Annotated in this window: 55 protein-coding genes (2 of these 55 running past the window's edge); 28 read left to right on the top strand and 27 right to left on the bottom strand. The window is 71.5% G+C overall.

Annotated elements, in window-relative coordinates; all coding sequences use genetic code 11:
- On the top strand, positions 1–331 hold the end of the coding sequence (locus ACFZDE_RS12215; RefSeq protein WP_391199625.1) for a hypothetical protein. The gene continues 353 nt to the left of window position 1, outside the view; 331 of the gene's 684 nt are visible here — the last part of the coding sequence; its start codon lies beyond the left edge, outside the window; it ends in the stop codon at positions 329–331.
- Positions 332–358: 27 nt separating this feature from the next.
- On the opposite strand, the gene ACFZDE_RS12210 is transcribed toward ACFZDE_RS12215, so the two are convergent.
- A complete protein-coding gene (locus ACFZDE_RS12210) occupies positions 359–1,465 on the bottom strand; it encodes an adenylate/guanylate cyclase domain-containing protein (protein WP_142160202.1) in 1,107 nt (368 codons plus the stop codon).
- Between the two features lie 462 nt (positions 1,466–1,927).
- Positions 1,928–2,794: a biotin--[acetyl-CoA-carboxylase] ligase gene (locus ACFZDE_RS12205; RefSeq protein WP_390993538.1), complete on the bottom strand. Its 867-nt coding sequence runs from the start codon at positions 2,792–2,794 to the stop codon at positions 1,928–1,930.
- 110 nt (positions 2,795–2,904) lie between these two features.
- On the opposite strand from ACFZDE_RS12205, the gene ACFZDE_RS12200 reads away from it, so the two are divergent.
- The 4 genes from ACFZDE_RS12200 (at position 2,905) to ACFZDE_RS12185 (ending at position 5,629) form a co-directional block, all read left to right on the top strand.
- Positions 2,905–4,509 (top strand): carboxyl transferase domain-containing protein, encoded by a 1,605-nt coding sequence (locus ACFZDE_RS12200; RefSeq protein WP_390993536.1) that lies wholly within the window; start codon positions 2,905–2,907, stop codon positions 4,507–4,509.
- A gap of 25 nt (positions 4,510–4,534) precedes the next feature.
- Positions 4,535–4,744 carry an acyl-CoA carboxylase epsilon subunit gene (locus ACFZDE_RS12195; protein ID WP_385650716.1) on the top strand — a complete coding sequence of 70 codons (210 nt, stop codon included), beginning with the start codon at positions 4,535–4,537 and terminating at the stop codon, positions 4,742–4,744.
- Between the two features lie 102 nt (positions 4,745–4,846).
- Positions 4,847–4,975, top strand: a complete 129-nt coding sequence (mmpB, locus tag ACFZDE_RS12190; RefSeq protein WP_390993533.1) for a morphogenic membrane protein MmpB — start codon at positions 4,847–4,849, stop codon at positions 4,973–4,975.
- Positions 4,976–5,008: 33 nt separating this feature from the next.
- Positions 5,009–5,629, top strand: coding sequence for a Maf family nucleotide pyrophosphatase (locus ACFZDE_RS12185; protein ID WP_391199623.1), 621 nt, complete (start codon positions 5,009–5,011; stop codon positions 5,627–5,629).
- On the opposite strand, the gene ACFZDE_RS12180 is transcribed toward ACFZDE_RS12185, so the two are convergent.
- Positions 5,598–6,080, bottom strand: a complete 483-nt coding sequence (locus ACFZDE_RS12180; RefSeq protein ID WP_391199621.1) for a hypothetical protein — start codon at positions 6,078–6,080, stop codon at positions 5,598–5,600. The genes ACFZDE_RS12185 and ACFZDE_RS12180 overlap by 32 nt on opposite strands.
- Positions 6,081–6,417: 337 nt before the next feature.
- Between ACFZDE_RS12180 and ACFZDE_RS12175 the strand changes: the two genes are divergently transcribed.
- Entirely contained in the window at positions 6,418–8,193 is a 1,776-nt protein-coding gene (locus ACFZDE_RS12175; protein ID WP_391199619.1) for a biotin carboxylase N-terminal domain-containing protein, read from the top strand.
- Positions 8,194–8,564: 371 nt separating this feature from the next.
- Here ACFZDE_RS12175 and ACFZDE_RS12170 read toward each other — a convergent pair whose 3' ends face one another.
- Together ACFZDE_RS12170 and ACFZDE_RS12165 are read right to left on the bottom strand one after the other, a co-directional pair.
- A complete protein-coding gene (locus tag ACFZDE_RS12170; protein ID WP_390993525.1) occupies positions 8,565–9,539 on the bottom strand; it encodes a DeoR family transcriptional regulator in 975 nt (324 codons plus the stop codon).
- A 165-nt stretch (positions 9,540–9,704) separates the two neighbouring features.
- On the bottom strand, positions 9,705–11,153 hold the full coding sequence (locus tag ACFZDE_RS12165; protein WP_391199617.1) for an NAD(P)H-quinone dehydrogenase: 1,449 nt from the start codon (positions 11,151–11,153) through the stop codon (positions 9,705–9,707).
- 97 nt (positions 11,154–11,250) lie between these two features.
- On the opposite strand from ACFZDE_RS12165, the gene ACFZDE_RS12160 reads away from it, so the two are divergent.
- The 3 genes from ACFZDE_RS12160 (at position 11,251) to ACFZDE_RS12150 (ending at position 14,598) form a co-directional block, all read left to right on the top strand.
- Positions 11,251–11,688 carry a gamma-glutamylcyclotransferase gene (locus ACFZDE_RS12160; protein WP_390993521.1) on the top strand — a complete coding sequence of 146 codons (438 nt, stop codon included), beginning with the start codon at positions 11,251–11,253 and terminating at the stop codon, positions 11,686–11,688.
- Between the two features lie 107 nt (positions 11,689–11,795).
- Positions 11,796–12,620: a purine-nucleoside phosphorylase gene (locus ACFZDE_RS12155; protein WP_390993519.1), complete on the top strand. Its 825-nt coding sequence runs from the start codon at positions 11,796–11,798 to the stop codon at positions 12,618–12,620.
- 346 nt (positions 12,621–12,966) lie between these two features.
- Positions 12,967–14,598 carry a phospho-sugar mutase gene (locus ACFZDE_RS12150; RefSeq protein WP_391199616.1) on the top strand — a complete coding sequence of 544 codons (1,632 nt, stop codon included), beginning with the start codon at positions 12,967–12,969 and terminating at the stop codon, positions 14,596–14,598.
- 25 nt (positions 14,599–14,623) lie between these two features.
- Here ACFZDE_RS12150 and ACFZDE_RS12145 read toward each other — a convergent pair whose 3' ends face one another.
- Entirely contained in the window at positions 14,624–14,980 is a 357-nt protein-coding gene (locus ACFZDE_RS12145; RefSeq protein WP_390993515.1) for a DUF6204 family protein, read from the bottom strand.
- Between the two features lie 247 nt (positions 14,981–15,227).
- Positions 15,228–15,944, bottom strand: a complete 717-nt coding sequence (locus ACFZDE_RS12140; protein WP_391199615.1) for a PH domain-containing protein — start codon at positions 15,942–15,944, stop codon at positions 15,228–15,230.
- A gap of 207 nt (positions 15,945–16,151) precedes the next feature.
- On the opposite strand from ACFZDE_RS12140, the gene deoC reads away from it, so the two are divergent.
- Genes deoC through ACFZDE_RS12125 form a run of 3 tightly spaced genes read left to right on the top strand, consistent with a single transcriptional unit; the run spans position 16,152 to position 19,476 of the window.
- Positions 16,152–17,114 carry a deoxyribose-phosphate aldolase gene (gene deoC / locus ACFZDE_RS12135; protein ID WP_391199613.1) on the top strand — a complete coding sequence of 321 codons (963 nt, stop codon included), beginning with the start codon at positions 16,152–16,154 and terminating at the stop codon, positions 17,112–17,114.
- Between the two features lie 21 nt (positions 17,115–17,135).
- Positions 17,136–18,572: an aldehyde dehydrogenase family protein gene (locus tag ACFZDE_RS12130; protein ID WP_390993509.1), complete on the top strand. Its 1,437-nt coding sequence runs from the start codon at positions 17,136–17,138 to the stop codon at positions 18,570–18,572.
- On the top strand, positions 18,565–19,476 hold the full coding sequence (locus tag ACFZDE_RS12125; protein ID WP_391199612.1) for an aldehyde dehydrogenase family protein: 912 nt from the start codon (positions 18,565–18,567) through the stop codon (positions 19,474–19,476). Before ACFZDE_RS12130 ends, ACFZDE_RS12125 begins: the two co-directional genes overlap by 8 nt.
- A gap of 127 nt (positions 19,477–19,603) precedes the next feature.
- Here ACFZDE_RS12125 and ACFZDE_RS12120 read toward each other — a convergent pair whose 3' ends face one another.
- Positions 19,604–20,011: a hypothetical protein gene (locus tag ACFZDE_RS12120; RefSeq protein ID WP_388321836.1), complete on the bottom strand. Its 408-nt coding sequence runs from the start codon at positions 20,009–20,011 to the stop codon at positions 19,604–19,606.
- A gap of 56 nt (positions 20,012–20,067) precedes the next feature.
- Between ACFZDE_RS12120 and ACFZDE_RS12115 the strand changes: the two genes are divergently transcribed.
- Positions 20,068–20,772: a uridine kinase gene (locus ACFZDE_RS12115; RefSeq protein WP_390993504.1), complete on the top strand. Its 705-nt coding sequence runs from the start codon at positions 20,068–20,070 to the stop codon at positions 20,770–20,772.
- A 212-nt stretch (positions 20,773–20,984) separates the two neighbouring features.
- Here the strand turns inward: ACFZDE_RS12115 and ACFZDE_RS12110 are convergent, their stop codons facing one another.
- Positions 20,985–21,779 (bottom strand): SigE family RNA polymerase sigma factor, encoded by a 795-nt coding sequence (locus ACFZDE_RS12110; protein ID WP_391199610.1) that lies wholly within the window; start codon positions 21,777–21,779, stop codon positions 20,985–20,987.
- A 238-nt stretch (positions 21,780–22,017) separates the two neighbouring features.
- Here ACFZDE_RS12110 and afsQ1 point away from each other — a divergent pair, with 238 nt between their 5' ends.
- The 5 genes from afsQ1 to ACFZDE_RS12085 all read left to right on the top strand — a co-directional run bounded on the left by afsQ1 (position 22,018) and on the right by ACFZDE_RS12085 (position 25,858).
- On the top strand, positions 22,018–22,695 hold the full coding sequence (afsQ1, locus tag ACFZDE_RS12105) for a two-component system response regulator AfsQ1 (protein ID WP_175434396.1): 678 nt from the start codon (positions 22,018–22,020) through the stop codon (positions 22,693–22,695).
- Complete coding sequence (locus tag ACFZDE_RS12100; protein WP_391199608.1) at positions 22,692–24,299, top strand: ATP-binding protein; 1,608 nt, start codon at positions 22,692–22,694, stop codon at positions 24,297–24,299. The genes afsQ1 and ACFZDE_RS12100 overlap by 4 nt, the downstream gene beginning before the upstream one ends.
- On the top strand, positions 24,296–24,913 hold the full coding sequence (locus tag ACFZDE_RS12095; protein WP_390993498.1) for a hypothetical protein: 618 nt from the start codon (positions 24,296–24,298) through the stop codon (positions 24,911–24,913). The genes ACFZDE_RS12100 and ACFZDE_RS12095 overlap by 4 nt, the downstream gene beginning before the upstream one ends.
- An 85-nt stretch (positions 24,914–24,998) precedes the next feature.
- On the top strand, positions 24,999–25,583 hold the full coding sequence (locus ACFZDE_RS12090) for a VanZ family protein (RefSeq protein ID WP_391199606.1): 585 nt from the start codon (positions 24,999–25,001) through the stop codon (positions 25,581–25,583).
- Between the two features lie 62 nt (positions 25,584–25,645).
- Positions 25,646–25,858, top strand: coding sequence for a PspC domain-containing protein (locus ACFZDE_RS12085; RefSeq protein WP_390993494.1), 213 nt, complete (start codon positions 25,646–25,648; stop codon positions 25,856–25,858).
- Between the two features lie 77 nt (positions 25,859–25,935).
- Here the strand turns inward: ACFZDE_RS12085 and ACFZDE_RS12080 are convergent, their stop codons facing one another.
- Both ACFZDE_RS12080 and ACFZDE_RS12075 read right to left on the bottom strand, forming a co-directional pair.
- Positions 25,936–26,289: an ATP-binding protein gene (locus ACFZDE_RS12080; RefSeq protein ID WP_391199605.1), complete on the bottom strand. Its 354-nt coding sequence runs from the start codon at positions 26,287–26,289 to the stop codon at positions 25,936–25,938.
- Between the two features lie 141 nt (positions 26,290–26,430).
- Entirely contained in the window at positions 26,431–27,588 is a 1,158-nt protein-coding gene (locus ACFZDE_RS12075; RefSeq protein WP_390993490.1) for an adenosine deaminase, read from the bottom strand.
- A 123-nt stretch (positions 27,589–27,711) separates the two neighbouring features.
- Here ACFZDE_RS12075 and ACFZDE_RS12070 point away from each other — a divergent pair, with 123 nt between their 5' ends.
- Positions 27,712–28,470 carry an alpha/beta hydrolase gene (locus ACFZDE_RS12070; RefSeq protein WP_391199603.1) on the top strand — a complete coding sequence of 253 codons (759 nt, stop codon included), beginning with the start codon at positions 27,712–27,714 and terminating at the stop codon, positions 28,468–28,470.
- Between the two features lie 95 nt (positions 28,471–28,565).
- Here ACFZDE_RS12070 and ACFZDE_RS12065 read toward each other — a convergent pair whose 3' ends face one another.
- Positions 28,566–29,528: a LysR substrate-binding domain-containing protein gene (locus ACFZDE_RS12065; RefSeq protein WP_391199602.1), complete on the bottom strand. Its 963-nt coding sequence runs from the start codon at positions 29,526–29,528 to the stop codon at positions 28,566–28,568.
- Between the two features lie 62 nt (positions 29,529–29,590).
- Between ACFZDE_RS12065 and ACFZDE_RS12060 the strand changes: the two genes are divergently transcribed.
- Both ACFZDE_RS12060 and ACFZDE_RS12055 read left to right on the top strand, forming a co-directional pair.
- A complete protein-coding gene (locus tag ACFZDE_RS12060) occupies positions 29,591–30,865 on the top strand; it encodes an MFS transporter (protein ID WP_391199600.1) in 1,275 nt (424 codons plus the stop codon).
- Positions 30,866–31,040: 175 nt separating this feature from the next.
- Positions 31,041–32,057 carry an RNA polymerase subunit sigma-70 gene (locus ACFZDE_RS12055; protein WP_391199598.1) on the top strand — a complete coding sequence of 339 codons (1,017 nt, stop codon included), beginning with the start codon at positions 31,041–31,043 and terminating at the stop codon, positions 32,055–32,057.
- Here the strand turns inward: ACFZDE_RS12055 and ACFZDE_RS12050 are convergent.
- Complete coding sequence (locus ACFZDE_RS12050) at positions 31,941–32,327, bottom strand: STAS domain-containing protein (RefSeq protein ID WP_391199596.1); 387 nt, start codon at positions 32,325–32,327, stop codon at positions 31,941–31,943. The two genes, ACFZDE_RS12055 and ACFZDE_RS12050, sit on opposite strands and share 117 nt — an antisense overlap.
- 136 nt (positions 32,328–32,463) lie before the next feature.
- Here ACFZDE_RS12050 and ACFZDE_RS12045 point away from each other — a divergent pair, with 136 nt between their 5' ends.
- Entirely contained in the window at positions 32,464–33,384 is a 921-nt protein-coding gene (locus ACFZDE_RS12045) for an AEC family transporter (RefSeq protein WP_391199594.1), read from the top strand.
- Between the two features lies 1 nt (position 33,385).
- Here ACFZDE_RS12045 and ACFZDE_RS12040 read toward each other — a convergent pair whose 3' ends face one another.
- The 9 genes from ACFZDE_RS12040 to ACFZDE_RS12000 all read right to left on the bottom strand — a co-directional run bounded on the left by ACFZDE_RS12040 (position 33,386) and on the right by ACFZDE_RS12000 (position 44,001).
- The gene (locus ACFZDE_RS12040; protein WP_391199592.1) at positions 33,386–33,979 is read right to left on the bottom strand and encodes a Uma2 family endonuclease; all 594 of its coding nucleotides are present in this window, start codon (positions 33,977–33,979) and stop codon (positions 33,386–33,388) included.
- A gap of 96 nt (positions 33,980–34,075) precedes the next feature.
- The gene (locus ACFZDE_RS12035; protein WP_391199915.1) at positions 34,076–35,353 is read right to left on the bottom strand and encodes a thymidine phosphorylase; all 1,278 of its coding nucleotides are present in this window, start codon (positions 35,351–35,353) and stop codon (positions 34,076–34,078) included.
- A 91-nt stretch (positions 35,354–35,444) separates the two neighbouring features.
- Complete coding sequence (locus ACFZDE_RS12030) at positions 35,445–35,849, bottom strand: cytidine deaminase (RefSeq protein ID WP_390993472.1); 405 nt, start codon at positions 35,847–35,849, stop codon at positions 35,445–35,447.
- Positions 35,846–37,111 carry an ABC transporter permease gene (locus ACFZDE_RS12025; protein WP_390993470.1) on the bottom strand — a complete coding sequence of 422 codons (1,266 nt, stop codon included), beginning with the start codon at positions 37,109–37,111 and terminating at the stop codon, positions 35,846–35,848. The genes ACFZDE_RS12030 and ACFZDE_RS12025 overlap by 4 nt, the downstream gene beginning before the upstream one ends.
- Positions 37,108–38,226 carry an ABC transporter permease gene (locus tag ACFZDE_RS12020; RefSeq protein WP_390993468.1) on the bottom strand — a complete coding sequence of 373 codons (1,119 nt, stop codon included), beginning with the start codon at positions 38,224–38,226 and terminating at the stop codon, positions 37,108–37,110. Before ACFZDE_RS12020 ends, ACFZDE_RS12025 begins: the two co-directional genes overlap by 4 nt.
- A complete protein-coding gene (locus ACFZDE_RS12015; RefSeq protein ID WP_391199590.1) occupies positions 38,226–39,797 on the bottom strand; it encodes an ATP-binding cassette domain-containing protein in 1,572 nt (523 codons plus the stop codon). The genes ACFZDE_RS12020 and ACFZDE_RS12015 overlap by 1 nt, the downstream gene beginning before the upstream one ends.
- Positions 39,798–40,007: 210 nt before the next feature.
- Positions 40,008–41,054: a BMP family ABC transporter substrate-binding protein gene (locus tag ACFZDE_RS12010; RefSeq protein ID WP_390993464.1), complete on the bottom strand. Its 1,047-nt coding sequence runs from the start codon at positions 41,052–41,054 to the stop codon at positions 40,008–40,010.
- A 287-nt stretch (positions 41,055–41,341) separates the two neighbouring features.
- The gene (locus ACFZDE_RS12005) at positions 41,342–42,385 is read right to left on the bottom strand and encodes a BMP family ABC transporter substrate-binding protein (protein WP_391199588.1); all 1,044 of its coding nucleotides are present in this window, start codon (positions 42,383–42,385) and stop codon (positions 41,342–41,344) included.
- Between the two features lie 383 nt (positions 42,386–42,768).
- Positions 42,769–44,001, bottom strand: coding sequence for an amidohydrolase (locus ACFZDE_RS12000; RefSeq protein ID WP_391199914.1), 1,233 nt, complete (start codon positions 43,999–44,001; stop codon positions 42,769–42,771).
- A gap of 289 nt (positions 44,002–44,290) precedes the next feature.
- On the opposite strand from ACFZDE_RS12000, the gene ACFZDE_RS11995 reads away from it, so the two are divergent.
- Positions 44,291–44,980, top strand: a complete 690-nt coding sequence (locus tag ACFZDE_RS11995; RefSeq protein ID WP_391199912.1) for a methyltransferase domain-containing protein — start codon at positions 44,291–44,293, stop codon at positions 44,978–44,980.
- Positions 44,981–44,990: 10 nt separating this feature from the next.
- Here ACFZDE_RS11995 and ACFZDE_RS11990 read toward each other — a convergent pair whose 3' ends face one another.
- The 4 genes from ACFZDE_RS11990 to ACFZDE_RS11975 are packed head-to-tail and all read right to left on the bottom strand — an operon-like array spanning position 44,991 to position 49,832.
- Positions 44,991–46,175, bottom strand: coding sequence for a hypothetical protein (locus ACFZDE_RS11990; RefSeq protein WP_391199587.1), 1,185 nt, complete (start codon positions 46,173–46,175; stop codon positions 44,991–44,993).
- A gap of 48 nt (positions 46,176–46,223) precedes the next feature.
- Positions 46,224–47,162 carry an N-acetylneuraminate synthase family protein gene (locus ACFZDE_RS11985; RefSeq protein ID WP_391199586.1) on the bottom strand — a complete coding sequence of 313 codons (939 nt, stop codon included), beginning with the start codon at positions 47,160–47,162 and terminating at the stop codon, positions 46,224–46,226.
- Between the two features lie 13 nt (positions 47,163–47,175).
- Complete coding sequence (locus tag ACFZDE_RS11980) at positions 47,176–48,438, bottom strand: cytidylyltransferase domain-containing protein (RefSeq protein WP_390993456.1); 1,263 nt, start codon at positions 48,436–48,438, stop codon at positions 47,176–47,178.
- A 47-nt stretch (positions 48,439–48,485) separates the two neighbouring features.
- Positions 48,486–49,832, bottom strand: a complete 1,347-nt coding sequence (locus ACFZDE_RS11975) for a DUF6716 putative glycosyltransferase (RefSeq protein WP_391199585.1) — start codon at positions 49,830–49,832, stop codon at positions 48,486–48,488.
- Positions 49,833–50,031: 199 nt separating this feature from the next.
- On the opposite strand from ACFZDE_RS11975, the gene ACFZDE_RS11970 reads away from it, so the two are divergent.
- The 4 genes from ACFZDE_RS11970 (at position 50,032) to ACFZDE_RS11955 (ending at position 54,664) form a co-directional block, all read left to right on the top strand.
- Complete coding sequence (locus ACFZDE_RS11970; RefSeq protein WP_390993452.1) at positions 50,032–51,018, top strand: glycosyltransferase; 987 nt, start codon at positions 50,032–50,034, stop codon at positions 51,016–51,018.
- A complete protein-coding gene (locus ACFZDE_RS11965) occupies positions 51,018–52,349 on the top strand; it encodes a polysialyltransferase family glycosyltransferase (protein ID WP_391199583.1) in 1,332 nt (443 codons plus the stop codon). The genes ACFZDE_RS11970 and ACFZDE_RS11965 overlap by 1 nt, the downstream gene beginning before the upstream one ends.
- Before the next feature lie 145 nt (positions 52,350–52,494).
- Complete coding sequence (locus ACFZDE_RS11960; protein WP_391199582.1) at positions 52,495–53,649, top strand: acyltransferase family protein; 1,155 nt, start codon at positions 52,495–52,497, stop codon at positions 53,647–53,649.
- 64 nt (positions 53,650–53,713) lie between these two features.
- Entirely contained in the window at positions 53,714–54,664 is a 951-nt protein-coding gene (locus tag ACFZDE_RS11955) for a class I SAM-dependent methyltransferase (RefSeq protein WP_391199581.1), read from the top strand.
- Here ACFZDE_RS11955 and ACFZDE_RS11950 read toward each other — a convergent pair.
- On the bottom strand, positions 54,649–55,299 hold the full coding sequence (locus ACFZDE_RS11950; RefSeq protein ID WP_391199580.1) for a TetR/AcrR family transcriptional regulator C-terminal domain-containing protein: 651 nt from the start codon (positions 55,297–55,299) through the stop codon (positions 54,649–54,651). The genes ACFZDE_RS11955 and ACFZDE_RS11950 overlap by 16 nt on opposite strands.
- Before the next feature lie 80 nt (positions 55,300–55,379).
- Here ACFZDE_RS11950 and ACFZDE_RS11945 point away from each other — a divergent pair, with 80 nt between their 5' ends.
- Positions 55,380–55,552, top strand: partial view of an FAD-dependent monooxygenase gene (locus ACFZDE_RS11945; RefSeq protein WP_391199911.1) — the start only. The gene runs 1,282 nt beyond the window's last position; only the first 173 of its 1,455 coding nucleotides appear in the window; the start codon lies at positions 55,380–55,382; its stop codon lies beyond the right edge, outside the window.

The raw sequence follows: 55,552 nt of genomic DNA, 5'->3' as shown, positions 1-55,552 counted from the left end.
CACCGCCCTCGGAGCCCTGCCCTCGTCGCCGGTCGTCAAGGGCGCACGGCCGGCGCCGTCCGCCCCCAGCGGCGGCACGACGGCGAGCCCCCCGGCCGCCACGACCATCCCCGACACACCGAACACCCACGCCCCGGCGCCACCGCCGACCGCCTCGGGGGGCGGCGACGCCCAGCGGCCCGCCCCGGCCCCGACGACCGCACCGCCCCGCCGCACCCCACCGGCACCGGCACCGGCGCCCCAGCCCGAGGAGCCGAAGCAGCCCCACGACCCGGGCCTGTGCGTACCGGTCATCGGCCTGTGCGTGGACACCCCGGTCGGCAACCGCTGACAGCCCGCGGCTACGACCCGCGAGCGGTTACGGCGCCCCGTCCCGGCGCGTGAGCAGCCACGGCTCCACCACGCCCAGGCCACGCACCGGCCGCTGCCACATCGGCTGCAGCCCGAAGCGGTACACCGGGGGCTCCTCGCCCTCCTTCTCGGCCGCCGCGGCCTCCTCGGCCGCCTCCGCCTCCGAGGCCGGGGCGTCCTGCGTCCGGATCAGTTCCTCGGCGAAGGCCGTGTCGACGAGGACGGCGTCCTTCGGAGCTATCGAGGTGAGCCGGGACGCCAGGTTCACGGTCGTACCGAACACATCACCCATACGGGTGGTCACCGTGCCGAACGCCATGCCGACGCGCAGCTCCGGCATCGTCTCGTCGTGCGCCATGGTCTCGATCAGCCGCAGGGCGATCTCGGCGGCCGTGCCCGCGTCGTCGGCGGCGTAGAGGACCTCGTCGCCGAGGGTCTTGATCAGCCGCCCGCCGTTCGCGGCCACCAGGTCGGCGGCCGTCGTCTCGAAGGCCTCGACGAGCTCACCGAGCTCCTCCTCCTCCATACGGCGGGTCAGCCGCGTGAACCCGACCAGGTCGGCGAAGCCGACGGCCAGGCGCCGGTCGACCATCTCCTCGTCGTCGGCCGCCTGCACGACCCGCCCGGCCGAGGCGGCGAGCTGCCGACGCCAGACGTAGACCAGGAACTCCTCCAGCTCGGGCAGGAGCAGCTCGACGATGGGGTACGTCACCTCGGTGCGGGTCATGCCGGGCTCCGGCGGCTCGGTCAGCCCCTCCAGGAAGGAGTCGATCTGCCACTCGGCGAGCCGGGCGGTGGTCTGGCCCGTGGACCGGGCGACCTGCACGGCCATCGCCTCGCTCAGCAGCCCCGCCTCGACCAGACCGGCGAGGCGCCGCAGGGCGAGGACGTCGGCCTCGGTGAGGGCCTTGGCCTGGCCGATGTCGGCGAAGCCCATGGCCCGCCAGAAGCGGGAGGCCAGTTCCATGGAGACACCGGCGCTGCGAGCCGCCTGAAACGGGGTGTAGCGGCGCTCGGCGCCCAGGATGAGCCCTTCGAGGCGCAGGGCGAGCGGATCCTCGCCGGAGTCGGCGCCCTGCGCGTCCTCGCCGGAACCCGAGTCGTCGACGGTCACGCGTGTTGCCCTTCCGATCTGTCACGGTCATGTATCGACCGGCCTCAACTCTACGGCAGGTGTGCGCCAGCTCACTCCGTCAGGTTCAGCCGAGGGGTGGGTGCTCGGGGTTCGCCTGGTGCTCGGCGTTGGTGCCGGGCCCTCCGGGGCTGCCGCCCCCAGGCCCCCGGCTTCGGCCCGAACGGCCTCGTCCTCAAGCGCCGGACGGGCTGGAAGCCGCCGCTGCGGGCAGGCGCAGCCGCCCAGCTGCGGGCAGGTGTGCCGCCAGGGGCGGCACGGGTGGGCGGTGGGGGTCGCGCTGCCCGAGCGAAGCCGAGGGCTTGGGAGAGGCACTCCGCTCCGCCGGGCTGCGAAACGCCCCGCGCTCAGCGCCCACCCGCAGCACCTCGAGACGCCGGGCTGCGGACCAGCCCGGCCAGCACCGACGCCGCAGCACCTGACGACGCCGGGACTCGAACCCGCTCACGCCGGCCTCAGGTGCACGATGTCCCCCGCCCCGACCGGCTCCTGCACCCCCTCCTCCGTCGCCAGCACCAGCCGCCCGTCTCCGTCCACCGCCACCGCTTCCCCCACCACGGCCCGATCCCCCGGCAGCTCCGCCCGCACCTCACGGCCGAGCGTCGCGCACCCCGCCACGTACGCCTCCTGCAACCCGCAGGCCCCCGCGTCCCCCTCGGCCTCGCGCCACTTCCCGTACCACTCCTCCAGCGAGCGCAGCATCCCCCTCAGCAGCGGATCGCGGTCCGTGCTCACCGCCCCGGCCAGCCCCAGCGACCCGGCCGTCGGCACGGGCAGCTCGTCGGCCTTCAGGGAGACGTTGACGCCGACCCCGATCACGACCCCGTCGTCACCGGCCCGCTCGGCCAGGATCCCGCCGGCCTTGCGCTCCGCGCCCCCCACCGTGACCAGTAGGTCGTTCGGCCACTTCAGGGCCGTGTCCACGCCCGCCGCCCGCGACAGGCCCGTCGCCACCGCGACCCCCGTGAGCAGCGGCAGCCAGCCCCACCGCGCCACCGGCACCTCGCCAGGCGTGAGCAGGACGGAGAAGAAGAGGCCGGAGCGTGGCGGCGCCGTCCACTGGCGGTCGAGCCGGCCGCGGCCCGCCGTCTGCTCCTCGGCGACCAGCACCGCGCCCTCACGCGCCTCGCCCTTCGCCGCCCGGGCCACCAGATCGGAGTTCGTGGATCCGGTGCGCTGCACCACGTCCACCTCGGACCACAGCCCTCCCGGCCGTACCAGACCCCGGCGCAGGGCGGTGATGTTGAGGGGCGGGCGGTCCAGATCCGACCACCGGCTCCCGTTCGGCTCTGATGCATCTCGCGGCGTCATGCAAGCCACCCTAGGTGTGGCAAACGCCGCACTGCCGATGTGGAGGCACCCCACTACTCTACGGATGAGTAACCGTCCCCCCTTTTGAGCAGGCAGGGAGCCGCATCCCGATGTCCGAGCCGGAAGAGCAGCAGCAGCCCGACATTCACACGACCGCGGGCAAGCTCGCGGATCTTGAGCGACGCATCGAGGAAGCGACCCACGCCGGCTCCGCTCGCGCCGTCGAGAAGCAGCACGCCAAGGGAAAACTGACGGCCCGTGAGCGGATCGAGCTGCTGCTCGACGAGGGCTCGTTCGTCGAGCTCGACGAGTTCGCCCGGCACCGCTCCACCAACTTCGGCCTCGACAAGAACCGCCCGTACGGCGACGGCGTCGTGACCGGGTACGGCACCGTCGACGGCCGCCCGGTCGCCGTGTTCTCGCAGGACTTCACCGTCTTCGGCGGGGCCCTCGGCGAGGTCTACGGCCAGAAGATCGTCAAGGTCATGGACTTCGCCCTGAAGACCGGCTGCCCGGTCATCGGGATCAACGACTCCGGTGGCGCCCGCATCCAGGAGGGCGTGGCCTCCCTCGGCGCCTACGGTGAGATCTTCCGCCGCAACACCCACGCCTCGGGTGTCATCCCGCAGATCAGCCTGGTCGTCGGACCGTGCGCGGGCGGCGCGGTCTACTCCCCGGCGATCACCGACTTCACGGTCATGGTCGACCAGACCTCGCACATGTTCATCACCGGCCCCGACGTCATCAAGACCGTCACCGGCGAGGACGTCGGCTTCGAGGAGCTGGGCGGCGCCCGCACCCACAACGCGACCTCCGGCGTCGCCCACCACATGGCGGGCGACGAGAAGGACGCCATCGAGTACATCAAGCAGCTGCTGTCGTACCTGCCGTCCAACAACCTCTCCGAGGCGCCGGCCTTCCCCGAGGAGGCCGACCTTGAGGTCGGTGACGAGGACCGCGAGCTGGACGTGATCGTCCCGGACAGCGCGAACCAGCCGTACGACATGCACGCGGTGATCGAGCACGTCCTGGACGACGCCGAGTTCTTCGAGACGCAGCCGCTGTACGCGCCGAACATCGTCACCGGCTTCGGGCGGGTCGAGGGCCACCCGGTCGGCATCGTCGCCAACCAGCCGATGCAGTTCGCCGGGTGCCTGGACATCAAGGCCAGTGAGAAGGCCGCCCGCTTCGTGCGGACCTGCGACGCGTTCAACGTGCCCGTCATCACCTTCGTCGACGTGCCCGGCTTCCTGCCCGGCGTCGACCAGGAGCACGACGGCATCATCCGCCGCGGCGCCAAGCTGATCTACGCCTACGCCGAGGCGACCGTCCCGCTCATCACGATCATCACCCGCAAGGCCTTCGGCGGCGCCTACGACGTCATGGGCTCCAAGCACCTGGGTGCCGACCTCAATCTCGCCTGGCCCACCGCCCAGATCGCCGTCATGGGCGCCCAGGGCGCGGTCAACATCCTGCACCGCCGCACCCTCGCGGAGGCCGAGGCGAACGGCGAGGAACTGGAGGCGGTCCGGGCGCGGCTGATCCAGGAGTACGAGGACGCCCTCCTCAACCCCTACGTGGCGGCCGAGCGCGGCTACGTCGACGCCGTGATCCGGCCCTCCGAGACCCGCCGGCACGTCGTACGGGGTCTGCGTCAACTGCGTACGAAGCGGGAATCCCTGCCTCCCAAGAAGCACGGCAACATCCCCCTCTAGCCCGCAGCGAGCCCAGGAGGCCCACATGACGATCAAGGTCGTACGGGGCAACCCGACCCCGGAGGAGCTGGCCGCCGCCTTGGCGGTGGTCAGGGCGCGCGCCGCGGCGGCGGCAGCCGTCCCGCCCGGCGCGCCCGCGTCCCGCGACTCCTGGTCCGACCCGTCCCGCATCGCGGCCCACCGCCTGCCCCAGCCGGGGCCGTCGGCGTGGGGCCGGACGTACTGGCCGGGCTAGAGCCCGGGGGCGCGGGGAACCGCGCGCGGCGGGACGACGCGGGGCGCCGATTTGAGTACCTCTACTCAGGCGCCCCGCCCTCCCGAGCCGCACGCTGGACTCATGCTGTGGTCCGACCCCGAGAACGAACCGCCCGAGGAACTGCGTGACATGCAGGACATGCTGCGGCGGCTGAGCGTTTTCCTGGCCCTGGCCATGGTGCTCGTGATGATCGTGATCGGCGTCAGGTGAGACCGGCACCGGCCGGGTGACTAACCTGACCGCATGACCGCTCAGCGCCGCAGGCGACTCGTCCTCGCCTCCCAGTCCCCCGCCCGGCTCGGGCTGCTCCGCCAGGCCGGCCTCACCCCCGAGGTGATCGTGAGCGGCGTCGACGAGGACGCCGTCACCGCCCCCACCCCCGCCGAGCTGGCCCTCGCCCTGGCCGAGGCGAAGGCCTCCGTCGTGGCGGCCCGGCCGGACGTCAAGGGCGCGCTCGTGATCGGCTGCGACTCGGTGCTGGACCTGGACGGCCAGGCCCTCGGCAAGCCCGCGGACGCCGAGGAGGCCACCGCCCGCTGGAAGTCGATGCGCGGCCGCGCCGGCACCCTGCAGACCGGCCACTGCGTCTACGACACGCTCACCGGCCGCTATGCCTCCGCCACCGCGTCCACGGTCGTGCACTTCGGCGAGCCCACCGACGAGGAGATCGCCGCCTACGTCGCCTCCGGCGAACCCCTCTACGTCGCCGGGGCGTTCACGCTGGACGGCCGCTCGGCCCCGTTCATCGACGGCATCGACGGCGACCACGGCAATGTGATCGGCATCAGCCTGCCGCTGCTGCGCCGGCTGCTGGCCGAACTGGGCGTCGGCATCACGGAGTTGTGGGCGCCGGCGGAGAGCTGACGGGGGTCCCGTCGCCGCCCCGGCCGCCCTCGGGCCCGGCGGCGGCGTCGGCGGGCCCGGCCGGACGGTCGTACGTCATCAGCAGCAGCACGATCAGCGCCAGGACCAGCACCATGAACAGGAACGCGGTCCAGCCGACGAGGCCCCAGGTGAACGCGCCCAGCATGCCGTGCACGACGGCCGCGCTGATCAGCAGCACCCGTCCGAGGCCCGCCGGGGGCCGGTCCCGCAGCGCCACCAGCAGGGCGACCAGGCCGCACAGGGCGAAGTAGAGGCCGAAGACGATCCCGCCGACCTTCGACGACACCGACATCATGTGCGGGTCGAGACCGGCCAGCGACATGTCCTGCCGGTCGACGACGACCCCCAGGAACCAGTTGAGCGCCGCGAGACCGAACGCCTCCGCGAACAGCACCACCGCCACGACCCACGCCACCGGCCTGCGTATCACCGGGCCCACCCTCTTCCCCTCTGAGACACCGCGAACGCTACTAACCGGTAAACCCCGGGACAAGGGTCCGGCAGCGGGCAAAGAATCATTGGGCCATTCGTAGGGACTCGACAAAGAAACCGAGTGGCCCGCAGCACGTGATGACAGAGACCTTGACCACAGGAGACGGCTAGGGTTTCCCGCAGGAGTACTGCGTACCGCGGTGCGACAAGGGATTTCGCCGCTCGAGCGAGCCTCGCATCACGCTCCGTGTGGGCAAGCTCACCACTGGGGACGGGTCGAAGTGTCGTGTCGGCTGTCCCTAAACTCGGCTTGTTTCAAGGAGGGAGCCTCAATCGTGCGCAAGGTGCTCATCGCCAACCGTGGCGAAATCGCTGTCCGCGTGGCCCGGGCCTGCCGGGATGCCGGTATCGCGAGCGTGGCCGTCTACGCCGACCCGGACCGGGACGCTCTGCATGTCCGCGCCGCGGATGAGGCGTTCGCCCTGGGCGGTGACACGCCGGGCACCAGCTACCTCGACATCGAGAAGGTGCTGGGCGCCGCCCGCGAGTCGGGCGCGGACGCCATCCACCCGGGTTACGGCTTCCTCTCCGAGAACGCCGAGTTCGCGCAGGCGGTCCTGGACGCGGGTCTGATCTGGATCGGCCCGCCGCCGCAGGCGATCCGCGACCTCGGTGACAAGGTCGCCGCCCGGCACATCGCGCAGCGCGCGGGTGCCCCGCTGGTGGCCGGCACGCCCGACCCGGTGTCCGGCGCCGACGAGGTCGTCGCCTTCGCCGAGCAGCACGGGCTGCCGATCGCGATCAAGGCCGCGTTCGGTGGTGGCGGTCGTGGTCTGAAGGTCGCCCGCACGCTCGAAGAGGTGCCGGAGCTGTACGACTCGGCGGTCCGTGAGGCCGTCGCCGCGTTCGGCCGGGGCGAGTGCTTCGTCGAGCGCTACCTGGACAAGCCGCGGCACGTGGAGACGCAGTGCCTGGCCGACCAGCACGGCAACGTGGTCGTCGTCTCGACCCGTGACTGCTCGCTCCAGCGCCGCCACCAGAAGCTGGTGGAGGAGGCTCCGGCTCCCTTCCTGTCCGACGCGCAGGTGGATGAGCTGTACTCCGCCTCCAAGGCGATCCTGAAGGAAGCCGGTTACGTCGGCGCCGGCACGGTCGAGTTCCTCGTGGGCCTCGACGGCACGATCTCCTTCCTGGAGGTCAACACCCGTCTCCAGGTGGAGCACCCGGTCACCGAGGAGGTCGCCGGCATCGACCTCGTGCGTGAGATGTTCCGCATCGCCGACGGTGAGGAGCTCGGCTACGGCGACCCGGAGCTGCGCGGTCACTCCTTCGAGTTCCGCATCAACGGCGAGGACCCGGGCCGCAACTTCCTCCCGGCTCCCGGCACGGTCACGACGTTCGCCCCGCCGTCCGGCCCGGGTGTCCGTCTGGACGCGGGCGTGGAGTCCGGCTCGGTCATCGGCCCGGCGTGGGACTCGCTGCTGGCGAAGCTGATCGTCACCGGCCGCACGCGCAAGGAGGCCCTTCAGCGGGCCGCCCGTGCGCTGGAGGAGTTCCAGGTCGAGGGCATGGCTACGGCGATCCCGTTCCACCGCGCGGTGGTGAAGGACCCGGCGTTCGCGCCCGAGCTGACGGATTCCTCCGACCCGTTCACGGTCCACACCCGCTGGATCGAGACGGAGTTCGTCAACGAGATCAAGCCGTTCGCCGCGCCGGCGGACGCCGCGGACGCGGACGAGGAGCCGGGGCGCGAGACGGTGGTCGTCGAGGTCGGCGGCAAGCGGCTCGAGGTCTCCCTGCCGTCCTCCCTGGGGATGTCCCTGGCCCGTACGGGCCTCGCGGCGGGCGCCAAGCCGAAGCGCCGCGCGGCGAAGAAGTCGGGCCCCGTCGCCTCCGGCGACACCCTGGCCTCGCCGATGCAGGGCACCATCGTCAAGGTGGCCGTCGAGGAGGGCCAGGAGGTCAAGGAGGGCGACCTGATCGTCGTCCTGGAGGCCATGAAGATGGAGCAGCCTCTCAACGCCCACCGGTCGGGCACGATCAAGGGTCTGAGCGCGGAGATCGGCGCGTCGGTGACGTCGGGCGCGGCCATCTGCGAGATCAAGGACTGACCCCAGTCAACGACCCCGACGGCGCGACCCCTATCGGGTGCCGCGCCGTTCGGGTTGCGGAGCGCCTACGGCGGGGTGGGGTCGGGGCCGCGCCGGGGGGTATCCGTCCTCGGAACGGCGCGATGGGCTCGGACACCGACTCACTCCCCGTCGACGCGCCAACCGCTGCGGGCGGACACCCCCCGACACGACCCCTTACGACGTACCTAGCTGCGGGCATGCGTGCCGCTAGGGGCGGCACGGGTGGGCGCAGCGGCACCCCGCTACGCCGGGCTGCGAAACCCCCCGGCCCCAGCAGCAACGCGGCAGCACCTGGCAACACCGGGACACGCACACACCCGGCATCAGCGGCAGCGGCAGCGGCAGCCGCGTCAGCGCCGGCGCAGGTCAGCCACCCGCGCCCGCTCCGCCCCGCCCCCCTGCTCACCCAGCATCGAGGCAGAAGCAGACCTCAACTGCCCCCCGCCCCCCGGCACCTGCCGCCGAGGCCCGGGCAACGGCACATCCCGGCGCTGCTGGCGCGCCGGGACCGCATCACCCCCCGGGCCTCCGGCAGAACCCCCCGGCCCCCCGGCGACAGCGATCTGCACACCCTGGTCGGCCAGCGCCTGCAACTCCGTGGCGGCACGGTCGTCATGCGCCGGCGGCTCGTCCGTGACAAGCCGCGTGATGAGATCCGTCGGCACGGTCTGGAACATGGTGTCGGTGCCGAGCTTGGTGTGGTCCGCGAGGACCACGACCTCAGCGGCAGCCTGCACCAACGCCCGGTCGACGGACGCCGACAGCATGTTGGACGTGGACAGCCCCCGCTCAGCGGTCAAACCGCTCCCGGACAGGAACGCCCGCGACACCCGCAGCCCGTGCAGGGACTGCTCGGCACCACTGCCGACCAGGGCGTAGTTCGAACCACGGAGCGTGCCGCCGGTCATCACGACCTCGACCCGGTTGGCGTGGGCGAGTGCCTGCGCCACCAGCAGTGAGTTGGTGACGACGGTCAGGCCGGGCACCCGGGCGAGCCGGCGAGCCAGCTCCTGGGTCGTCGTACCCGCCCCGACCACGATCGCCTCTCCCTCTTCCACGAAGTTCGCGGCGAGGTCGGCGATGGCGGTCTTCTCGGCGGTCGCGAGATGAGACTTCTGCGGAAAGCCGGACTCCCGCGTGAAACCGCCCGGCAGTACCGCACCGCCGTGCCGGCGGTCGAGGAGTCCTTCTGCCTCCAGCGCGCGCACGTCCCGCCGTACGGTCACTTCGGAGGTCTGGACGACGCGGGCGAGCTCACGGAGCGACACGGCCCCGTTCGCTCGCACCATTTCGAGGATCAATTGGCGACGTTCTGCAGCGAACACGAAACTGACAGTAACGCCAGCGACCGTCTGCTTTCAGCAGTTTGCGCTGAATAGCAGAAGATGTTCGCACCGAGCAGCGGGAAGTGGTATAGGGCCTAGTCCCGCCGCCTATGCCGTACGAATGGTCGAACACTCCCCGTGACCAGGGAGGAGTCGATTTCGGCCTCAGCCGTGGCCGTTCTCCTTGCGCGTGTGCAACTGCCGTGCCACCTCGGCGATCGAGCCCGACAGGGAGGGGTAGACGGTGAAGGCGTTCGCGATCTGTTCGACGGTCAGATTGTTGTCGACCGCGATCGAGATGGGGTGGATCAGTTCCGAGGCGCGTGGTGAGACGACGACACCGCCGACCACGATGCCCGTGCCCGGGCGGCAGAAGATCTTGACGAAGCCGTCGCGGATGCCCTGCATCTTGGCGCGCGGGTTGCGCAGCAGCGGCAGCTTCACGACCCGGGCGTCGATCTTCCCGCCGTCGACGTCGGCCTGGGTGTAGCCGACGGTGGCGATCTCCGGGTCGGTGAAGACGTTCGACGAGACCGTCTTCAGGTTCAGCGGGGCCACCGCGTCGCCCAGGAAGTGGTACATCGCGATACGGCCCTGCATGGCGGCCACGGAGGCCAGCGCGAACACCCCGGTCACGTCACCGGCCGCGTACACGCCCGGCGCGCTCGTGCGCGAGACCTTGTCGGTCCAGATGTGGCCCGACTCGCGCAGCCGGACACCGGCGTCCTCAAGACCCATGCCGGCGCTGTTGGGCACGGCGCCGACGGCCATCAGGCAGTGCGAGCCGGTGATGACCCGGCCGTCCGCGAGGGTGACCTCGACCCGGTCCCCGACCCGCTTGGCGGACTGCGCCCGGGAGCGCCCCATGACGTTCATGCCGCGCCGCCGGAAGACGTCCTCCAGCACCGCGGCGGCGTCCGGGTCCTCGCCCGGCAGCACCCGGTCGCGCGACGACACCAGCGTCACCCGCGACCCGAGCGCCTGGTAGGCACCGGCGAACTCGGCACCGGTCACACCGGATCCGACCACGATGAGCTCCTCGGGCAGCTCGTCGAGGTCGTACACCTGCGTCCAGTTCAGGATCCGCTCGCCGTCGGGCTGGGCGTCGGGCAGCTCACGGGGGTGCCCGCCGGTGGCGATGAGCACGGCGTCGGCGGTCAGGGTCTCCTCGCTCCCGTCGGCGGTGCGCACCACGACCTTGCGCGACCCGTCGAGCGCCTGCATGCCCTCCAGCCGCCCGCGCCCGCGCATGACACGCGCCCCGGCACGCGTCACGGCGGCGGTGATGTCGTGCGACTGGGCGAGCGCGAGGCGCTTCACACGCCGGTTGACCTTGCCCAGGTCGACACCGACGACCCGGGCGGCCTGCTCGATGTGCGGGGTGTCGTCGGCGACGATGATCCCCAGCTCCTCGTAGGAGGAGTCGAAGGTGGTCATCACCTCGGCCGTGGCGATCAGGGTCTTCGACGGCACGCAGTCGGTGAGCACCGACGCCCCGCCCAGACCGTCGCAGTCGACGACGGTCACCTCCGCGCCGAGTTGAGCGGCCACCAGGGCCGCTTCGTATCCGCCGGGTCCGCCACCGATGATCACGATCCGAGTCACGTACTCCATTCTCCCGCACCGCTCAGCGTGCCACCGCCCCGGGGGCCCGCCGATGCGCCGGTTGTTACGACAGTGACGCCGGGGCCGCCTGCCGTACCCTTCCCCCATGTCGCTCTACGCCGCGTACGCCGGCAACCTCGACGCGCGGCTGATGTCCCGCCGCGCCCCGCACTCGCCGCTGCGCGCCACCGGCTGGCTGAACGGATGGCGACTGACCTTCGGCGGCGAGCACATGGGCTGGGAGGGCGCACTGCCGACGATCGTGGAGGACCCGCTCTCCCAGGTCTTCGTCTCCCTCTACGACATCGCCCCGATGGACGAGGACTCCCTCGACCGCTGGGAGGGCGTGGGCCTCGACATCTACCGTCGTACCCGCGTACGGGTCCACACCCTGGAGGGTGAGGACTCCGCCTGGGCCTTCGCCCTGAACGCCTACGAGGGCGGCCTGCCCTCCGCCCGCTACCTGGGCGAGATCGCCGACGCGGCCGAGTCGGCCGGCGCCCCCCACGACTACGTGATGGAGCTGCGCAAACGCCCCTGCTGACGGCGGCCCGCGCGCGACCCCTTCGTCGGAAACGACAAGACAACGATCGCCACCCCGTGAGCTCTGCCATCTACGCGCGTAGGCAAACAGCGGCTACCCTCATCGGCGTGAACGCATCTCTTCTTCCGGACGACATCCAGGGCGACCCCCACGCGGCCGCCGACGCCGCCGCGGCCCGCCTGCGCGAACTGACGGGCGCCGAGACCCACGACGTCGCCCTCGTGATGGGCTCCGGCTGGGCCCCGGCCGTGGACGCGCTGGGCGCCCCCGAGGCCGAGTTCCAGGTCACCGAGCTCCCCGGTTTCCCGCCCCCGGCGGTGGAGGGCCACGGCGGCAAGATCCGCTCGTACCGGATCGGCAACAAGCGCGCGCTGGTCTTCCTGGGCCGTACGCACTTCTACGAGGGCCGTGGAGTGGCCGCGGTCGCCCACGGTGTCCGCACCGCGGTCTCGGCCGGCTGCAAGACGGTCGTCCTCACCAACGGCTGCGGCGGCCTGCGCGAGGGCATGCGCCCCGGCCAGCCGGTCCTCATCAGCGACCACATCAACCTCACCGCCACCTCCCCCATCATCGGCGCGAACTTCGTCGACCTCACCGACCTGTACTCGCCGCGTCTGCGGGCCCTGTGCAAGGAGGTCGACGCGACGCTGGAGGAGGGTGTCTACGCCCAGTTCCCCGGCCCGCACTACGAGACTCCGGCCGAGATCCGTATGGCCCGGGTCATCGGTGCGGACCTGGTGGGCATGTCGACGGTCCTCGAGGCGATCGCCGCGCGCGAGGCGGGTGCCGAGGTGCTGGGCATCTCCCTCGTCACCAACCTCGCCGCGGGCATGACGGGCGAGCCCCTCAACCACGAGGAGGTCCTCCAGGCCGGCCGCGACTCCGCGACCCGCATGGGCTCCCTCCTGACCCAGGTCCTGGGCCGCCTGTAGCCACGACGTACAGGCGGGTGGGGACCGGGGGGTTTCGCAGCCCGGCGGAGCGGGGTGCCGCTGCGCCCACCCGTGCCGCCCCGAGCGGCACGCATGCCCGCAGCTAAGCGCGCCCGCAGCCGCCGTCGTACGTAAGGGGTCGTGTCGGGGGGTGTCCGCCCGCAGCGGTTGGCGCGTCAACGGACAGTGAGTCGGTATCCAAGCCCATCGCGCCGTTCCGAGGACGGATACCCCCCGGCGCGGCCCCGACCCACCACCGGCGTCACGCGAAGCGAACCCGCACCCCCACCACGTCGCACCCCACCCCACCGCACCGCCACCACACCGGAGAGGCTGACACCACACCGTGCACGACGAACTCATCGCACAGGCCCAGGCGTGGCTCACCGAGGACCCCGACCCGGACACCCGCGCCGAACTCGCCCGCCTCATCGACGCCGAGGACGAGACCGAACTCGCCGCCCGTTTCAGCGGCACCCTCCAGTTCGGCACCGCCGGCCTCCGCGGCGAACTCGGCGCCGGCCCCATGCGCATGAACCGCTCGGTCGTCATCCGCGCCGCCGCGGGCCTCGCCGCGTACCTGAAGAAGCAGGGCCACGACGACGGCCTCGTCGTCATCGGCTACGACGCCCGCCACAAGTCCCATGACTTCGCCCAGGACACCGCCGCCGTCATGACCGGCGCCGGCCTGCGCGCGGCCGTCCTCCCCCGCCCCCTCCCGACCCCCGTGCTCGCCTTCGCGATAAGGCACCTCGGCGCGGTCGCCGGCGTGGAGGTCACCGCCAGCCACAACCCGCCCCGCGACAACGGCTACAAGGTGTACCTCGGCGACGGCTCCCAGATCGTCCCCCCGGCGGACATCGACATCGCGGCGGAGATCGCCGCCGTACCGTCCCTCACCACGGTCCCGCGCCCCACCGAAGGCTGGGACACCCTCGACGACAGCGTCCTGGACGCCTACCTGGCCCGCACGGACGCGGTCCTGTCCGAGGGCTCCCCCCGCACGGCCCGCACGGTCTACACGGCGATGCACGGCGTCGGCAAGGACGTCCTCCTGGCCGCCTTCGCCCGCGCCGGCTTCCCGGCCCCGGTCCTCGTCGCGGAGCAGGCCGACCCCGACCCGGAGTTCCCGACCGTCGCGTTCCCCAACCCGGAGGAGCCCGGCGCGATGGACCTGGCCTTCGCCAAGGCCCGCGAGACCGGCCCCGACCTGATCATCGCCAACGACCCGGACGCCGACCGCTGCGCCGCCGCCGTACAGGACGGCGCCGACTGGCGCATGCTGCGCGGCGACGAGGTCGGCGCTCTCCTCGCCGCCCACCTGGTCCGCCGCGGAGCGACCGGCACGTTCGCGGAGTCGATCGTCTCGTCGTCCCTCCTCGGCCGTATCGCCGAGAAGGCGGGCCTCCCGCACGTCGAGACCCTCACCGGCTTCAAGTGGATCGCCCGCGCCGAGGGCCTGCGCTACGGCTACGAGGAGGCCCTCGGCTACTGCGTGGACCCCGAGGGCGTACGCGACAAGGACGGCATCACCGCCGCGTTGCTGATCACGGAACTGGCGTCCCAGCTCAAGGAGGAGGGCCGCACCCTCCTCGACCTGCTGGACGACCTGGCGGTGGAGCACGGTCTGCACGCGACGGACCAGCTGTCGGTCCGCGTCGAGGACCTCGCCCTCATCACCGCCGCGATGGGGCGCCTGCGCGAGCAGCCCCCGACGGAGCTGGCCGGCCTGCCGATCACCAGCACGGACGATCTCACCAAGGGCACGGCCGAACTCCCGCCCACGGACGGCCTGCGCTACACCCTCGACGGCGCCCGGGTGATCGTCCGCCCGAGCGGCACGGAGCCGAAGCTGAAGTGCTACCTGGAGGTCGTGATCCCGGTCGGCTCGCACCAGGACCTCCCGGCGGCCCGCGCGAAGGCGACGGCGCTGCTGGAGTCGATCAAGCGCGACCTGTCGACGGCGGCGGGCATCTGAGGCCCGAGGCCTCGCACGACCACCCTTACCCCTTCCGGGCGGCCTCCCGCCGCTGCCGCTTGCCGAGAGGCGCCTGGGAGAGGTCCTCGGCGGTGGACCGCAGGTTCTTGTAGCCGTACCCGCGCTGCTCCAGCCACGCCCGGGCCGAGTCCTCGGCCCGCTCGGTCGCCTCCAGGATGTCCTCCTCGGCCTCCCCGGAGTCCAGGAAGCGGAACGTGAAGGCGGGCCGCACGGCCACGTCGTACGTCAGGCTCCCCTCGGGCGTGAACGCGGCGCGCAACACGTCGTGCTCGGCGGCCCGCTCCAGCAGCGCGGCGCGCTGGTCGGCGCTCAGCCCGTCGAAGACGCCTCGGACGGTGACACGGAAGGTACGACTGCTCATGCCCTGAACGTAGGCGCGAGCAGCGATGTGACACCACCGCTTTTCCCACGGACGACGCGCCACCGAGAGCCCCGGCCCGGGCCCAGCAGAATCCGGCCACAGAACCGCCACCCCACCGCCGACCCAGCCGTCAGCCGAACCGTCAGCCCACCCGCCAACCCAGCCCTCAGCCCGCAACCCTCAACCCTCAGCCCTCAGCCCTCAGCCGAACTACCGACCCACCGCCACCATCACCCCACCCCACCCCTCACCCCACCGCCACAAGAATCAACACCAGCACCGCCCCCGCCAGCGCAGGAGCCAGCACCTCGTAGGCCCACCGCACGGTGACCTCGCCCCGCGCCGACTCCACCTCGTGCCGAGCCTCGTGCAGCCCACGCAGCTCGTCCATGATCCGGTCGGTCTCGGCCCGCGCGGCGCCCTCGGACACAGGTCCCCCGCCGAGGCCCCCGTCCAGCCCCGCCCGCATCCCGAGCGCGCTGCCACGCCCCTCGTCCCGTCCGAGCTCCCGCCCCATCTCCCGCCGGGCCTGCGCGGTCGCCCGCATCTCCTGCCGCGCGGCCTTCTTGCGGGCGCGCAGCGACACGGGCACGGCCCACAGCTGGTACTTCGCACCGGACTCGGTGAGGACCTCGTTCGAGTAGGCGGAACGCAGCGAGGCGACCTGCCCCCAGGGCAGGACGATGTTGCGGAAGGGGTTGCGGATCCGCAGCCGGTCGTCGCCCGCGTAGACGGCGGGCCGCAGCGTGAAGGCGATGACGAGCGGTACGACGAGGAGCAGCACGGCGAGGGTGAGCCACGGCGTGCGTCCCTCGCCCGAGACGATCGCGTCGATTCCGAGCCACCCGGCGATGGCCAGCAGCATCGCGCCACCGAGGATCGCCGGGGCCGACCGGTACACCCGGTCCTTGAACTCGGGCTCCGGCGGCCGCGGCGCCGGGGACTGGGGTTCGGGGCTCGTCATGTCTCGATTCTGCCGGACCCACCCGGGACCTGACCTCCACCCCCTCCCCAAGACCAACCCAAACTCCCGCGACGCCGTCCCACCCGGCCCCGGCCCCGGCTCCTCCAGAACCCCACCCCGCACCACCCCGCCCCACCTCCCCCCCCCGTAGAAGAGAACCCGGGGCTGTACAGCCGCTACGCGCGTAGATATGCTCGTCTGGTGACCATGCCCAGTTCTGCACTCACCGCAGCTCACCCCCTCAAGGACGTCGCCTCGTCCGACAGCACGCTGCGCCGCTTCCTCCACGGGCTCCCCGGCGTCGACGCGGTCGGACTAGAGGGCCGCGCGGCCTCCCTCGGCACCCGTTCGATCAAGACGACCGCGAAGGCGTACGCCATCGACCTCGCGATCTCGATGGTCGACCTGACGACGCTGGAAGGCGCGGACACCCCGGGCAAGGTCCGGGCGCTCGGCGCGAAGGCGGTCAAGCCCGACCCGACGGACCGTACGACGCCCGCCACCGCGGCGGTCTGCGTCTACCCCGACATGGTGGCCGTGGCCAAGGAGGCCGTCGCCAGCTCCGGCGTGAAGGTCGCCTCGGTGGCCACGGCGTTCCCGGCCGGCCGCGCCGCGCTCGACGTCAAGCTGGCCGATGTGCGCGACGCCGTCGCCGCCGGTGCCGACGAGATCGACATGGTCATCGACCGCGGGGCGTTCCTCGCGGGTCGATACATGAAGGTGTACGACGAGATCACCGCCGTGAAGGAGGCCTGCGGGACCTCAGCCCGCCTGAAGGTCATCTTCGAGACGGGCGAGCTCTCGACGTACGACAACATCCGCCGCGCGAGCTGGCTCGGGATGCTGGCGGGCGCGGACTTCATCAAGACCTCCACCGGCAAGGTCGCGGTGAACGCCACCCCCGCGAACACCCTGCTGATGCTGGAGGCGGTGCGCGACTTCCGCGCCCAGACCGGCATCCAGGTCGGTGTGAAGCCGGCCGGCGGCATCCGCACCTCCAAGGACGCCATCAAGTTCCTCGTGCTGGTCAACGAGACCGCGGGCGCGGACTGGCTGGACAACCACTGGTTCCGCTTCGGCGCCTCGTCGCTGCTGAACGACCTGCTGATGCAGCGCCAGAAGCTGGCCACCGGCCGCTACTCCGGCCCCGACTACGTGACGGTGGACTGAGACCCCATGAAGATGGAAAACGTGTCATCGGTATTCGCATACGCCCCGGCCCCCGAGTCGCGCGCGATCGCCGACATCGCGCCCTCGTACGGCCTGTTCATCGACGGTGAGTTCGTCGAGGCGGCGGACGGCAAGGTCTTCAAGACCGTCTCCCCGTCCACCGAGGAGGTCCTCTCCGAGATCGCCCAGGCCGGTTCCGAGGACGTCGACCGTGCGGTGAAGGCCGCGCGCCGGGCCTTCGAGAAGTGGTCGGCGCTGCCGGGCGCGGAGCGCGCGAAGTACCTCTTCCGCATCGCCCGCATCATCCAGGAGCGCTCCCGCGAGCTCGCCGTTCTCGAGACCCTCGACAACGGCAAGCCGATCAAGGAGACCCGCGACGCCGACCTGCCCCTGGTCGCCGCGCACTTCTTCTACTACGCGGGCTGGGCCGACAAACTCGACCACGCCGGCTACGGGGCGAACCCGCGGCCGCTGGGCGTGGCGGGCCAGGTCATCCCCTGGAACTTCCCGCTCCTGATGCTGGCGTGGAAGATCGCCCCGGCCCTCGCGACCGGCAACACGGTCGTGCTGAAGCCGGCCGAGACCACCCCCCTGTCGGCGCTGTTCTTCGCGGACATCTGCCGCCAGGCGGGCCTGCCCAAGGGCGTCGTCAACATCCTCCCGGGCTACGGCGACGCAGGCGCGGCGCTGATCGCCCACCCCGACGTTAACAAGGTCGCCTTCACCGGCTCCACGGCCGTCGGCAAGGAGATCGCCCGCACGGTCGCCGGGACCCGCAAGAAGGTCACGCTGGAACTGGGCGGCAAGGGCGCCAACATCGTCTTCGACGACGCCCCCATCGACCAGGCCGTCGAGGGCATCGTCAACGGCATCTTCTTCAACCAGGGCCAGGTCTGCTGCGCGGGTTCCCGGCTGCTGGTGCAGGAGTCGATCCAGGAGGAGCTGCTCGACTCCCTCAAGCGCCGCCTGTCCACGCTGCGTCTCGGCGACCCGCTGGACAAGAACACGGACATCGGCGCGATCAACTCCGAGGAGCAGCTCACCCGCATCACCTCGCTCGTCGAGCAGGGCGAGGCGGAGGGCGCCGAGCGCTGGTCACCGGCGTGCGAGCTGCCGGAGAGCGGCTACTGGTTCGCCCCGACGCTGTTCACGAACGTCACCCAGGCGCACCGGATCGCCCGCGACGAGATCTTCGGCCCGGTGCTGTCGGTGCTGACGTTCCGTACTCCGGACGAGGCGGTCGCGAAGGCCAACAACACGCCGTACGGCCTGTCGGCCGGCATCTGGACGGAGAAGGGCTCGCGCATCCTGGCGGTCGCGAACAAGCTCCGCGCAGGTGTCGTCTGGTCCAACACGTTCAACAAGTTCGACCCGACGTCGCCGTTCGGCGGTTACAAGGAGTCGGGCTTCGGCCGCGAGGGCGGCCGCCACGGCCTGGAGGCGTACCTCGATGTCTGATGCACGACTGTCGGTGTTCAAGACCTACAAGCTGTACGTCGGCGGGAAGTTTCCGCGTTCCGAGAGCGGCCGGGTGTACGAGGTGACCACGAAGACATCGGCCGCCGGCGCGGCGGGGAAGGGCAAGTGGCTGGCGAACGCGCCGCTGTCGTCCCGCAAGGACGCCCGTGACGCGGTCGTCGCGGCGCGCAAGGCGTTCGGCGGCTGGTCCGGGGCGACGGCGTACAACCGCGGTCAGGTGCTCTACCGCGTCGCCGAGATGCTGGAGGGCCGCCGCGGCCAGTTCACCCGTGAGGTGGCCGACGCGGAGGGCCTGTCGAAGTCCAAGGCGGCGGCGGTCGTGGACGCGGCGATCGACCGCTGGGTCTGGTACGCGGGCTGGACCGACAAGATCGCCCAGGTGGTCGGGGGCGGCAACCCGGTCGCGGGGCCGTTCTTCAACCTGTCCTCCCCCGAACCGACCGGCGTGGTCGCCGTTCTGGCGCCGCAGGAGTCGTCGTTCCTCGGCCTGGTGTCGGTGCTCGCCCCGGTGATCGCGACCGGCAACACGGCGATCGTGGTGGCGAGCGAGAAGTCCCCGCTGCCCGCCCTGTCCCTGGCCGAGGTCCTGGCCACCTCGGACGTCCCGGGCGGCGTCGTCAACGTCCTGTCGGGCCGTACGGCCGAGATCGCGGCCCCGCTGGCGGCCCACCAGGACGTCAACGCGATCGACCTCGCGGGCGCCGACGAGGTCCTCGCGAAGGAACTGGAGATCGCGGCGGCCGACAACCTCAAGCGGGTTCTTCGTCCACAGCCTGTGGATTACACGGAGACGCCGGGAACCGACCGTCTGACGGCCTTCCTGGAGACCAAGACGGTCTGGCACCCCACGGGGTCACTGGGCGCGTCGGGTTCCTCGTACTAGGCGCCCTTCACAGTCGAAGCCCCGGCCCTCCTCCGTCCAGGAGGCCCGGGGCTTCTCCGCGTCCCGTCCCCCTCAGCTCCAGCCGTGGCGTGGCTGGTCCGGGAGGTCCCGCTGCCGGGCCGGTGGGCTACTGCTGCGACAGCAGCCCGACCGCCTGGCCGACCACCGGGATGCTCCCGATCGACTGGGCCTGTGCCACCGGGCCCGTCAGGGCCTGGGACGTCATCGGCTTGAAGTCGGCCAGGCCGGTGCCGACGCCGTTGTCGAGCGGGTCGACTCCGGTGCCGGCGAGCGGGTTGGGCTTGAGACCGGCGACCGGGCCGGTGACGTAGCCGAGGGTGCCGGTCGCGGCCTGGAGGCCGGACTGGGGGTCGATCTTGCCGAGGGAGGTGGGGCGGGAGTTCACCACACCCAGGACCGACTCGGTGTCCGCCGCGGCCGACGCGGTGCCCGCCCCCAGTGCCACGCCCGCGGTCGCGAGGACGGCCAGGGCACGCTGGGCGGCCGGCTTCTTGGGAGAGTCGTGTCGGGCCATGACTGCCACCTTCTGATGCACTGGGTAATCGTTTCGGGACCGAGGGTAGTTTAGGTGTGACGCGCGCATCAAAGCCGACCCGCGGGGTCGTACGGCCCCCGGTGGATGCCTCACACTGGTGTCCCGTGAGTTCACCTCTGCCCATACCGACGCGAGTCGTGCTGCTCTGCGGCCCTTCCGGCTCCGGCAAGTCCCTCCTCGCGGCCCGCTCCGGCCTCCCGGTGCTCCGGCTCGACGACTTCTACAAGGAGGCCGGCGACCCGACCCTGCCGCTCGTGGCGGAGAGCTCCGACATCGACTGGGACCACCCCGACTCCTGGGACGCGGACACGGCCGTCGCCGCGATCACCCGGCTGTGCCGCACGGGCCGCACGGACGTGCCCCTCTACGACCTCTCGCTCAGCGCCCGCACCGGCGTGGAGACGGTCGACTTCGGGCAGCCGCCGCTGTTCATCGCGGAGGGCATCTTCGCCGCGGAGATCGTCACGCGCTGCCGCGAACTCGGCGTTCTCGCCGACGCGCTGTGCCTGAGCCGCGGCCCGGTGAAGACGTTCCGCCGCCGGTTCCTGCGGGATCTGAGGGAGGGCCGCAAGTCGGTGCCGTTCCTGCTGCGCCGCGGCTGGCGCCTGATGCGGCAGGAGCGCACGATCGTCGCCCGCCAGACCGCGCTGGGCGCGTACGCCTGCGACCGCGACGAGGCGATGGACCGCCTGGCGGCAGCGGCGGACGGCCGCTGCGCGAGCCTGCGTACGGCGGCCTAAGCCGGGGCGCACAGAGGAAAGCGGGACCGGACGGACCCCCCGGCCCTCCAGTCCCGCTCCCGTGCTCCCCCGTTGTCCTCCCCCGAGTCCCCCGTCGTCCCGCGAGGACGCCCCCCGGCATCCGCGCGGTCCCCCACTCTCCTGCCAGGACGCCCCCCAGCGTCCCCGCAGTTCCCCAGTGGGCCCCCTTTGTGGTGCTCCCCCCCGAACCTTCAGGCCACGAGCTCGCCGAAGGCGTCCTCCTCGTCACGGCCGAAGCTGAGGACCTCGTCCTCGCGCAGCCGGCGGAGCGACCGCCAGATGCTGGACTTCACCGTGCCGACACTGATGTCGAGGATGTCCGCGATCTCCGGGTCCGTGCGGCCCTCGTAGTAGCGCAGGACCAGCATGGTGCGCTGGAGTTCGGGCAGCCGGGCCAGCGCCTGCCACAGGACCGCGCGCAGCTCGGTGCCGCGCATCGCGTCCGTGTCACCGGCCGTCTCCGGCAGTTCCTCGGTCGGGTACTCGTTCAGCTTGCGGCGGCGCCACGCGCTGATGTGCAGGTTGGTCATGGTGCGGCGGAGGTATCCGCCGACCGCGGCCTTGTCACTGATCCGGTCCCACGCCCGGTAGGTCGAGAACAGCGCGCTCTGCAGCAGGTCCTCGGCCTCGAAGCGGTCACCGGTCAGGTGGTAGGCGGTTGCGTACAGGGAGGCGCGGCGCTCCTGGACGTAGGCGGTGAACTCCGCCTCCGTCAGCGAGCGGCGCTCCCCCGAGCCCTCCCCGTACACGGCTCCCCCGTGAGCCGCCCCCGTCCCCTTGCTCTCCCCCGTGGGTGCGTCAACCACCGTCATGAACACGGTGTGCTGACGCCCGGCACCGCGAGCGCACCCCCGCCCTCCCCCGAGCTCTCGGCTGCGCTCGAGCAGGGAGGTACCCCCATCGACACCGGACTTCTCGCAAGCCCTGTGCACGTCGTGCAGACGCGTGACAACTGCGCTGGTGCTGATGCCGTGCAGCGTGTTCATCTCGCGCCCCCCGTCGTGGACTTCCGGTGTGCGGCCCGCCGGTTGGGGCGGGCTTCCTTGCTTGTGCCGAAAAGCTTGCCGCGGCACTTTCATGGCCGTGTCCGCCGACTGTCACAGACCTGTCACAGGGGTCGGCCACAGTTCCCCCACAGCTCCCGCACACGTGTCGGCGGTACCGGCCGCACCGAGTGGGCCCCACCGGTCGAACCCCGACCCCTCCATGGGCCAGAATGAGCGCGTGCCTTCCCTGTTGCTGATCGAGGACGACGACGCCATCCGGACGGCCCTGGAGCTCTCACTGACGCGCCAGGGTCACCGCGTGGCGACCGCTGCCACCGGTGAGGACGGTCTGAAGCTCCTTCGCGAGCAGCGGCCGGATCTGATCGTGCTGGACGTGATGCTGCCCGGCATCGACGGGTTCGAGGTGTGCCGGCGCATTCGGCGCACGGACCAGTTGCCGATCATTCTGCTGACCGCGCGCAGCGATGACATCGACGTGGTGGTCGGGCTGGAGTCCGGCGCCGACGACTACGTCGTCAAACCGGTCCAGGGCCGGGTGCTCGACGCCCGGATCCGGGCCGTGCTGCGGCGTGGCGAGCGGGAGTCGAACGACGCGGCGAGCTTCGGCAGCCTCGTCATCGACCGCTCGGCGATGACCGTGACGAAGAACGGCGAGGACCTCCAGCTCACGCCGACCGAGCTGCGGCTGCTGCTGGAGCTGAGCCGGCGGCCGGGCCAGGCGCTGTCCCGGCAGCAGTTGCTGCGGCTGGTGTGGGAGCACGACTACCTGGGCGACTCGCGGCTCGTGGACGCGTGTGTCCAGCGGCTGCGTGCCAAGGTCGAGGACGTGCCGTCGTCCCCGACGCTGATCCGTACCGTGCGGGGTGTCGGCTACCGGCTGGACGCGCCTCAGTGACCCAGGCGCACCAAGGGGGGGCCCGCGGCTGGACCGGGGCGCGCAAGGGAGCTCTGTCGCGGCTGCGTTTCACCAGCCTGCGGCTGCGGCTGGTCGTCGTCTTCGGCCTGGTGGCCCTGACGGCCGCGGTGTCCGCGTCGGGGATCGCGTACTGGCTCAACCGCGAGGCGGTGCTCACCCGCGCCCAGGACGCCGTGCTGCGTGACTTCGAGCAGGAGATGCAGAACCGGGCGGGCGCGCTGCCCGAGCGGCCCACGCAGGACGAACTGCAGCACACCGCCGGCCAGATGGCGGGCAGTGACCAGCGCTTCAGTGTGCTGCTGGTGGGCCGCGACCCCGGAGGCCGGACCGTCTACGGCAGCTCCGGCGGGCTGAACGGCTTCTCGCTCCAGGACGTGCCGAGGTCGCTGCGCACGGCGGTGAACCGGACGCAGAAGGTCGACGGGGCCGACAAGACTCCGTATCACCTGTACTGGCAGCGGATAGTCGACCACGACACCCCGTACCTGGTGGCCGGTACGCGGGTGATCGGCGGCGGTCCGACCGGTTACATGCTCAAGTCGCTGGAGCCGGAGGCCAAGGACCTCAACTCGCTGGCCTGGTCCCTGGGCATCGCCACGGCGCTCGCGCTGCTCGGTTCGGCGCTGCTCGCGCAGGCCGCGGCGACGACCGTGCTGAAGCCGGTGCAGCGGCTGGGGGCGGCCGCGCGGCGGCTCGGCGAGGGCAAGCTGGACACCCGGCTGCGGGTGTCGGGTACCGATGAACTCGCCGACCTGTCGCGGACGTTCAACAACGCGGCCGAGGCGCTGGAGAAGCGGGTCGCCGACATGGCCGCCCGCGACGAGGCGTCCCGGCGGTTCGTGGCGGACATGAGCCATGAGCTGCGCACGCCGCTCACCGCGATCACCGCCGTGACGGAGGTGCTCGAGGAGGAGCTGGAGGCGGAGACGGGCAGCATGGACCCGATGATCGAGCCCGCGGTCCGGCTGGTGGTCAGCGAGACGCGGCGGCTGAACGACCTGGTCGAGAACCTGATGGAGGTCACCCGCTTCGACGCGGGTACCGCCCGGCTCGTGCTGGACGACGTCGACATCGCCGACCAGATCACCGCCTGCATCGACGCCCGTGCCTGGCTGGACGCGGTGGAGCTGGACGCCGAGCGCGGTCTGCACGCCCGGCTGGATCCGCGGCGCCTGGACGTCATCCTGGCGAACCTGATCGGCAACGCGCTCAAGCACGGCGGCTCCCCGGTGCGGGTGTCCGTGCGGGAGGCGGACGACTCGATCGTCATCGAGGTGCAGGACCACGGGCCCGGCATCCCCGAGGACGTCCTGCCGCACGTCTTCGACCGCTTCTACAAGGCCAGCGCCTCCCGGCCGCGTTCCGAGGGCAGCGGCCTCGGCCTGTCCATCGCGCTGGAGAACGCCCACATCCACGGCGGCGAGATCACCGCGGCCAACTCGCCCGACTCGGGTGCGGTGTTCACGCTGCGGCTGCCGCGTGGCACCTCCCCCGCGGAGGAGCAGCCCGCCGAGGACGAGCCGGCGCCCGGCAGCGACACCGACCGGGCCAAGGGCGAGGACACGAAGGGGGACGCACGATGAGCGCACGTCGCGCGGCCGTGCCCCGGCTGCTGGCTGTTCCGGCGCTCGCCGTGCTGCTGGCCGGCTGCGGGATCCGGGCCACGGAGGTGCCGACGAACTTCGGGCCGGCGCCCTCGCGGGTGCGGTGCTCGCTCGCCGAGCCGGACGTCTCCACGCAGGCGGCCCGGGGGCTGCCGGTGCAGGTGTTCCTGCTGTGCGGGTCGTCGCTGGTGACCGTCGACCGGACGGTGCGGGTCCCGGACGGCGCGGCCGACTCCGAGCGGCGCATCCTGGTCGCACAGGGCCTGCTGGATCAGCTGGCCGCACCGACGTCGGCCGCCGAGAAGGAGGCCGGGTACAGCACGGACGTGCGCGGCGGCATCACCGTCGGGGGTCCGCGCCCGGGCGACCCGGACGACACGCTGCGCCTGAGCACGGCACCCGCGGGTCTCACCTCGTACGCCCTCGCGCAGGTCGTCTGCACCTTCTCCGACTCGGCGGCGGCCGAGGGGGACGGCTCGGTGGTCCTGGGCGGGCCGGGCCCCGACGCGCCGCGCCGTTACGAGTGCACCGACGAGGTGCGGGCCCGGCCGGGCGGCACGGAACCGCCGTCGAAGGAGGTGGCCGGGGAGTGATCCGTCCCGTCTGTGGCGTATGCCTCACAGGGCAACCGGGGTCCGTCCCGGAACCGATCCTGCCGGAGGCGGCGTCTTGGGGGTCGTGCAGCGTCAAGGCTTCATCGGCGGCAGCGCCGCGTTCCGCATCCGTGTGACGGGGGGTGTCCTCCTCGTCGCCCACCTCGCGTTCGTCGCCTGGTTCACGCTGCGGCCGCTGGACGTGCCCTGGGTGATGCCCGCCAATCTGCGGCCGTTCGCCGGTATCCGGGCCGATCTCGCCCTGGGCTGGCCGCAGGCGGCCCGGCGGATCGGTGAGGGGCTGGCGCTGCTCGCCCCGCTGGGTGTGCTGCTGCCGTTGGCGGGCGGCAGGCTGGTCGTCTCGCCGCTGGCGTCCCTGCTGCGCACCGTCGCGGCCGGTGCCCTGCTCTCCTGGGGCATCGAGCTGGCGCAGACGGGCGTGCCCGGTCAGGTCGTCGACGTGGACTCGCTGTTCCTGAACACCCTGGGCGTGGCCCTCGCGCATCTCGCGCTGGTACCGGCGGGCCGCTCCTGGCTGCGCCGTCGTGGCACCGTCCGCCCGCTGCGCGCGCCCCTGACCCCGGAGGAGCCGGCTCAGGGTCGGACCCCGACGATTCCCAGGGTCGGGATCGCCCCGTGGAGCGACGTTTTGCCCCCTTCGTCTCCGTAGCGTGGAGTGCAGATGGGGTACTCGGACGGGAGGCCTCACACACGCTCACGAAGGAGTCGCACATGTCCCGCCTCGCCCGCCCCACCCACGGCCGCATGATCGGCGGAGTGTGCGCCGCGCTGGCACGGCGCTTCGGCACCTCCGCGACCACGATGCGGGTGATCTTCCTGATCTCGTGCCTGCTGCCCGGCCCGCAGTTCCTGCTGTACATCGCGCTGTGGATCGTGTTCCCCTCGGAGGACAAGGTCCACGGCAAGACGCAGACGGCCTGGTGACGCGTTCCACGTAGGAAAGCCGATGGGGCGCACCCCGTGCGGGTGCGCCCCATCGGCGTGTTCACCTCGGCGGCGGCTCAGCCGACCGGCACGCCGTTCACCGGCAGGCCGTGCGTGGGCAGGTTCTGCACCGGGAGGCCGCCCAGGAGCTTGGCGGCCGGGCCCGTCGGGCCGTTGGCGAGGACCTGCTCGGCGATGGGCTGGGCGGCGGCAAGTCCGGCACCGGTCGCCGTCTGAGCCTGACCCAGCGCCTCACCCGAGCCGGGCGCCGCCTGGGAGAGCTGCTCCGCCGGGAGCGCCGCGGTGACGGTCTCCAGCGTCTGGGCGGTGTCCGGGAGGGCCGGGGCGGCGTTGGCGGCGCCCGCGCCGACGGCGGCGAAGGCGGCACCGAGAGCGGCGACACCGAGGGACTTGGCAGCAGACTGCTTCATGAAATGCGTCCTCGTAACGGGATGACGGGGTGGGTGAGCGGTCCAGCGACCGTAAACACCCCGTGCCGCCCGCCGCAAACATCGAAATGCGGACGGATTGTGAACACCGTCCGCATCCGCGGTGCGCGCAATAACCGCCGGTCAGCCCTCCGAACCCTCAGAACCGCTGGTGGAAGCGGTCTGCCGGAACAGCCATTCGGATTTCAGCTCGGCATATCCGGGCTTGATGACGTCATTGATCATGGCCAGTCGTTCATCGAAAGGAATGAACGCTGATTTCATCGCATTGACGGAGAACCACTGCATGTCGTCGAGCGTGTATCCGAATGCCTCGACGAGGTGCTCGAATTCCCGGCTCATGCTGGTGTGCGACATAAGACGATTGTCCGTGTTGACGGTGGCACGGAAATGCAGTCGGCGCAGCAGCCCGATCGGGTGCTCGGCGTACGAGGCCGCCGCCCCGGTCTGGAGGTTGGAGCTCGGGCACAGCTCCAGCGGGACGCGCTTGTCACGGACGTAGGAGGCGAGCCGCCCGAGTTCGACCCGGCCGTCCTCGTGGACCTGGATGTCGTCGATGATTCGCACCCCGTGCCCGAGCCGGTCGGCGCCGCACCACTGGAGGGCCTGCCAGATGGAGGGCAGGCCGAAGGCCTCACCGGCGTGGATGGTGAAGTGGTTGTTCTCGCGCTTGAGGTACTCGAAGGCGTCGAGGTGCCGGGTGGGCGGGTAACCGGCCTCGGCGCCCGCGATGTCGAAGCCCACGACACCCAGGTCGCGGTACCGGTTGGCGAGTTCGGCGATCTCCAGGGCGCGGGCCGCGTGCCGCATGGCGGTGAGCAGCGCGCCGACGCGGATGCGCTGCCCGTTCTCGCGTGCGCGCCGTTCTCCTTCCCTGAAGCCCTCGTTGACGGCCTCGACGACTTCTTCGAGTCCGAGGCCGCCCTCCAGGTGCTGTTCGGGGGCGTAGCGCACTTCGGCGTAGACGACGCCGTCCGCGGCCAGGTCCTCGGCGCACTCGGCGGCGACCCGGACCAGGGCGTCACGGGTCTGCATGACGCCCACGGTGTGGGAGAACGTCTCCAAGTACCGTTCCAGGGAGCCGGAGTCGGCGGCTTCGCGGAACCAGAGGGCGAGCTTCTCGGGGTCGGTGTCGGGGAGCTGGGTGTAGCCGCTGTCGCGGGCGAGTTCGATGATCGTGCCGGGGCGCAGACCGCCGTCGAGGTGGTCGTGCAGCAGAACCTTGGGCGCCCGGCGGATCTGGTCCGGTGTCGGGGTGTTCGCGATGGTCTGGCTCGTCATTTCCGCACTCTAACTCCTACGCGCGTAGATGGCGCGTTCCGGGATGCTGCGCTTTCTCGTCGATACGTAACGGTGATCGCGAGGACGGGTCGTGTACACCCGCGCTTCTGACACTGTTCTGTCATGGCACACCAACCGACGCCGGTTCGCAGGGCCCGGCTGGGCAGGGCACTCGGTCCGGAGCCGACGGCGGTGAGCGGCGCGGTGCTGCTGCTCCCCGGCGGCGACGAGGTATCCGGCCGCAAGCCGTCTCCCCTGCTGGCGACCGCCGCCATGCGCGGCGTCGGACGCCGGCTCGCCCGCGCGGGCCGGGACGAGGGGCTCGCCGCGCACGTCGTGCACTACCGCTACCGCGGGTGGAACGGCGACGAGGCCCACCTCGCGCGGGACGCGACCTGGGCGGCCGACGAGATCGTACGGCGTTACGGGGACGTCCCGGTCTGTCTCGTCGGGGTCGGGATGGGCGGCCGGGCGGGCCTGCGGGCGGGGGGCCACGAGGCCGTCAACTCCGTGCTGGCGCTTGCCCCCTGGCTGCCGGAGGAGGACACCGCGGCGCCCCCCGAACCAGTGAAGCAACTGGTCGGGCGGCAGGTGCTGATCGTGCACGGCACGAACGACGGGCGGACGGATCCGGAGCTGTCGTTCCGGCTGGCGGCGCGGGCGAAGAAGGCGAACCGGGACGTGTGCCGGTTCGAAGTGCACGCGGACGGGCACGGGTTGCGGCAGTACCGGGACGAAGTGCTGGCGCTCGCCGAGGACTTCGTGATGGGGGCGTTGTTCGGGTGGGCGGTGTCGCGGCCCGTGCGGGATGCGTTCGCGGCGCCGCCGCCGCTGGGGTTGCGGATGCCGCTCGCTGCGGGGTTCAGTCCTTCGCGGCGGTAGCGCCGTCGGGGTGCTTGTGGTGTGCGGGGTGCAGGTCCGCCGTGGCTGATCGCGCCCACGCGGCGGAGCCGCACATCGATACGGCCTCGCGCCCCTCAAGTCGGCAGCAGGCTGCCCCTTCTCGAGAGCAGGAACCTCTTGAAGGCCGCTACCGGCGGTGTGTCCGGGTGGCCCTCCAGCCAGGCCACGCCGATCTCGCGGGCCGCTCTCGGGGCCGTCACCGTCAGTTCCACAACTCCTGGGCGGGGGACCGCCGGCGGGGGCAGGAGGGCCACTCCCAGGCCCGCCGCCACCAAGCCCCTCAGGGTTTCGGCCTCCTCTCCCTCGAAGGCGATGCGGGGTTTGAAGCCGGCCTCCTTGCAGAGGTCGTCGGTGATACGGCGCAGGCCGTAGCCGGGTTCCAGGGTGACGAAGGTTTCGTCCGCGGCCTCGGCGAGGCGGATACGGCGGCGGCCGGCCAGGGAGTGGTCGGCGGGGACGACCAGGCGCAGCTTCTGCTCGTCCAGGCGGCGGGCCACGAGGTCGGGGGCGTCCGGTACCGGCGATGTCAGGCACAGGTCGAGTTCGCCCGCGCGCAGGCGCTCCAGCATGGCCTCGCCGTAGTTCTGGACGAGGCTGAAGCGGACCCGCGGGTGGTCGGCGCGGAAGGCGTGCAGCAGGCCCGGGACGGTCTCGGCGCCCATGGTGTGCAGGAAGCCGAAGGCGACCTTGCCGGTGGTCGGGTCGGCGTCGGCGCGCACCTCCTCGGCGGCGCGCTCGACCTCGGCCAGGGCGCGTTCCACGGAGGCGAGGAAGGTGCGGCCGGCCGGGGTGAGGGAGACCGTGCGGCCGTGCCGGGCGAACAGGTCGACGCCGAGGTCCTGCTCCAGGCGGGCCATGGAGCGGGACAGGGTCGACTGGGGGACGTTCATCTCCTGGGCGGCCCGGGTGACGTGTTCGGTGCGGGCGACGCCGGCGAAGTAGGCGAGGCGCGGCGCCAGCACCTTCGACATCTGCGCCATGTCTTCTGTGTCACTACTTGGTGACAGGCGGCCCTGTGAACTCGGTTGATGCACCATGGGAACGATTATGACCGTTCCATGCATTGGACGGATGAGTACCCGGTCCGTACGTTCGAGGCATGTCTCCCGCCAGTACCGGGGCGTCCACCGTCGTGGGCGCCGATGTCCCTGTCCCCACCGCCGACTCCCGTGTCTCCCCGGGCGGACCCGGCTACCGCCGGATGAGCTTCGCCCTCTTCCTCGCGGGTGTCGCGACCTTCGCGCTGCTGTACTCCACCCAGGCCCTGCTCCCGCTGATCTCCGGCGAGTTCGGGGTGGCGGCGAGCGACGCGAGCTGGACGGTGGCCGCCGCGACGGGCGGGCTGGCGCTGTTCGTGCTGCCGATGAGCGCCCTGTCGGAGCGCTTCGGACGCCGGGCGGTGATGACCGCGTCGCTGGCGGTGGCCGTCACGCTCGGGCTTCTGGTGCCCTTCGCCCCCTCCCTCGGTGTGCTGATCGCGCTGCGGGCGCTCCAGGGCGCCGCCCTGGCCGGGCTGCCCGCGTCGGCGACCGCGTACCTCGCGGAGGAGGTCAGCCCCAAGGCGCTGATCACCGCGATCGGCCTGTTCGTCGCGGGCAACAGCGTGGGCGGGATGAGCGGCCGGGTCATCACCGGCTGGGTCGCGCAGGAGTGGGGCTGGCGGGTGGCCGTCGGCGTCATCGGGGTGATCGCGGTGGCGTGCGCGGTGGCCTTCCGGCTGCTGCTGCCCGCCCCCAAGCACTTCAGGGCCGGTTCGCTGCGGCCGCGGGTGCTGGCCGGTACGGTCCGCGACCACCTGTCCAACCCGCTGCTGCGCCGGCTGTACGCGATCGGCGCGCTGTTCATGACGGTGTTCGGCGGCGTGTACACGGTCATCGGCTACCGGCTCACCGAGGCCCCGTTCTCGCTGCCGCAGGGCATCATCGGCTCGATCTTCCTGGTGTACCTGGTCGGCACGGTGTCGGCGTCCACGGCGGGCCGGCTGGTCGGCCGGCTCGGCCGCCGGGGCGCGCTGTACGCGGGCGGCGGTACGACGGCGGCGGGCCTGCTGCTGTCCCTGGCGGACTCCCTGCCACTGGTCCTGCTGGGTCTGGTGCTCATCACGGCGGGCTTCTTCGCGGGCCACGCGGTCGCCTCCTCGGCGGTCAGCAAGACGGCCACGCACGGCAGGGCCCAGGCCTCGGCGCTCTACCAGTCGGCGTACTACATCGGCTCCAGCGCGGGCAGCACGGTCGGCGCGATCGCGTTCCACGCGGGTGGCTGGGCCGGGACGGTCGGGGTCGGACTCCTCGCGGTCCTGGGCGTCGTGGCGATCACCGTCGTCGGGACGCGGGCGGCCCGGCTGGAGCGCCGGCACCTGGCCACGGCTGCCTGAGCCCGGCGCCACTCCCCCTGTCCGGACCCCGGGCAGGGGGATTTCCTGTTCTGGATCATGCCTTTCCACCTGCGCTTTTGTCCGCTCGGGGGGCCGTTGTCAGTGGGCTGCGGTAGCTTCCGAAGTGCTGGAGCGCAATGGTGCGTGAACAGGACTTCCACAGGGGTGGGTGGAGATGGCGAACGGCACGGCGGCACCGACGGACCTGGACACCAGGCTGGAGGCACACCGAACCGAGCTCACGGGGTACTGCTACCGGATGCTCGGCTCCTCCTTCGAGGCGGAGGACGCGGTGCAGGACACGATGGTCCGCGCCTGGCGCAGCTACGACAAGTTCGAGGGCCGCTCCAGTCTGCGCTCCTGGCTCTACCGGATCGCGACGAACGTGTGCCTGGACATGTTGTCCGCGGGCAACAAGCGCGCCCGGCCCATGGACCTCACCGAGTCCACCCCGCTCGCCCAGGCCGCTCTCTCCCCCCGCCCGGACAACACCTGGCTGGAGCCCATGCCGGACGCCCGCGTGCTGCCCACGACCCATGACCCGGCGGAGGCGGCGGTCGCCAAGGAGTCCGTGCGGCTGGCCTTCATGGCCGCCCTCCAGCAGCTCCCGGCCAAGCAGCGGGCGGTGCTGATCCTGCGCGAGGTCCTGGCCTGGAAGGCCAGCGAGGTCGCCGAGCTGCTGGGCACCTCGGTGGCGTCGGTGAACAGCGCGCTCCAGCGGGCCCGGGCCACCCTGGCCGAGCGGCAGGAGCCGGGCGCAGAGGCGGCCGTCTCCGACCCGCTGGACGAGGACCAGCAGAAGCTGCTGGACCGCTATGTGTCGGCCTTCGAGGGCTACGACATGGCGGCGCTGACGGCCCTGCTGCACGAGGACGCGGTCATGACGATGCCGCCGTTCGACCTCTGGCTGACCGGCACGCGGGACATCACCGGCTTCATGACCACCCTCGGCGCTCCCTGCGCGGGCTCCCGGCTGGTGCCCGTCCAGGTCAACGGCCTGCCGGGGTTCGCCCAGTACAAGCCGGACCCGGACAAGGGCGGCTTCACGCCGTGGGCGGTCCAGGTGCTGGAGATCTCAGACGGCCGCATCACCGGGTTCCACTGCTTCCTCGACACACAGCGGTGGTTCCCGCTCTTCGACCTCCCCCTCCATCTCGAAGCGGAGACCGACCAGGTCGAGCAGGGCGCGTAGAGCGGGGTCGGGGTCGCGCAGCCGTATCCGTCCTCCGGCGCGGCGGGCGGCCAGCTGGAGCCTCGCCAGGAGGTCGACGGCGGCGAGGCCCGGTGGTCCCAGTCCCGCGACGTCGCACACCACGACCCGGGCGCCGCTGCCGTGCAGCAGTGCCCGCACATCGTCGCTGAGCCCTCTCACCTCGTCCCGGGTGACGGGGCCGGGCAGTACGAGTACGGGCGGTGTCATGGCGTCCACGAGCGGTAGACCGGACGGGCGGCCGTAACTCATCGCGGCCGTCCGTCCTGTCGGCGCCGTGAAGATCACATTGACCTGGGGCGCGCCTCCCCCGGAGGGTTGGCTGTATGCCCCAACCATCTCCCCCTGCCGCGCTGCCCGATGCCCGCTTCGCCGGTGCGGGGGTGCCGTGCAGGGGGTGCTGAGCGGGTTCGCGGTCATCGCCGTCGTCATCGGCGTCGGCTATCTGATCGGGCGGCGGGGGTATCTGGGCGAGGGCGGCCGAGAGGTCCTGACCAAGCTCGCCTTCCATGTGGCGTCCCCGGCGCTGCTCTTCACGACCCTCGCGCAGGCCGACCTGTCGGTGATCTTCTCCGACCGGCTGCTGGTCACGGCGATGAGCACGGCAGCGGCGGCGGGTGTCTTCGTGGCGGTCGGCGCGGCGCGCGGCTGGGGCGTCGGCCGGACGACGATCGGCGCGCTCTGCTCCAGCTACGTCAACTCCGGGAACCTGGGCATCCCGATCGCCGTGTACGTGCTGGGCGACGCCTCGCTGGTGGCGCCGGTGCTGTTGTTCCAGCTGGTCGGGGTGACACCGGTGGCGCTCACGGTCCTGGACCTGGCGAGCGGCGGGGCGAAGCGGCCCCTGTGGCAGCGGCTGCTGACGCCGTTGCGCAATCCGATAGCCCTGGGCTCGCTGGCCGGGGTGGCGGTCTCGGCGTCGGGCCGCACGGTGCCGGGCCCGCTGATGGACCCCCTGACCCTGATCGGCAACATGTCGGTCCCGGCGGTGCTGCTGGCCTTCGGCATCTCGCTGCGCGGCAGCACGCTCCCGCTGCGCGGTGCGGAACGGGCCCCGGTGCTGCTCGCCGTGGTCCTGAAGTCCGTGGTCCAGCCCCTGGTCGCCTGGGCCCTGGCGGCGGGCGTCTTCGGCCTGCGCGGGGCCCTGCTGCTCGACGTGGTGGTGACGTCCGCACTGCCGGCCGCCCAGAACCTCTTCACGTACGCGAGCAGCTACCGGGTGGGCGAGGTGCTGGCGAGGGAGGCGATCCTGCTGTCGACGGTGGTGTCGGTGCCGGTGCTGGTGGTGGTGGCAGCTGTGTTGGGGTGACTCAGTTCTCGGCGAACTCGCCGGTGTCGAGTTCGAGGCCGAAGGGCTCGGGCAGCGCGATGTGTTCTCCGAACTTGCCCGCGTCGAGAACCCGGTAGACATCCCGTTGCGGTTCGCCGTAGAGCGTGATGGTGGGACCGCCGGGGGCCCAGCCGTCGATGAGGAGGTACAGCGGCACACCCGCCTGGGCGTAGCCCGCGGCCTTGGTGATCCGGTCGTGCGCCGCGTTCGACTTGGACGTGATCTCGACGATGAGTTCGGCGGCAGCCGCTGGGATGAAGTTGCCACCCTCGTCCCGCAGCACCTTCCTGGGGGCCACTGCGAGATCAGGAATGTACAGCCCGTCACGGGACGCGACCGCCGTCCCCAGAGTCTGGTAGATGCCCCAGTGCTTGGGGATGACCTCGTACAGGGCTCGCTGAACCAAGTCAGCGATGTCGTTGTGGGCGTTGGACGGCGGTGGTGCCACGGTGACGATCCCCTCGATGATCTCCACCTTGCAGCCCGCTGGCGCGTCCGTCTCCTGCCAGATCCGGACGAGGTCGTCCCACTCGTGCCCGTTGCTCGGCGAGTGGTCGACGGTGAGTGCGCTCATGGCGGTACTCCAATCAGTGCGTCACCGATCCCAGCATGCCGAACGGGACCGGTGGCGGTCCACCGGTCCCGTTCACCCGTACGAGAGAACCGCAGGTCAGGCGATACGTTCCCGCACCACCGGGGACGCCGTGAAGGCCGTGCCGGGCGCCGCGATGTCGTAGGAGCCCTCGATCGACTGGAGGGCGTACTCGAAGCGCTCGGGGGTGTCGGTGTGGAGGGTCAGGAGGGGCTGGCCCTCGGTGACCTCGTCGCCCGGCTTGGCGTGCAGCTCGACGCCCGCGCCCGCCTGCACCGGGTCCTCCTTGCGGGCGCGGCCCGCGCCGAGGCGCCAGGCCGCGACGCCGACGTCGTAGGCGTCGAGGCGGGTCAGCACGCCGGAGGACGGGGCCTTGATCACGTGCTGCTCGCGGGCCACCGGAAGCGTCGCGTCCGGGTCGCCGCCCTGGGCCGCGATCATGCGCCGCCAGACGTCCATCGCCGAGCCGTCGGCCAGGGCCTTCGCCGGGTCGGCGTCCTTGAGACCGGCCGCGTCCAGCATCTCGCGGGCCAGCGCGATGGTCAGCTCGACGACGTCCGCCGGGCCGCCGCCCGCCAGGACCTCCACCGACTCGCGGACCTCCAGGGCGTTGCCGGCGGTCAGGCCGAGCGGGGTCGACATGTCGGTGAGGAGCGCGACCGTCTTCACGCCGTGGTCCGTGCCGAGGCCGACCATCGTGGAGGCCAGTTCGCGGGCGTCCTCGATCGTCTTCATGAAAGCGCCGGTGCCGACCTTCACGTCCAGCACCAGCGAGCCGGTGCCCTCGGCGATCTTCTTGGACATGATCGAGGAGGCGATCAGCGGGATCGCCTCGACCGTGCCGGTGACGTCGCGCAGGGCGTAGAGCTTCTTGTCGGCGGGGGCCAGGCCGTCGCCCGCCGCGCAGATCACCGCGCCGGTGGTGTCGAGGACGTTCAGCATCTCCTCGTTGGACAGCAGAGCTTGCCAGCCGGGGATGGACTCCAGCTTGTCGAGGGTGCCGCCGGTGTGGCCGAGGCCGCGGCCCGACAGCTGCGGGACGGCCGCGCCGCAGGCGGCGACCAGGGGGGCCAGCGGCAGGGTGATCTTGTCGCCGACGCCGCCCGTGGAGTGCTTGTCGGCGGTCGGGCGGGACAGGGACGAGAAGTCCATGCGCTCGCCGGAGGCGATCATCGCGGCCGTCCAGCGGGCGATCTCGCGGCGGTTCATGCCGTTGAGCAGGATCGCCATGGCGAGGGCGGACATCTGCTCGTCGGCGACCTCCCCGCGGGTGTACGCGTCGATGACCCAGTCGATCTGCGCGTCGCTGAGCTCACCGCGGTCCCGCTTGGTGCGGATGACGGAGATGACGTCCATGGCCATGGCTTGGCTTCCTTCCGAGGGTTCCAGAAGCCGTACGGCCCCCCTGAGCCGGTCGCGTGAGCAACTCAGAGGGGCCGCACGGAGATTACTTGCGGAGGTGTTCCGGGCCGAAGGCCTGGGGCAGCATCTGCGAGAGCGGCAGGATCCCCGCCGGGGTCTCCAGCAGCAGGTCCGGACCGCCGAACTCGTGGAGCAGCTGGCGGCAGCGCCCGCACGGGACGAGGATGTCGCCGTCGCGGTCGACGCAGGTGAAGTGCGTCAGGCGGCCGCCGCCGGTGTTGTGCAGCTCGGAGATCAGGCCGCACTCGGCGCACAGGCCGAGGCCGTACGAGGCGTTCTCGACGTTGCAGCCGGAGATGGTCCGGCCGTCGTCGACCAGGGCCGCCACGCCGACCGGGTAGCCGGAGTAGGGGGCGTACGCCCGGGACATGGCGTCCCGGGCCACCGCGCGCAGCTTCTCCCAGTCGACGGCCGGGCCGGAGCCGGTCACTTGCCCTGCCCCTTCCGGTACGGCATGCCGTTCGCCCTCGGCATCCTCAGCCGCTGCGCGGACAGGGCGAGGACCACCAGGGTGATGACGTACGGCGTGGCGGAGACGACCTGGTTCGGGACCTCGTCGGTGGTGGCGTACCAGGCGAAGACCAGGGCGGCGACGACCGCGGTGATGATCGCCGGGGTGTACTTCTTGCGGACCACCAGCCAGATCGCGCCGATGATCAGCAGCAGCGCGCCGAGCAGCAGCAGGGCGTGCACGTTGGCGGAGCCGCCGCGCAGGTTGAGGCTGTCGGTGTAGCCGAACAGGCCCGCGCCGAGGGCGAGGCCGCCCGGCATCCAGTTGCCGAAGATCATCGCCGCGAGGCCGATGAAGCCGCGTCCGCTGACCTGGCCCTCCAGGTAGAAGGGGTTGGCGACGATGGACAGGAAGACACCGCCGAGGCCGGCCAGTCCGCCGGAGATGACGACGGCGATGTACTTGTACTTGTAGACGTTGACGCCGAGGGACTCGGCGGCGACCGGGTTCTCGCCGCAGGAGCGCAGCCGCAGGCCGAACGCGGTGCGCCACAGGATCCACCAGGTGGCGGGGATCAGCGCGATGGCGATCAGGGTCAGCCAGGACACGTTGGTGACCAGGCCGCCGAGCAGGCCGGCGATATCGGAGATGAAGAACCAGCCCTGGTTGTTCAGGTCGCGCAGCGCGTCGGACAGTCCCGGGACGGTGAAGTGGCCGAGGGAGTCGACCGCCGGGGACTGCTTGGCGGAGCCGCCGGTGTGGCCCTCGAAGGCGAGGGGCGCGAGGTAGCGGGTGGCGCCGAGGGCGAGGATGTTGATGGCCACACCGGAGACGATGTGGTTGACGTTGAAGGTGACGGTCACGAAGGCGTGCAGCAGACCGCCGATCGCGCCGCCGAGGATGCCGACCAGGACACCGGTCCAGGGGCCCCACTGGAAGCCGGCCCAGGCGCCGAACCAGGTGCCGAGGATCATCATGCCCTCAAGGCCGATGTTGACCACGCCCGCGCGCTCGGCCCACAGGCCGCCCAGACCGGCGAGGCCGATCGGCACGGCGAGCTGGAGCGCGGTGGACATCTGGCTGACGTTGGTGATGCCGTCGGCGCCGGTGACGAGGCGGACGATCGAGGTGAGCGCCAGGCCTCCGGCGATGATGAGCAGCAGCACGGGCCACGACAGGCGGCGGCCGGTCGGCGCCGCGGGCTGCAGCGTGGGCTGGTTGACGTCGGTCGCGGTGGTCATCGGCCAGCCACCTCCTTCGTGTTCTGAGCGCCGAGGACGTGTCCGGCGGCGAGTTCGGCGCCGACGCGACGCTGCTGGCGGCGCAGACCCCATTCGCGGACGGCCTCGTAGGAGACGACGACCGAGAGGACGATCAGGCCCTGCATGATGACCGCGATCTCCTTGTCGTAGCCGTGGAAGTCCAGTTCGGGCGAGGCCTTGTCGAGCCAGGCCCACAGCAGGGCGGCGAAGGCGATGCCGACGGGGCTGTTGCGGCCGAGCAGGGCGATACCGATGCCGAGGAAGCCGATGCCGGTGGGGAAGTTCAGGTCGTACGTGTGGGTGTCGCCGAGCAGGATCGGCAGGCCGGCGAGGCCCGCGATGCCGCCGGAGATCAGCATGGCGCTGAGCACCATGCGCCGGGGGTCCACACCGCTGGCCGCGGCGGCGGTCTGCGAGGCGCCGGAGGCGCGCAGGTCGAAGCCGAAGCGGGTGCGGTTGAGGACGACCCAGTAGCCGATGCCGAGCAGCACGGCGAGCAGCACCAGGCCGTAGATCTCACCGGCGTCACCCATGGGGATGCCGGGGATCCAGCCGGACTCGTACATCTCGCCGGTGGTGTTGTTGTTGCCGACCTTCACGCCGAAGACGTCCGGCAGCCACAGGTAGGCGATCACGGAGGTGGCGATCGCGTTGAGCATGATCGTGGCGACGACCTCGCTGACGCCGCGGGTGACCTTGAGGACACCGGCGATGCCGGACCAGAAGGCGCCGGTGAGGACGGCGGTCAGGAGCAGCAGCGGGACCTGGAGCGCGGCCGGCATGTTCACATGGGCGCCGACGACGGCGGCCATCATGGCGCCGAGCTGGTACTGGCCGTCGACACCGATGTTGAACAGGTTCATCCGGAAGCCGATGGCCACCGCGAGGGCCGCGATGTAGTACATCGAGGCCTGGTTGATGATCAGGACCTGGATGTCCGAGAAGCCGATCTGCTCGAACATCAGGGCGAACGGCTCGAAGGGGCTCTTGCCCGAGGCGAGCAGCACGATCGCGCTCAGCACGAAGGCCACGGCCAGCGCGATGACCGGTCCGGCCACCGCGAGGAGCAGGCGCTCCTTGTCGAACTTCTTCATCAGCGGGCCTCGTCTTCCGGAGACTCGGGGGTGTCGACCTTCGAGATCTCGGGGGTGTCGTCGTGCGCGAGGTGCCCGGTGGCGGCACCGGTCATGGCCGAGCCGAGCTCCTCGGGGGTGATGGTGGCCGGGTCGGCGTCCGCGACCAGCTTGCCGTTGTAGATCACGCGCAGCGTGTCGGACAGTCCGATCAGCTCGTCGAGGTCGGCGGAGATCAGCAGCACGGCCAGGCCCTCGCGGCGCGCCTCGCGGATGTGGTCCCAGATGGCGGCCTGGGCACCGACGTCCACGCCCCGGGTGGGGTGCGCGGCGATGAGGAAGCGCGGCTTGTGGCTCATCTCCCGGCCGACGATCAGCTTCTGCTGGTTGCCGCCGGACAGGGAGGCGGCGGTGACGTCGATGCCGGGGGTGCGGACGTCGTACTCCGTGACGATCCGGCGGGTGTCCTCCTGGGCCGCCTTCGGGTCCAGCCAGACGCCCTTGGCGAGGGGCTTCTCGGTGACGTGGCCGAGGATGCGGTTCTCCCAGAGAGGTGCCTCCAGGAGCAGGCCGTGGCGGTGCCGGTCCTCGGGGATGTAGCCGATGCCCTGCTCGCGGCGCCTGCGGGTGGGCCAGGCGGTGATCTCCTCGTCGGCCAGCCGGATGACGCCGGTGTCGGCGGAGCGCAGTCCGATGAGGGCGTCGACCAGTTCGGTCTGGCCGTTGCCCTCGACACCGGCGATGCCGAGGACCTCACCCGCGTGGATGGTGAAGCTGATGTCGTCCAGGAGGGCCTTGCCGCCGGGGGCGGCGAGGCGCAGCTTGTCGACGCTGATGACGGGGCGGTCGGTGACCGTGGACTCGGCCGTCTCGGGCGTGGGCAGCTCGCTGCCGACCATCATCTCGGCGAGCTGACGGGGCGTCGTCTCGGCGGGCACGGCGGTGCCGACGGTGGTGCCGCGGCGGATGACGGTGATCTCGTCGGCGACGGAGAGCACCTCGCCGAGCTTGTGCGAGATGAAGATGACCGACAGGCCCTCGGCGCGCAGTTCGCGCAGGTTGGCGAAGAGCGCGTCCACTTCCTGCGGCACGAGCACGGCGGTCGGCTCGTCGAGGATGAGGGTGGTGGCGCCGCGGTAGAGGACCTTGAGGATCTCCACGCGCTGGCGGGCGGCGACGCCGAGTTCCTCGACGAGGAGGTCGGGCTTGACGTCGAGGCCGTAGCGCTCGGAGAGGTCCTTGATCTTGCGGCGGGCCTTGGCGCCGATGCCGTAGAGCTTCTCGCTGCCGAGGACCACGTTCTCGAGGACCGTGAGGTTGTCGGCGAGCATGAAGTGCTGGTGGACCATGCCGATGCCGCGGACGATGGCGTCGGCCGGGGACGAGAAGGCGACCTGCTCGCCGTTGACCGCGATGGTGCCCTCGTCCGGCTTCTGCATGCCGTAGAGGATCTTCATCAGCGTGGACTTGCCGGCGCCGTTCTCACCCACGAGGGCGTGCACGGTGCCCTTGCGGACGCTGAGGTGGATGTCGTGGTTGGCCACGACTCCGGGGAAACGCTTGGTGATCCCGGCGAGTTCGACGGCGGTCACCGATTTGTTGACCGCCGCTCCGGCCGGAGGGCTGCTGGACGCGTTGATGGCGCACTCTCCTGGGGACGGGGGCCGTCTACGCGCGTAGCGCCCCTACGGCATACAAAGGGGTCGACACCCCGCGCCAACGGGGTACGGGGAGCGACTCCCCGTACCCCGCCGAGCGGACGTAACCCCGGGGGTTACCGCCTGCTTCGAGGCAGTCGCTCGTCAGCTGCTCTTGACCTTGATCTCGCCGCTGATGATCTTCTCCTTGGCCGTCTTGATGGCTGCCTGGAGCTCGGCGTCGTCCGCGAACTTCGGGTTGGAGTTCGACAGGCTCACCTCGCCGGTCTTCAGATCGCCACGAACGATACCGGTCTCGGGCTTGCCGTCCTCGACCGACTTCGCCAGGTTGTACACCGCCTTGGCGACGTCCTTCATCGCCGAGGTGAGGATCGAGTCCTTGTACTTGGCGAGGGCTTCCTGCTGGTACTGGTCGGAGTCGACACCGATGGCCCACACCTTCTCGGTGGCGGCGGCCTCGATGACACCCTGACCGGACAGGCCGGCCGCGGCGTAGACCACGTCGGCCTTCTTCTCGATCTGACCCTCGGCGGCCGTCTTGCCCTTGTCGGGGCTGGCGAAACCGCCCTCCTCGGCCGTCTGGGTGAGGTACTGGGAGAGCACCTTGACCTTCGGGTCGGTGTCCTTGACGCCCTGCGCGAAGCCCGCCTGGAACTTGTGGATCAGCGGGATGTCCACGCCGCCCACGAAGCCGACGACCTTCGTCTTGGAGGTCTTGGCCGCGGCGACACCGGCCAGGTAGGAGGCCTGCTCCTCGTTGAAGACCAGGTCGGCCACGTTCTTGGTGTTGATCGTGGCGTCGTCGACGATGCCGAAGGTGGTGTCCGGGAACTTCGCCGCGGCACCCTTCACGGCGGCGGCGTAGGCGTAGCCGACACCGATGACCGGGTTGTAGCCCTGCTTGGCCAGGGAGGCCAAGCGCTGCTCCTTGTCGGCGTTCGTCTCGCCCTCGGTGGGCTCCACGTCGGCCGTCTGGTACCCGAACTCCTTCTTCGCCTGCTCCAGGCCCGCGTACGCGGCGTCGTTGAAGGACTGGTCGCCCTTGCCGCCGACGTCGTACGCGATGGCGAGCCCCTTGTCGCCCTTCGAGTCGGACGACCCGGAGGTCGAGGTGCTGCCGCAGGCGGAGAGGGCGAGGGCCAGGGAGGCGGTCGCTGCGCCTGCGACCGTGATCCGGGAAATCCGGCGCATGTGTGGGTGCTCCTGTCGTACAACCGAGGTCGCACAGCGCCGGGACGGTTCAGCTTCAGCGCTGGCTTCGCCGCAGATTAACGCGCGTAGACCTGCCTGAAAACCCCTTCTGTCCACCTTGTTATGCGCCCGTGGCCAAGCCATCACCCGGACTTGGCGGGGGCGTTGCCTCCTGCGAACGAGGGGTGGCGCTGGGTGATGCGCTTTCGGCTGCCCCGGGGGCCGGAAACGCGGAGCGGGCGGACACCCTGGGGTGCCCGCCCGCTTCGGCTGTCAGGTCCGTCGGATCACTCCGTGTTGACCTTGATCTTGCCGTCGATGATCTCCTGCTTGGCCTTGTTCACGGCGTCCTGGAGACCCGCGACCTTCGCGAACTCCGGGTTGGACTCCGACAGGCCCACGCCGTTGACCTTCAGGTCGAAGGTCTGCGTGCCGGTCAGCGGCTTGCCGTCCTCGACCGACTTGGACAGGGCGAAGACCGCGCCGCCGACGTCCTTCAGCGCGGAGGTCAGGATGTAGTTCTTGTACGGGGCGAGAGCGGCCTGCTTGTACTGGTCGGAGTCGACTCCGATCGCCCAGACCTTCGCCTTGGCGGCGGCCTCGATGACACCCTGACCGGACAGACCGGCCGCGGCGTACAGCACGTCGGCCTTCTTCTCGATCTGGCCCTCGGCGGCGGCCTTGCCCTTGTCGGGGCTGGAGAAGCCGCCCTCCTCGGCCGTCTGGGTGAGGTACTGCGACAGCACCTTCACGCCGGGCTTGGTGTCCTCGACGCCCTGCTTGTAGCCGGCCTCGAACTTGTGGATCAGCGGGATGTCCACGCCGCCCACGAAGCCGACGACGTCGCTCTTCGTGGCCTTCGCGGCCGCGACGCCGGCGAGGTAGGAGGCCTGCTCCTCCGCGAAGACGAGGGAGGCGACGTTCTTGCCCTCGACGACCGAGTCCACGATGCCGAAGGTGGTCTTCGGGTACTTGGACGCCACGGCCTTCATCGCCGGGCCGTAGGCGAAGCCGACGCCGATCACCGGGTTGTAGCCCTGCTTGGCCAGCGACGCCAGGCGCTGCTCCTTGTCGGCGTTCGTCTCGCCCTCGGTGGGCTCGATGTCGGCCGTCTTGTAGCCGAACTCGTCCTTGGCCTTCGTCAGGCCCGCGAACGCGGCGTCGTTGAAGGACTGGTCGCCCTTGCCGCCGACGTCGTACGCGATGGCGACGCCGCGGTCGTTGCTGTCGCTGTCGCCGCTGTCACTGCTGGTTCCGCCGCAGGCCGTGGCGACGAGCCCGAGCGACGCGACCCCCACCGCGACACGGGTCAGTTTGGAAATCCGACGCATCTGAAGTTCCCCATTCTCCAAAGCCCCGCGATGGGTGCTCGGTTCGGCGCACATTAACGCGCGTAGACACTCCTGGGAACGGTTCGCCGCGGGGCCGTTATCCATTCGTGCCGATGGCCGGTTACGCCCTTGTGAACCACGGGATCGAACGGGGTCGAAAGGTGTAGTCGGGCACGGCGTGTGCCTACCTTGTGACGGGCACCAGGCTGCCGTTTGGGGGTGGGGTGCGCAACCGGAGCGTTTGGCGGGGGTGGTGGGTGTTGCTCCGGGTGGGTTATGTGGTTAGGGGGGCGTGGGGGTGAGGGATGGGGGGCGTGGGGTTGTCGGTCCGGTGCGGCGGCGTCGTGGCTTGTCGCGCAGTTCCCCGCGCCCCTGAGGGGCGTTCAGCGGAGGCCGTTGACCAGGGCTGCTGCTGTGAAGAGTTCCACTCCTACCGTGATGGCCGATTCGTCTACGTCGAAGTCGCCCTGGTGGAGGTCGCGGATCTGGCGTTCGCCGGGGGTGCGGACGCCCAGGCGGGCCATGGCGCCGGGGACGTGTTCCAGGTACCAGGAGAAGTCCTCGCCGCCGAGGCTCTGCTCGGTGCCCTCGACGGACTCGACTCCGCGTCGGGCGATCATGGCCTCGCGCAGCAGTTCGGTGACGCCGGGCTCGTTGACCACGGGCGGGACGCCGCGTACGTAGTTGATCTCCGACTTGGCGCGGTAGAGGTTGGCGATCTCGTCGATGGCCGCGACGACGACGTCGGGGGCCTGCCGCCAGGCCTCCAGGTCGAGGCAGCGCACGGTGCCGGAGAGCTCGGCGTGCTGCGGGATGACGTTCGGGGCGTGGCCCGACTCGACGCGGCCCCAGGTGATGGCGAGCCCGCTGCGGCTGTCGAAGCGCCGGCCGACCAGCGCGGGCACGTCGGTGACGACGCGGGCGGCGGCGGTGACCAGGTCGGTCGTGAGGTGGGGGCGGGCGGTGTGGCCGCCCGGGCCGTCGAGGCCGATCTCCAGCCGGTCACAGGCGGAGGTGATGGGCCCCTCGCGCAGACCGATCCTGCCCGCGTCCACCCGGGGGTCGCAGTGCACGGCGATGATCGCGCCCACGCCTTCCAGCGCCCCGCACTTGATGACGTCGGCGGCGCCGCCGGGCAGCACCTCCTCGGCGGGCTGGAAGATCAGCCGGACCGGGCGGGGCAGCGCGCCGCGCCGGTGCAGTTCGGCGAGGACCAGACCCGCGCCAAGGACGACGGTGGTGTGCACGTCGTGACCGCAGGCGTGCGCGCGGTCGGGCACGGTGGAGCGGTACGGGCACTCCGACTTGGTGTCCGGGATGGGCAGGCCGTCGATGTCGGCCCGCAGGGCGAGCATGCTGGGGCCTCCGTCCCACTGCTCGCCCTCCACGCCGATGTCACAGACGAGTCCGGTCCCCACGGCGAGGACGCGCGGCTTGAGGCCGGCCCGCTCCAGCCGCTCCTTGATCGCGGCGGTGGTGCGGAACTCCTGGTTGCCGAGCTCCGGGTGCATGTGCATGTCGCGCCGGAACGCGATGAGCTCGGCCCGCAGGGCGTCGGGCAGCGCACCGGGGAGTACGGCTCCACCGGGAAGATCGACCTCGGACTCCAGTGACATCAGTGGCTTCACCCTTTGAAGGGTAGGGCGCCGAGGCGGTCGACCGACCCTGGATCAACAAAACTTCAACCCGAAAGGGGAAGAAAATATGACCGCCGGACGCATAGCTATCAATCGAGATGGGTAAACTGACCGGCTTTTCGGGCCGGACCGGCGCACCCACCCCCCGGAGTGTGACTTCGGCCACATGGGCGTCACGACTCCGTTCTCCATCCATCCTCTCCACGGATACCACGCCCTGCGCGGCGAACACGGGCGTGTTCATCTGCCGGACGGCGTCCCCGCTAGTCTGCGCCCCGTGTCCGCCCCCGAGTTCTTGCAGTCGACCCAGGCCTCGTACGACGCCATCGCCGACGCCTACGCCGCCGAGCACCCCGACAGCCTGGCGGGCAGACCGCTGGAGCGGTCGCTGCTGACGGCCTTCGTGGAGCTGGTCCGGGCCCCCGGGGTGCCGGGGACGCCGCCGGTCGCGGACGTCGGCAGCGGGCCGGGGTATGTGACGGCGCGGCTGCACGAGGCCGGGCTGGCGGTGTTCGGGGTGGACGCGTCGCCCCGGATGGTGGCCCTGGCCCGCCGGGCCCACCCGGAACTGCGCTTCCACGTCGGTTCCATGACCGCGCTCGACCTGCCGGACGAGACGCTCGGCGGCATCGTCGCCCTCTACTCGATCATCCATGTGCCGGACGATCACCTGCCGGCCGCCTTCGCCGAGTTCCGCCGTGTGCTGCTGCCGGGGGCGCCCGTACTGCTCGGTTTCCAGTCCGGGGACGAGGACGGGCAGCTGCGCCTGACCGAGCGCTACGGGCGGGAGATCGCGCTCGACTACTACTGGCGCACCCCGGACACGGTCGCCGCGCACCTCGTGGCGGCGGGCCTGGAGCTGTACGCCCGTGTCCTGCGCGAGCCCGGCCCCGGGGAGAAGCTGCCGCGCGCGTTCCTGCTGGCCCGCAGGCCCGGGCCGGTGCCGCGGGAGGGGTGAGCGGGGCGCGTCAGGGCGCTGCCGGGCCGACCAGACCGGTGGAGGGCGGCGTGGCGGCGAGGGGTGGTGTGGCGGTGAAGGGCGGTGTGGCGGTGAAGGGCGCCGGGCCGGACGGGCCCGCCGCGTGCGTCGGGTCCGGAGCCGCCGGCGACAGCCGGTGGACGTCCCGGGCCGTGTCCGTGACCCCGGACAGGAAGCCCTGGGCCCGCGGGGAGGCGTGCTCGGTCAGCCAGGCGGGGTCGATGTCGCAGACGGCGACCCGGACGTCCGTGCCGGACAGGGCGAGCGGGAGGGTGTGGACGACCGTGGAGGGGAAGCTGAGGATCGTCCGGCCGATGGGGCCGCGGCGGGCGATCAGTTCGAGGGGGAGTTCCGGGCGGACGATCTCCAGGCCGGTCCTGGCCGCGAGCCGGTGGAGCTTGGTGGTGCTCTCGCGGCGGTGGGCGAAGTAGCGGGTGACGCCGTGGGCCGTGGCCAGGGCGTGGACGGCGTCCAGATAGCGGCCGTCGTCCACGACCCCGGTCTCCACCAGGGACGTGCCCACCAGGTCCGCGCCCTTGGTGATGCGGGGCGGGCCGAAGCGCGTGCGGGTCCAGGCGAAGGTGTGGGCACGCACGGTCACGCCCGCCGGGGTGTCCTCCATCGGCATGGAGGAGAAGATCTCGACGCGGCGGCGCTCGCCGGGGGTCAGCCGACGGCGGGCGGAGGCCGACACCGGCGCGAAGATCACGTCCCGTGGGCCGGGGCGGCCGCCCTTGCGGTGCCAGCGCACCAGGCGTTCGCCCCGGGCCAGCTGCCCGACGAACTCCATCGTCGCCGTGCCGTCGTCGACGACGACCAGGTCCCGGGCCCGGGTGATGGTCAGCAGCAGCTGGACGTAGCGGGAGAAGGGGTCCCCCAGTACGACCCGGTGTGCCCTGCGGAGCGGGCCGGTCAGGCCGCCGACGGTCTGGAAGGGCGCCAGGGGACCGCCGCGCGCCTCCTCCCAGCGGACCTGGTGCCCCTCGTCGCGGGCCAGGTCGGACATCCGCCGCAGCTGGCCGCGCGTCATCGGGTCGAGGGGTGACAGCACCACGAGGGTGAGGCCCACGCCGGGCGCGTGCGCGTGCGCCCACTCCAGCACGTTCAGCAGCTGTACCGGGCTCTCGACGAAGGCGAGAGTGTGGGGGCCGGCGTTCCCGGCGCGGGGGCTCATCGACGTACGACCGTCCCGTGTGGTGAGGGGGGGTGATCGGGGTGGGGCTCAGACGCCGACCGGCTCGCCCGCCGCGTCGGCGATCTCCGCCTCGGCGACCACACCGCTGACGCGGCGCAGCTTCTTCATCGGGCCGAGCTCGGACTCGTAGACCTTCTTGACGCCGTCGCCGAGGGAGTTCTCGATGGTGCGGATGTCGCGGACGAGGCGGGTGAGGCCCTGCGGCTCCACGGAGGCGGCCTGGTCCGAGCCCCACATGGCGCGGTCGAGGGTGATGTGGCGCTCCACGAACGTGGCGCCCAGGGCGACGGCGGCGAGGGTGGTCTGCAGGCCGGTCTCGTGGCCGGAGTAGCCGATCGGGACGTTCGGGAACTCCTGCTGGAGGGTGTGGATGACGCGCAGGTTGAGCTCCTCGGCCTTGGCCGGGTAGGTCGACGTGGCGTGGCACATCAGGATGTTGTCCGAGCCGAGCACCTCCACCGCGTGGCGGATCTGCTTCGGCGTCGACATGCCGGTGGACAGGATCACGGCGCGGCCGGTGGAGCGCAGGGCGCGCAGCAGCTCGTCGTCGGTGAGGGAGGCGGAGGCGATCTTGTGGGCGGGGACGTCGAACTTCTCCAGGAAGGCGACGGCCTCGGTGTCCCACGGGGAGGCGAACCAGTCGATGTTCTTCGACGTGCAGTAGTCGTCGATGGCGCGGTACTCGTCCTCGCCGAACTCCACGCGGTGGCGGTAGTCGATGTAGGTCATCCGGCCCCAGGGGGTGTCGCGCTCGATGTCCCACTGGTCGCGCGGGGTGCAGATCTCCGGGGTGCGCTTCTGGAACTTGACGGCGTCGCAGCCGGCCTCGGCGGCGGCGTCGATCAGCTTGAAGGCGTTCTCCAGCTCGCCGTTGTGGTTGATGCCGATCTCGCCGCAGACGTAGACCGGGCGGCCGGGGCCGACCTCGCGAGTACCGAAGCGGCGGATGCGGGAGTTGGTGCTCATGGCTCAGCTGTCCTTACCTGGTGAGGGAATCGAGAGAGGGGCCGAGGATCCAGCTGGCGATCTCTCGGATCGCGCCGTCGCCACCGGGGACGGTGGTGACCGCGCGTGCGGCGCCGCGCACGACGTCGTGGGCGCTCGCGACCGCCACGGGCCAGCCCACGAGGGCGAGGCACGGGAGGTCATTGACGTCGTTGCCGACGTAGAGCACGCGCTCCGGCGCGATGCCCTGCTCCTCGCACCACTGCTTGAGTGCGAGGTCCTTGCGGTCGATGCCGTGCAGCACCGGGAGCCTCAGCTTCCGGGCCCGGGCGGCGACCACGGGGTTCTGTTCCGTGGACAGGATCAGCATCTTCAGGCCGCTGTCGCGCAGGGCCGCGATGCCGAGTCCGTCCCCGCGGTGCACGGAGACGAACTCCCGTCCGTCGGAGTCGATCAGCACCCGGTCGTCGGTCTGGGTGCCGTCGAAGTCCAGGACGACCGCGTCGATGTCGTCGGTGGTGGGGAGCGCGCCGGGCCGGTTCGCGTCGAGGAGCGGGGCGAGGGCCCGGGCGCGGGCGAGGTCGTGCGGGTCGTCGATCTCCAGCACCCGCGCGGGGTCGGTGCGGACCAGCTCGGTGCGGCCGAAGAAGCGGTGCCGGTGCTCGCGGAAGCCGGAGGCGTCCATGGCGTAGGCGGCGCCGGTCTCCAGCAGGTCCTGGGGGCGGTCCTGGCGGCGGGGCCGGAAGGACTTGTCGTGGTTGACGCCGTAGCCGCCGGGGGCCTCCGTGGGTGAACCGGCGGCTACGGCGTCCTCGGCGGTCTCGGCGTCCCGCCAGACGAACCCGTGGAAGGGGGCCACCGTCACCGCCGTGTCGGCGCCGTTCTCGGCGATCGCGCCTGCGACCCCGTCGATGTCCTCGCGGACGAGGAACGGGCTGGTGCACTGCACGAGCAGGACGACGTCCACGACCGCGCCGTGCAGGGCCTCGTGCGCGTCCACGGCGTGCAGGACGGCGGCCTCGGAGGTGGCGGTGTCACCGGCGATGGCGGCGGGCCGCAGCACCACCTCGGCGCCGGCCTGCCGGGCCGCGGCGGCGATGGCCTGGTCGTCGGTGGAGACCACGACGTCGGTGACCAGCCGGGCGGCCCGGCACTCGCGCACCGCGCGCGCCACCAGCGGGACGCCGCCGACGGGGAGGAGGTTCTTCGCGGGGACGCCCTTGGAGCCGCCGCGGGCGGGGATCACCGCGAGCACACGGCGCACGGCGGCGCTTTCGCCCGCTTCCGGTCGGGGCATGGGGTCTTCTCCTTGGACAACGGGGACAAGGGCCTGGGGGCGGTGGCTCACAGCTCGCCCATCCGCCGGATGACGGGCGCCACGCGCTGAACGCCGTGCCGGTAGGCGCCGCGCGCGGCCCGGCGCACGATCTGCCGGACCGGTCCGGGTTCGCGGTCGGCGGCGGGCGCGCCGGGCAGCGGGGTGCCGTCGGGGCCGAGGTGGTGGCGGGCGAGGATCCCGGGGAGATAGCCGGGGGCGGTGCGGGGTGTGTAGTACGGGGTCAGCGGGGGCAGGCCGCCGGGCCGGTCGAGCAGTTCGGCGATGCGTGCGCGGGCCGCGTCGAAGGCGGAGGCGTACGAGCCGTCGGTGGCGACGCCCTGCCGGGTGACCCACTCCTCGTCCGGTGTGGGCCGGTGCCCGGCGTCGAGCCGGTCCCAGGAGGCGAGGCAGCCGGAGCCCACGAAGTGGTGGTTGCCGAGGGACTCGCGGACGCCGAGGTCGGTCAGCACCACCGTCGGGATCCGGCGGTGCAGCGCCTCCAGGGCGGCCGTGGAACTGACCGTGACCAGCAGGTCGGTCCGGTCCAGGACCTCGCCCATGTTGCCGTACACCAGGCGGAAGTTGGCGGGCGGATCAAGGCTCCGCACCAGCTTCTGGTACGGCAGTTCCTCGATGTGCGTGGTGTGTTCGCCGGGCTTGGAGCGCAGCTTCAGCAGCACCTCGCGCTCGGGGTGCCGGCGGGCGTGCCGCACCAGCCGGTCCAGCAGGTACGCACGGTCCGTGCGGCCGGCCGGGACGGAGGGCTGGGCGGCGAACACCACCGTGTAGGGGTCGTGTTCGCCCCCGTAGGGCGCGCCGCCGAGGAACGGCAGGGCCACTTCGGTCACCGCGGAGGAGTCGGCGCCGACTCCTTCGTAGACGGCCCGGAAACGCTCCGCGTCCTGGCGGGAGTTGGCGAGGACCAGGTCAGCGCCGTGCCGCAGCAGCAGGCCGTCGGCGAGCTTCTCGTAGACGACGCCGACGTAGCCGGTGACGACGACGGGCCGCGTGGGGCGGTGCTCCCAGACGCGTGCCAGGCCGTGCAGCATCGCCTGCACTCCGCCGCCGACGAGGGAGAGGACGAGGATGTCGTACGGCTCCTCGGCCATGGCGCGCAGGAACTCGGCGGCGGTGACCTCCCGCAGCGAGTCGGCGCGTACGCCCACTTCCTCCAGCTGGCGCGGGGTGGGCGTGGCCCGGCCGCGCAGCAGGAACCCGTCGAGCAGGTGGCCGCCTTGCGCGCCGGGGCGCGCCGCGGTTTCCATGGACGGTCCCGGGGCGATGCGGTCCGCCGTCAGCGCACCCCATTTCCATCGGGTGTCGCTGTCCGCGAGGACCGCGATTCGCAGGCGTTTCGATGTACTTGCTGGCACGTCGACGACGCTAGGAAGCGAATTCTAGGTATGGCGGAACCACGACTCAACGAAAAGTTAACAACAGCCCACCGAGAACCGAACTGGCCTGCTGGGGGCCGGAAAGTACACGGGGTGCACCGTTCTGACACACGGAGTTCACCCGGTGTACCTTCCTCGGAAAGTTCCGCTGCCGGGCGGGTCTCCTAACGTTTTGCGGGTGCCCAAGCTTTCCGTGATCGTGCCGTTCTACAACGTGCAGCAATACGCCCCCGACACCCTCAGAAGTCTTCGGTCGAATGCCGACCGCGATTTCGAGTTCATCCTGGTCGACGACCATTCGAAGGACGGAACCCCGGCTGTTCTCGAGCGAGCGGCCGAGGACCTCTCACAGGTCGCCCAGGTGCGCTACATCCGCCATGAGCGCAACGGTGGGCTCGCCACCGCCCGCAACACCGGCCTGGACGCGGCGCGGGGCGAGTACCTGACGTTCCTGGACGGCGACGACTGGCTGGCCCCCGGCTATCTCGCCGAACTGGTGTCCGCGATGGACGACTTGGGGTGTGACTTCGTGCGCACCGACCATGTGCAGGCCACCGCCCGGGCCCGTTCCGTGAGCAGGGTGCCGATCGGCCGGCGCCGGGAGGTGTTCAGCCCGCGTGAGGCGATACTGCCCGCGCACCGCTCGACCTCGGTGGACTACGCCTACGCCTGGGCGGGCGCCTACCACCGCCGTCTGGCCGACCGGGGCCTGCTGCACTTCACCGACGGGCTGCGCACGGCCGAGGACCGGCCGTGGATCTGGAAGCTGCACCGGGAGGCGGAGTCGTTCGCCGTGGTGAGCCTGCTGGGCGTGTTCTACCGGCGCGGGGTGGCCTCGTCCCTGACACAGATCGGCGACGTCCGCCAACTCGACTTCATCCGCGCCTTCGACCAGGTGATCGAGGAGACGGCCGCTGACCGGGACGCCGACCTGCTGCTGCCGAAGGCGGTGCGGACGTACTGCGCGATCATCGCCCACCACCTGTCCCACGAGGACCGGTTCGAACCGGCCGTGGCCCGGCAGCTGCGGTCGATGAGCGCGGCGGCCATCAAGCGCATGCCGCAGGACGCGCTCCGTGACGCACTGGAGGCCATGGACATGGACCGTTCGGCCAAGCTGCGGCGGCTGCGACGCCGGGTCACCACGACGGGAGCGGCCGCCTGATGCCCGGGACCACTCAGATCTTCTGCGCCTCGACGCTCTACGGCGTCGCCACCCTGGCCGCCGCGATCGACTCCGGCCTGTTCGAGGAGCCGGACCGCCGGGTGCTGCTGGTGTTCAACAACGCCGCGACCCCGGAGACCACTCCGGCCCTCGACGCGATGCCCGGTTTCGCGCCGCTGCGCGAGCACTTCGACGAGGTGCTGTCCTGGAACGAGGCGATCCGCCCCTTCCACCCCGGGGCGTGGGCGCCGCGCGCCGACGACGTCCCGCTCTTCGAGCGCCATCTGCGGCTGCTGTGGAACCTCGGCGACGACCGGGTGAGCCTGGTGCTGGAGTCCCTCCAGGTGGCGCCCGCGCTGACGGTGGCCCAGCTGTTCACCGACGCGCCCGTCGACGTCTACGCCGACGGGCTGATGAGCTACGGCCCCACCCGCAACAAGCTCGACCCGCTGGTCGGCACGCGCGTGCGGCGGCTGCTGCACCTCGATCTGGTGCCGGGGCTCACGCCGATGCTGCTCACCGAGTTCGGTGTGCCGGCGCACCTGGTGCCGACGCCCGCGTTCCGCAAGGTGCTCGGCGAGGTCACCGGGACGGTCCCCGAACTGCCGGACGTGCCCGGCGACTCGGCGCTGCTGCTCGGCCAGTACCTCTCCGCGCTGGACATCCTCTCCCCCGAGGAGGAAGAGGACCTGCACGTGCGGATGATGCGGGGCGCCGTCGACCGCGGCCACCGCACGGTCGTCTTCAAGCCCCACCCGACCGCACCGGCCCGCTACGGCCGCGCCCTGGAGACCGAGGCCGAGAGGCTCGGCGTGGACCTCACGGTGCTGGACACGCCCGTCCTCGCCGAGGTGCTGTTCGACCGGGCCCGGCCCGCGCTGGTCGTCGGCTGCTTCTCGACCGCGCTGTTCACCGCGTCCGCGTTCTACGGCCTGCCGGTCGCCCGTATCGGCACCGAGCTGCTGCTGGAGCGGCTGACGCCGTACCAGAACAGCAACCGGGTGCCGGTCACGCTGGCGGACGCGCTGCTGCCCGGCCTGGAGAGCGGCGAGGACGGCGACGTCCTGCCGGGCGAGCTGCTGTCCGGCCTGCTCACGGCCCTCGGGTTCACCATGCAACCGCGGATCCACCCGGACCTGCGCCCGCGGGCCGAGCGGTTCCTCGCCCGGCACCTCGGTCCGCGTACCCGGCGCTACTTCAAGAAGCGCCGCCTCACCGCGCTCGGGCTGCCGGGGGGCGTTCCGCGGCGGCTGGCGTTCCTGCCGCGCAACTCCACGGCACGCCGGGTGGTCCGGCGGGCCCGGGCCCTGCGCAAGGCGGTACGCCGCTGAGCCGGTCCCGGCACCCGGACGACACCCGGACGGGCGAGGCCCGTCGCCGCCGCACGTGATCCCGTCAACCGCCGTCCCTCGTGACCGGCGCCCGCCCACCGGCGGCCCGGGCGAAGGACGTCCGAGCCCCACAGAGGTTTCCAGCGTGACCGAGACGGTCGTCAGCACCCGCAAGCAGCCACCCGGTACCGCCGTGCCGGCCGAAGCGCCCGGGGCCAGGCCCGTCCCACGGCGCGCGAAGGACTCCGGCGGACGGCTGCGCGCCCTCGACGGACTGCGGCTGGTGGCCGCTCTGATGGTGGCGGTGTACCACTACGGCGGCCGCGACGGCGAGGTCGCCCGGGCCTGGGGCACCTCGCCCCAGGAGCAGTTCCCCACCCTGCACCCGTTGTTCGCCTACGGCTGCCTCGGCGTCCAGGTCTTCTTCGTGATCAGCGGTTTCGTGATCTGCATGAGCGGCTGGGGCCGTTCCCTGACGTCGTTCCTCGCCTCCCGCGCCGCCCGGCTGCTGCCCGCGTACTGGGCGGCCGTGCTGCTGGTGACCGGCGTGTTCGCACTGCCGGTCGTCGTCTTCGAGGCCGTGTCGCCGAGCGACGCCCTGGTCAACCTGACGATGCTCCAGATGCCCCTGGGCGTCGACCGGGTGCTCGGGGTGTGCTGGACCTTGTGGGCGGAGGTCCGCTTCTACGCCCTGTTCGCCCTGTGCGTCGTGCTGCCCGGCGCGAACCGCCGCCGGGTGATCATGTTCTGCGCGGGCTGGACGGCGGCCGCGGTGATCGCCGAGAACGCGAACACGCCGCTGCTGGACATCGTCCTGATGCCCGAGTACGCGCCGTTCTTCATCGGCGGTGTCGGCCTCTACCTCGTGCACCGGGACCGGCGGGACGTCCACGGGTGGGGCATCGTGGCCGTGAGCTGGCTGATCGGCCAGCACTACGCGGTGCGGGGGCTGTGGCACGCCCCGGACCCGGAGGCCTTCTCCTACCGCTCCTCGTTCGGGATCGTCGCCGTCGTCACCCTCGGCTTCGTGGCGGTGGCAGCGATCGCGCTGGGCCTGCTGAGCCGGGTGAACTGGCGGTGGCTGACGGTCGCGGGCGCGCTGACGTACCCCTTCTATCTGGTCCACGAGCATCTCGGCTGGGTGGTGATCCACGCCCTGCACCGCGGCCTGGGAGTGCCCTCGGGGGTGACGTTCGCGCTCACGGTGGCGTCAATGCTGCTGCTTGCGTGGTTGCTGCACAACTATGTGGAGAAGTCCCTGACGCCCCGGCTGCGGACGGCGCTGGCGAAGACCCGCTGACCCCGTTCACGGGGCGTTCAACCGGCCGTCGGTTCGGGCAAGGCGCGAGGAGAAGGCTCGTCTCATGACCATCGCACAGACAACCGACACGTACCCCGGCGAACTCGCCGACGTCCCGGGCTGGTTCCCGGCGCTGGACCAGATGCTGTTCACCTGGTTCCTCGAACAGCAGAAGCGGTCCGGCACCAAGGGCGACCTGCTGGAACTCGGCGTCTACATGGGCAAGAGCGCGATCCTCCTCGGTCACCACCTCCAGGACGGTGAGCAGTTCACCGTCTGCGACCTCTTCGAGGGCGACGCCCCCGACGACGCCAACCAGGCGGAGTCGGCCCAGTCGTACTCCTCGCTCACCCAGCAGGCCTTCGAGCGGAACTACCTCTCCTTCCACGACACCCTGCCGACGGTGATCACCGGCCCCAGCTCCCTGGTGGACGAGAAGGTGGCCCCGGACAGCTGCCGCTTCATCCACATCGACGCCTCGCACCTGTACGAGCACGTGTACGGCGACATCGGCGCGGCCCACGACATCCTGCTGCCCGACGGGGTCGTGGTCCTCGACGACTTCCGCTCCGAGCACACCCCGGGCGTCTCGGTCGCCGCCTGGGAGGCCGTCCTCAACCGCGGACTGCGCCCGATCTGCCTCAGCACGCAGAAGATGTACGCCACCTGGGGCGACCCCGCGCCGCTCCAGGAGGAGCTGCTGGAGATGCTGCGGCAGCGCTCGGACGTCGGGCTGAGCGTGCAGGAGGCGGCCGGGCACCGGCTGATCCGGACCCGCTCCCGGAGCATGAAGCCGCCGGCCTTCCCGCGCTCACGGCACTACGTGGCGCCGGTGCCCGCACCGGCGCCCACCCCCGAGGTCACCGAGACGCGGGCGGCCGGCCCGGCCCGCCCCGCCCCCTCCCGGGCCCGCCGGCTCGCCAAGGACCTGCTGCCGCCCGTGGTCCTCCGTACCGTACGGCGGGCCCGCGCGAAGCGGTCCCGAGGCGCCGGACCGGGTCATGAGACCCCGTAGCGCGCCCCGATCCCCTCGATCACGAGGGCGAGTCCCTCCTCGAAGTGCCGGTCGTAGTCCTCGAAGATCTCCGCGCCCGCCTGGGCCGACAAGGGAAAGTCGGCCATCAGGCGGGCGCGTTCGTCCATGTCGTAGCCCTCGCGGCGCTCGCCCGGCAGGGGCTGGACGCCCTGTTCCTCGGTGACGAAGCCCAGTGTGTACAGGTAGGCCGTGGTGAGCGCGCGGGCGGCCTGGGCGAGGGTGAGCCCGGCGGCCGTGAACAGGCGCAGGTTGTCCTCCATCGGCCCGGCATGCTCGATGCCGGTGAAGCGTGAGCCGCTGAAGACCTTCGCGCCGTCCCGGTAGCCGAGCAGGGCCGTGCGCAGTCCCCGGTTGGACTTGAGCAGCCGTTCCCGCCAGGTGTCGGACGGGTCGAGGGCGGTCCCGGCGACCATCCGGCGGAACATCTCCGTCGCCATCTCGTCGAGCAGCGCCTGCTTGTCCTTGAAGTGCCAGTAGAGGGCAGGCGCCTTCACGTCCAGCTCCCGGGCGATGGCGCGCAGGGTCAGGCCGTCCAGGCCCACCTCGTTCAGCAGCCGCAGCGCGGTGTCCGCGACCCGGCGGCGGTCCAGGGGCTCGCGTCGTTCCGTACTCACGCTTGACAACTTAACACCGTTAAGGCAACCCTCGTGGGGCGGAGCTACTTAACAGCGTTAAGGACGGGTGGCCGATGACGATGCCGACGGACACGGACGTACTGGTGGTGGGAGCGGGCCCGACGGGCCTGGCACTCGGGATCGACCTCGCCCGGCGGGGCGTGGCCGCGCTGGTCGTGGAGCGGGAGCCGACGCTGTTCCCCGGCTCGCGCGGCAAGGGGCTCCAGCCGCGCACGATGGAGGTCTTCGACGA

It is taken from the genome of Streptomyces sp. NPDC007929 (assembly GCF_042959065.1).
In the GTDB taxonomy this organism is placed as follows: domain Bacteria; phylum Actinomycetota; class Actinomycetes; order Streptomycetales; family Streptomycetaceae; genus Streptomyces.
Note: the sequence above shows the minus strand (reverse complement) of the source record. Positions and strands in the feature narration are given on the sequence as shown.

Coding starts and splice junctions, on each gene's coding strand:
- ACFZDE_RS12205 (WP_390993538.1), bottom strand. CDS start 2,794: ATGACGCCGCGAGATGCATCAGAGCCGAACGGGAGCCGGTGGTCGGAT.
- ACFZDE_RS12200 (WP_390993536.1), top strand. CDS start 2,905: ATGTCCGAGCCGGAAGAGCAGCAGCAGCCCGACATTCACACGACCGCG.
- ACFZDE_RS12195 (WP_385650716.1), top strand. CDS start 4,535: ATGACGATCAAGGTCGTACGGGGCAACCCGACCCCGGAGGAGCTGGCC.
- mmpB (WP_390993533.1), top strand. CDS start 4,847: ATGCTGTGGTCCGACCCCGAGAACGAACCGCCCGAGGAACTGCGTGAC.
- ACFZDE_RS12185 (WP_391199623.1), top strand. CDS start 5,009: ATGACCGCTCAGCGCCGCAGGCGACTCGTCCTCGCCTCCCAGTCCCCC.
- ACFZDE_RS12165 (WP_391199617.1), bottom strand. CDS start 11,153: ATGGAGTACGTGACTCGGATCGTGATCATCGGTGGCGGACCCGGCGGA.
- ACFZDE_RS12160 (WP_390993521.1), top strand. CDS start 11,251: ATGTCGCTCTACGCCGCGTACGCCGGCAACCTCGACGCGCGGCTGATG.
- ACFZDE_RS12145 (WP_390993515.1), bottom strand. CDS start 14,980: ATGAGCAGTCGTACCTTCCGTGTCACCGTCCGAGGCGTCTTCGACGGG.
- ACFZDE_RS12140 (WP_391199615.1), bottom strand. CDS start 15,944: ATGACGAGCCCCGAACCCCAGTCCCCGGCGCCGCGGCCGCCGGAGCCC.
- deoC (WP_391199613.1), top strand. CDS start 16,152: ATGCCCAGTTCTGCACTCACCGCAGCTCACCCCCTCAAGGACGTCGCC.
- ACFZDE_RS12125 (WP_391199612.1), top strand. CDS start 18,565: ATGTCTGATGCACGACTGTCGGTGTTCAAGACCTACAAGCTGTACGTC.
- ACFZDE_RS12120 (WP_388321836.1), bottom strand. CDS start 20,011: ATGGCCCGACACGACTCTCCCAAGAAGCCGGCCGCCCAGCGTGCCCTG.
- ACFZDE_RS12110 (WP_391199610.1), bottom strand. CDS start 21,779: ATGAACACGCTGCACGGCATCAGCACCAGCGCAGTTGTCACGCGTCTG.
- ACFZDE_RS12095 (WP_390993498.1), top strand. CDS start 24,296: ATGAGCGCACGTCGCGCGGCCGTGCCCCGGCTGCTGGCTGTTCCGGCG.
- ACFZDE_RS12085 (WP_390993494.1), top strand. CDS start 25,646: ATGTCCCGCCTCGCCCGCCCCACCCACGGCCGCATGATCGGCGGAGTG.
- ACFZDE_RS12080 (WP_391199605.1), bottom strand. CDS start 26,289: ATGAAGCAGTCTGCTGCCAAGTCCCTCGGTGTCGCCGCTCTCGGTGCC.
- ACFZDE_RS12075 (WP_390993490.1), bottom strand. CDS start 27,588: ATGACGAGCCAGACCATCGCGAACACCCCGACACCGGACCAGATCCGC.
- ACFZDE_RS12070 (WP_391199603.1), top strand. CDS start 27,712: ATGGCACACCAACCGACGCCGGTTCGCAGGGCCCGGCTGGGCAGGGCA.
- ACFZDE_RS12065 (WP_391199602.1), bottom strand. CDS start 29,528: ATGGTGCATCAACCGAGTTCACAGGGCCGCCTGTCACCAAGTAGTGAC.
- ACFZDE_RS12060 (WP_391199600.1), top strand. CDS start 29,591: ATGTCTCCCGCCAGTACCGGGGCGTCCACCGTCGTGGGCGCCGATGTC.
- ACFZDE_RS12055 (WP_391199598.1), top strand. CDS start 31,041: ATGGCGAACGGCACGGCGGCACCGACGGACCTGGACACCAGGCTGGAG.
- ACFZDE_RS12050 (WP_391199596.1), bottom strand. CDS start 32,327: ATGAGTTACGGCCGCCCGTCCGGTCTACCGCTCGTGGACGCCATGACA.
- ACFZDE_RS12040 (WP_391199592.1), bottom strand. CDS start 33,979: ATGAGCGCACTCACCGTCGACCACTCGCCGAGCAACGGGCACGAGTGG.
- ACFZDE_RS12035 (WP_391199915.1), bottom strand. CDS start 35,353: ATGGACGTCATCTCCGTCATCCGCACCAAGCGGGACCGCGGTGAGCTC.
- ACFZDE_RS12025 (WP_390993470.1), bottom strand. CDS start 37,111: ATGACCACCGCGACCGACGTCAACCAGCCCACGCTGCAGCCCGCGGCG.
- ACFZDE_RS12020 (WP_390993468.1), bottom strand. CDS start 38,226: ATGAAGAAGTTCGACAAGGAGCGCCTGCTCCTCGCGGTGGCCGGACCG.
- ACFZDE_RS12010 (WP_390993464.1), bottom strand. CDS start 41,054: ATGCGCCGGATTTCCCGGATCACGGTCGCAGGCGCAGCGACCGCCTCC.
- ACFZDE_RS12005 (WP_391199588.1), bottom strand. CDS start 42,385: ATGCGTCGGATTTCCAAACTGACCCGTGTCGCGGTGGGGGTCGCGTCG.
- ACFZDE_RS12000 (WP_391199914.1), bottom strand. CDS start 44,001: ATGTCACTGGAGTCCGAGGTCGATCTTCCCGGTGGAGCCGTACTCCCC.
- ACFZDE_RS11990 (WP_391199587.1), bottom strand. CDS start 46,175: ATGAGCCCCCGCGCCGGGAACGCCGGCCCCCACACTCTCGCCTTCGTC.
- ACFZDE_RS11985 (WP_391199586.1), bottom strand. CDS start 47,162: ATGAGCACCAACTCCCGCATCCGCCGCTTCGGTACTCGCGAGGTCGGC.
- ACFZDE_RS11980 (WP_390993456.1), bottom strand. CDS start 48,438: ATGCCCCGACCGGAAGCGGGCGAAAGCGCCGCCGTGCGCCGTGTGCTC.
- ACFZDE_RS11965 (WP_391199583.1), top strand. CDS start 51,018: ATGCCCGGGACCACTCAGATCTTCTGCGCCTCGACGCTCTACGGCGTC.
- ACFZDE_RS11955 (WP_391199581.1), top strand. CDS start 53,714: ATGACCATCGCACAGACAACCGACACGTACCCCGGCGAACTCGCCGAC.